This window comes from Shinella zoogloeoides (assembly GCF_003574625.1).
In the GTDB taxonomy this organism is placed as follows: Bacteria; Pseudomonadota; Alphaproteobacteria; order Rhizobiales; family Rhizobiaceae; genus Shinella; species Shinella zoogloeoides_A.
This window is the reverse complement of sequence record NZ_QNUJ01000003.1, coordinates 111,388-167,497: the sequence shown is the minus strand read 5'-3', so window position 1 is coordinate 167,497 and position 56,110 is coordinate 111,388. Positions and strand designations below refer to the sequence as shown.

The window sequence follows — 56,110 nt, the reverse complement described above, 5'->3', positions numbered from 1 at the left end:
CTTCAGCGTCAGCGCCTCCATCGGCTTCGCCTTTGCCGAAGCGGAGACCCCGACCAGCCTCTTCACCAAGGCGGACCTTGCCCTTTATGCCGCAAAGGCAGACGGCGGCGATACTTATCGCGAATTCCTGAAGTAGAACCTGAGCAGGTCGACCGTCTACTGATCGGGCGAAAGACCGGTCGTCTGCTCCATGCGGCGCATGCACTCGTCGTTTCCGGCGAAACGGTAGGTGCTGTAGACGGCAAGGCCGTACCCCTCGTCGCCCGCAAGAACCACGCTGGCCGACTGCAGGTTCTGGAAGCGCCGTTGCAGGTGGTTCCACTGGTTGAAGATCTGCCGCTCCTCGGCGGTGATCGTATGCTTGAGGAGAAGGTCGCTGCCGGCGGCCGGCGTATGGGCCACGTCGACCTTTTCGTCCGGCTCCCCGAGCTCCTTCGTCATCCGCGCCGTGACATCGGCGAATATCCGGCGGGTGAGATGGCCTTCATCGTCGTCGGCACGATAGGGCGTGACGGCGGTCAGGTTGCAGACGCCGACGCCATCGACGAAAGCGAGGATATATTCCTCGTAAAGAGGATCCGCCCCAGGCAGCTTCCGGCATACATATTGCCCCGTAGTATCCGCCGGCCCCTCCGCCAGCGGCTCGCAGCCGAGCGCCGAGGGCCGCGCATCCTGCGCGACGCCGAAGGGCGCGAGATTCGGCTGGATCGCCATCGTGTTGGCGATGATCGCAGCAAGAAGGCCGAGAAATGCTTCCATGGGTGACGTCGAGATCCTGTTGCGAGCGGCGGCTTCCTGACGAAGTGTACCACGCGAACGTTTGTGAATTTAGGCGCTGTAGCACATTGGCTCCTGTCCCGCGATCACATCAATGGGAATGGAGACGCCGGCCCCGGCGGTTGCGTTCGAGGGGCCGGTTGCTATGGTGAGCGAATGCCACAGCCGCCCGGTCGGCTGCGTCTATCCATTTACAGGACAGGCTCCATGAGCGGCTTGAAGCGACTTTCGGACGAGGCACTGGTTGCCCGGCTTCAGCATGCGGCCTTTTCCTACCTCATCGACCATACCGATGAAGAGACAGGGCTCGTGGCCGATACGTCCCGCCCGGGGTCGCCCTGCAGCATCGCCGTCGTCGGCTTTGCCCTCTCCTGCTATCCGATCGCCGTCAGGAACGGCTGGCTGTCGCGCACGGAAGCCGCGCGGCGCACGCTGAAAGTGCTGAAATTCTTCCTCGCGAGCCCCCAAAGCAAGGCGGCCGACGCCACGGGTTACCGGGGCTTCTACTATCATTTCCTCGACATGAAGACGGGCAGGCGCGTCTGGCAATGCGAGCTGTCGCTGATCGACACCGCCCTCCTGATGGCCGGCATCCTCGTGGCGGGCTGTTACTTCGATGGTGCCGGCGAGGAAAGCGACATCCGCGACCATGCAGATGCCCTCTATCGCCGCGTGGACTGGCACTGGGCACAGAACGGAACCTCGGGCCTGTCGCAGGGCTGGAAACCCGAATGCGGCTTCCTCCACTATGGCTGGGAAGGCTACAACGAGGCGACGATCCTTTACATCCTCGGCCTCGGATCGCCCACCTTCCCGCTGACGGCAAGCTGCTACGACACATGGAGCCTGACCTATCAGTGGGAAAACCTCCTCGGTCATGACGTCCTCTATTCCGGGCCCCTCTTCACGCATCTGTTCTCGCATGCATGGATCGACTTCCGCGGCATTCGCGACGCCTTCATGCGCGAGAAGAACAGCGACTATTTCGAGAACACGAAAAACGCGATCGCCATCCACCGAGAATACGGAGAGCGCAATCCTTACGAATTCGAAGGCTATTGCCGCGACTTCTGGGGCGTGACGGCCGGCGACGGCCCCTCGGTTGCGGCGATACGCCAGAAAGGCCGGGACCGCCGGTTCTTCGGCTACATGTCGCGCGGCGTGCCCTATGGCCCCGACGACGGCACGATCTCCCCCTGGGCGATGCTCGCAACGCTGCCTTTCACGCCCGATGCGGCGCTTTCGGGCACGCGCCACCTCCTCGAGAACTATCCGCAGGTCTGCCCCGGCAACCGGTTTTCCAGCGGCTTCAACCCGACCCTGCAGCCTGCTTCGGGCGGCTGGATTTCCGAAGGCTGGTACGGGCTCGACCAGGGCCTTCTTGCCATGATGATCGAAAATCACCGCAGCGGCCTGATCTGGGAGATTTTCCGGAGCTGCGGATATGTGCGCGACGGTCTTGCGCATGCGGGCTTCGAAGGCGGATGGTTATAGACATGCAGCGCACGGCACCACGGAAAAGGCCCGCAGACGAGGCCCGCTATCTTCGGCGGGTGCGGCCGCAGGACTGGCGCGATCCGGAGCCGAAAGGCATCTACGATCTCGCGGTCGTCGGCGCGGGACCGGCGGGGCTTTCGGCAGCAGAATGGGCTGCGCGGCGGGGCTTTTCGGTCGCGCTCGTCGAGCGCGCGCATCTTGGCGGCAATTCGCTCAATGCGGGGTCCGTGCCGTCGAAGGCGATCATCCGTACCGCGCAGGTATACGGCACCATGCACGATGCCGACGAATTCGGCGCGCCCATGCCGGTCGAATCCGCCCTCGACTTCGGCGATGCGATGGCGCGCATGCGCAGTATCCGCACGCGCGTCGCGGTCTATCATTCGGCCCATGACCTCACCGCCCTCGGCATCGACATCTTCTTCGGCGCCGCCCGGTTCACGAGCGCCGACACGCTGCTCGTCGACGATACGCGCCTGCGCTTCCGCAAGGCGCTTGTCGCCACGGGTGCGCGCCCGCGAATCCCGGATATTCCCGGCCTTGGCGAGACCGGCTATCGCACGAGCTCGACGATCTTCGACATGACGGCGCTGCCGCAGCGTCTTGCGGTCGTCGGCGGGGGACCGCTCGGCTGCGAACTGGCGCAGGCCTTCTGCCGGTTGGGCGCGCATGTGACCATCGTGCAGAACGATCCGAAATTCCTGCCGCGCGAGGAGCGCGACGCGGCGGAGATCCTCTCCTGGTCCATGGCGCGCGACGGCATGGAGATCCGCCTGAACACCGCCGTCGTCGGCGCGCGGCGCGATGGCGACGTCAAGGTGCTGGAAACGCTCAACAACGAGATGAAGGGCGAGATCGCCGCCGACGAGATCCTCGTCTGCACCGGCCGGCTGCCCAATGTCGATGAGCTCGATCTCGATGCCGCCGGCGTGGCGTTCAGCCCCCTGCGTGGCATCAAGGTCGATGAATTCATGTGCAGCAGCAATCCCGACATATACGCCGCCGGCGATGTCTGCCTGTCGCTGAAATTCACCAATGCGGCGCAATCCTCGGCGCGGATGGCGGTAGAAAACGCGCTGGCGCAGGGCCGGCTGCGGCATGACAATTCGGTCATTCCCTGGTGCACGTTCTGCGATCCGGAGATCGCCCATATCGGCCTGCAGGTCTGGGAAGCCCGCACGCAGTCCATCCCGATCAAGAGCTATACGGTGATGCTGAGCGACGTGGACCGCGCCATCACGGACGGACAGGAGACCGGCTTCGTCAAGATCCACATCGCGGAAGGCAGCGACCGCATTCTCGGCGCGACCATCGTCGCCTCGAGGGCCAGCGAACTGATCAACGAAATGGCCGTCATCATGAGCACCGGCATCGGCATGGAGGCACTTGCCAAGGTGGTCCACACCTATCCCGCCCAGTCCGGGGCGATCATGCTGGCGGCGCAGGCCTACCGGCGCGACGTCGACAGGGTGGCCCGGGGCTCCTCCGGAGGCGGGCCGGCCTGAAGCGCCCCTCAGGCGTGATCGCGGGCGGGCACGAGGCGGATGGTGTGTGCGAAGAGGTCGCCCTTCATCTCCTCCGCGCCCATCGCGATGATCGCCGATCCCGCCAGTTCCTCCCGGAATATGGCGGCGATCCTCTCGCCGTTGCCATCGGCGGCAAGGTCGCCGATATCGTCGATGACGATCCAGTCCGGGCGGTGGAGCATGAGCTGGACGACACTCAGCATCCGCCGCTCGTCGTTTCCAAGCTCATGCTCCCAGCGCGCATTGCGGTCGAGCAGGGATGAAAGGCGTTCCAGCCCGGCCCGTTCCAGTGCCTTGAGGATATCCTCATCCCGGCAGGCATCGACGTCGCGCGGATAGCACAGCGCCGCCCGGAGCGGGCCGAGCGGCATGTACGGATCGCGCACCACCACGGCGAGGCCGGCATCGCGCGGCAACTGGATGCTGCCCCTGCCCCAGAGCCAGAGGCCGGCAAGCGTGTGCGTCAGCAGTGTCTTGCCGGCGCCCAGCGTCCCGGTGACGAGCAGGCGGTCGCCGGGGCGGATCGTCACAAGCGGCTCCGAGAGCCGAATCTTTCCGTCCGGCACGTCCATTTCCAACCCGTCGATGACGATGGCGGGCTCCGGCGAGCGGGTGAAGGCGATGCGGTCGTCCGCCCCGTCGGCCGTGTCAGCTTCGAGGAGGGCAAGCCGGAACGCCGCGACACGCCGCAGCGTTGCGCGCCAGTCGGCGATGGAGCCGATATTGTCGACGAACCACCGCAGCGAGGCATGGAACTGGTTGAACGCGCCGACGGCCATCATCAGCCCGCCGAATGTCATGTCGCCGCCGAAATAGACCGGCGCGGCGATGATGATGGGTGCGACGATCGTTACCCAGCCATAGCCCGAGGTGACCCAGCCGAGCCGGATCGTCGCGGAAACGATGCGGCGGGTGGCGAGGATGACCGCTCCGAGATCACGCTGCAACCGCCGCGCCTCGTCCGCCTCGCCGGATGCGACCGATATCGCCTCGATCTGCTCGTTAACCCGCACGAGGGAATAGCGCAGGTCCGCCTCGCGCGCATAGCGGTCGCCGTTCAGCGCGATCAGCGGGCGGCCGACCATCCAGCTGAGCCAGGATGCCGTTCCCGAATAGACGACCGCCGCCCAGACCATGTAGCCGGGAACCTGAAAAGCGGCGCCCCACAGATGGAAGACGAAGCCCGAGGAGAGCGCCCAGAGCACGCCGACGAAGCTTGCAAGCAGGACGCCGGCTTGCAGCAGCCCGACGCCGAGATCGACGGAAAGATCGCACAGGCGATGGGCATCCTCGTGCAGCCGCTGGTCCGGATTGATGCCGATCTGCCCCCTTCGGGCGACGCAGAACGCGCGGCCCGGCCGGAGCCATTCGTCGATCATGTCGCGGGTCAGCGCCTCCCTGAGCCGCAGGTGCAGCATCTGGTTGAGCCATTGCTGCACGACATTGAGGACGAGCAGCGCGCCCGCGATCTCGAAGAAGACAAGGAGCTGCGCGAGGAAGGCCTGCATGTTGCGCTGCTGCAGCGCGTCGTAGAACGGCCTGTTCCAGCCGTTGAGAACGATCTGGCCATAGGCCGTGGCAAGGATGACCGCGAAGATGCCCGCGGCGAGCAGGACCAGTGTCCGCCTGAGCGGCGAGCCGCGAAAGGCGTCGGCCATGGTGGCGAGATATTGCCGCAGCGGCCGTTCCTCCACACCGTCACGCATCCGGCCGGACCCTGCCTTAACCGCGATGCCGCCGCTGTCCCTGGTCATGCCGAGCCCTTCGAAGAGAATGGCGCGAGACTACACCGCGTCCTCGGGCGCCGTCCATTCAATCGGGCGTGACATGTCGGATTGCGAGGAATAACCGCGCGAATGGAGCCGCTGCGGAGCAGCCGCGAAACCATTCCATTTTCAGCAGAAACGAGAGATTGAAATGGAATTTTTTTCTTCAACTGTGGACATTACGGCATCGATGTGTCATAAGATGTCCAAATTGCGACGCTATATCGCTTTTGCGAAGCCCTTCGGCCTGCGCGTCCTTCCATCCCGCTGATAGCGTCATCAGCTCACAACAGACAAAGGAGAGCGCCCTGCTTCCGGAGCCGGGCCCAGTACAATATGGCTTTTACAACTGAGAGCGATCTTGCGGCGAACGACCGGCCGGTGAAGATCAGCATCAGGAATGTTTTCAAGGTTTTCGGCGAACGGCCGGAAAAGGCGCTCGAGCTTCTAGAGGCCGGCAGGTCCAAGGCCGAGATTCATGCGGCGACCGGCTGCACCATCGGCGTCAACAACGCGACCTTCGACATCCGCGCCGGCGAGATCTTCGTCATCATGGGGCTTTCGGGCTCCGGCAAATCCACCATGCTGCGCCTCATCAACCGGCTGATCGAGCCCACATCCGGGTCGATCGAGATCGAAGGCCGCGATGTCGCCCGCATGCCGCGCGGCGAACTGATCGCACTCCGCCGCCGCGACATCAGCATGGTCTTCCAGTCCTTCGCGCTCCTGCCCAACCGCACCGTCATCGACAATGCCGCCTTCGGGCTGGAAGTTGCCGGCGTCGGCGAGGCCGAGCGCAAACAGCGCGCCCGCGCCGCGCTGCACGCCGTCGGCCTCGACGGTTACGACGACAGCCGCCCCGACCAGCTTTCCGGCGGCATGAAACAGCGCGTCGGCCTTGCCCGCGCGCTCGCCGCAGAGCCCACCGTGCTCCTGATGGACGAGGCCTTTTCCGCGCTCGACCCGCTTATCCGCACGGAAATGCAGGACGAGCTGGTGCGCCTCCAGGCCGAGCACAGCCGCACCATCGTCTTCGTCAGCCACGACCTCGACGAGGCCATGCGCATCGGCGACCGCATCTGCATCATGCAGAACGGCGAGGTGGTGCAGGTCGGCACGCCGGACGAGATCGTGCTGAAGCCGGCCAACGACTACGTGCGCTCCTTCTTCCGCAATGTCGACGTCTCGCAGGTCTTCCGCGCCGGCGACGTCGCCCGCAAGACGCAGGTGACGATCATCGAGCGCCAGGGCGTCTCCGCCGCCGCGGCGCTGGAGCGCATGGAGCACTACGACCGGGACGTCGCCATCATCCTCGGCCGCGACAAGACCTATCACGGCATGGTCAGCCGCAATTCGCTGATCGAGACTGCCCGCGACGGCGCGAGCGACCCCTATCGCCGCGCCTTCCTGCCGGATATCGAGCCGATCCCGGCGTCCGAGAGCATCTCCAACGTCCTCGGCAAGGTCGCCGCCAGCGCCTTCCCCGTGCCGGTCGTCGACGAGGCGAACCGCTATCTCGGCTCCATCAGCAAATCCGCGCTTCTCGAAACGCTCGATCGCACCGCCTGATCCAGCCCCTTCGGAGATAATCCCATGACTTTCGATATCGGTGACGGCGTCGACAGCGCCGTCAACTACATCCTCGACAATTTCGCCCCGCTGCTCGACCTCATCGCCGCCGCCATCGGCGCGGTGACCAACAGCATCCAGACGACGCTCATGGCGACGCCCATGCTCATCGGCCTTGCCGTCTTCGTGCTGCTGTCGCTCTGGCGCGTCGGCTTCGGCTTTGCCGTCTTCACCGCCCTTTCGCTCTGGCTGGTCGACCATATGGGCCTGTGGTCCGCCATGATGGAGACGCTGTCGCTGGTCCTCGCCTCGACGCTCGTCGCCATGCTGATCGGCCTGCCGCTCGGCATCGCCATGGCGCGCAGCGACCGGACCGCCGCCGTCGTGCGCCCCGTGCTCGACCTCATGCAGACCATGCCGGCCTTCGTCTATCTCATTCCGGCGGCGATGTTCTTCGGCCTCGGCGCCGTGCCCGGCACCATCGCAACTGTCATCTTCTCGATGCCGCCGGTCGTGCGCCTCACCAATCTAGGCATCCGCCAGGTGCATGTGGAATTCATCGAGGCCGGCAACGCCTTCGGCTGCACCGCCGCGCAGCTGCTCTTCAAGGTGCAGCTTCCCAATGCCCTGCCCTCCATCATGGCCGGCATCAACCAGACGATCATGCTGTCGCTTTCCATGGTGGTGATCGCCTCGATGATCGGCGCGGGCGGCATCGGCAACACGGTGCTGACGGGCATCCAGCGCCTCGATGTCGGCACCGGCTTCGAGGGCGGCATCGCCGTCGTCATTCTCGCGGTGATCCTCGACCGGATCACCCAAAGCCTCGGAAAGGAACGCGCCGGCCTCTGGCGCGCCCTCTTCCGTCGTCAGGCGCCGCAACCGGTGGGCACCACCGCGACCGCCTGAAGATGGCGGCGTCATGCGCCGCCGAATGCGAACCTTCAAAAAAGGAGCAACCATGTTCAAGACACTCGCAACCATGAGCCTTGCGGCCGGTATCGCCGTCGCCACATTCGGCACCGCGCTGGCCGCGGACAAGGCGCCGGTCAAGATCGGCTGGGCCGCCTGGTCCGACGCCGAATTCGTGACCAAGCTCGCCGCCAAGCTCATCAAGGACGAGCTCGGCCAGGAGGTCGAACTCGTGCAGACCGACGTCGCCCCGCTCTACCAGGGCGTCGCGCGCGGCGACCTCGATGCCATGATGATGGCCTGGCTGCCGGAAACCCATGCCGACTACTTCGCCAGGGTGAAGGACAAGGTGACGACGCTCGGCACCGTCTATGACGGGGCGAAGCTCGGCTGGGTCGTGCCGAAATACATCCCCGAGGACGCCATCGCCTCCATCGAGGACCTGAAGAAGGACGACGTGAAGGACAAGCTCAAGGGCCGCGTCGAGGGCATCGATCCGGGCGCGGGTCTCACGCGCCTCTCCGAACAGGCCGTCAAGGATTACGGGCTCGACGGCTACAAGCTGCAGATCTCCAGCGAGGCCGGCATGCTGACGACGGTCGACCGGGCGTTCCGCAAGGAGGAGTGGTTCGTCGCCACCTCCTGGAGCCCGCACTGGATGTTCGGCAAATACGAGCTGCGCTATATCGACGATCCGAAGGGCGCGCTCGGCAAGGCCGAGCATGTCGATATCCTCGCCCGCAAGGATTTCCAGAAGGACAATCCCGAGGTCGCGGCCTTCCTCTCGCGCATGAAGCTGCCGATCGGCGATCTGGAAGCCGCAATGTTCGACGCGCAGGAAACCTCCTATGAGAAGGCTGTCGACAAGTACATCGCCGGCCATCCCGATCAGATCAAGGCGTGGCTCGCCAAGGAAGACGGCTAAGTCCTCTCTCCGCCTGCCAAGCATGACGGAAGGCCCCGGAGCTATCGTTCCGGGGCCTTCCTGCTCTTTGAGCGGCCGTCTTGCGAAGGAACATTGTTCCCTGCTGCCGGTTCTACCGGAGGAATTTGCAAGAGCCGGCGGAGTGCAGCGTGAAGTGGTTGAGAGACAATAGCCTGACCGTCGTCCTGGCCGTGGCCACCGTGGCGACATTGGTGGGCATGCTGTTCACCGGGCTCTCCGTCTATAACGAGGAACTGGCGCAGCATCAGCGGCCAGCGGTCGGGATTGCCGCCTATCTCATCAGCGGGCATTTTCTGTCCGCCGTCTTCGAGAACTGGGAAAGCGAATTCCTGCAGATGTCGGCCTATGTCGTGCTGACCGCCTTTCTCTTCCAGCGCGGCTCGGCGGAATCGCGCGATCCGGACGGGAAGACGGAGCCGCAGGACGAGGAGCCCGCATGCCACCACGGCGACCGGAACGCGCCGCTGCCTGTCCGGCTCGGCGGCATTGTGCGCACGCTCTACTCCTATTCGCTCGGCATCGCCCTCTTCGGGCTCTTCCTGTTCAGCTTCGTCCTGCACATGCGATACAGCGCCGCCGCGCAGGCGGCCGAGGCGGCGCTGCACGGGCGGCCGGCGCCCGGCCTTCTCCAGCATCTCGGCAGCGCGCAGTTCTGGTTCGAATCCTTCCAGAACTGGCAGTCCGAGTTCCTGTCGACCGCCGCCATCGTCATCCTGTCGATCTTCCTGCGCTATCGCGGGTCGCCGGAATCGAAGCCCGTCGCCGCCCCGCATTCGCAGACGGGCGACTAGCCCTCGGAGGCTCCATTGACCGCCTGGGATGCAGCCCGTTTCTGCCGCGCCAACTGGCGGCACCTCTGCGTCGACATGCAGCGCATGTTCGCCGAGGATACGCCGTGGCACGTCCCATGGATGGAGAGGGTGAAGGATGCGGTCGTCGAAGTCTCCGGGCGGCACAGCGAGCGAACGATCTTCACCCGCTTCATGCCGCCGGAGACGGCCGAAGACGCATGCGGCGCCTGGCGCGACTATTACAGGAAATGGCCGATGATGACGCGGAGTGCCCTTCCCCCGGAGCTTCTCGACATCCTGCCCGAGCTCCGGCGCTTCACCCCGCCGGCAAGGCAGTTCGACAAACAGGGCTATTCGCCCTGGCTGGACGGCCGCCTGCACGCGGCGCTGCGCAGGGACAGCGTGACGGCGCTTGCGATTTCCGGCGGCGAAACCGATGTCTGCGTGCTGGCGACGGTGCTGGGCGCCATCGATCTCGGATACCGCACCGTCCTTCTGGAAGACGCGATCTGCGGCAGCGCGGATGAAACCCACGACGCCTCGCTGACCGTGCTGGGAGAGCGGTTTTCCGTACAGCTCGATCTGGTCCCCACGGCTGATTTCCTGGAAGGCTGCGCCCGATCCGCGCCGCTTTACTGAAACCCGCAGGTTTCCTTTCGGCACAGGGCATGGCAATGCTTCCACGCGAATGATCATTCAGCCTTCAGCGTGACGGAACATCTCATGTCCCTACCCCGGAAAATCGGTTTCATCGGAACAGGCGCCATCACCGACGCGATGGTGCGCGGGCTTCTCGCCGACCCCGCCGCCGTGCCTCATGTCATGGTCTCGTTCCGCAGCGCGGATGTCTCGGCAAGGCTCGCCGCCGATTTCGCCGAGGTTCTGGTTTCGGACGACAATCAGGCTATCGTCGACGGCTGCGATACGGTCGTTCTGGCGATCCGCCCGCAGATTGCCGAAGAGGTCGTCCGACCCCTACGCTTCCGCGACGGGCAGAAGGTAATCAGCGTCGTCGCGGCGACCAGTAGGGAGACGCTCCTCGACTGGATCGACGCGGATGTCGACCTCACCCAGGCGGTTCCCCTGCCCTTCGTCTCCCGGCGCAAGGGCGTCACCGCCGTCTACCCGCCGGATGCGGGCGCGGCGGCCATCTTCAACGTGCTCGGCAATGCCGTCGAATGCGAGACGAAGGCGGAATACGATCTTCTCGCCGCGGCCAGTGCCCTGATGGCCACCTATTTCGGCATCATGCACCGCACGACGGAATGGCTCGCGGAAAAGGGCCTGCCGGAGGAAAAGGGCCGCGCCTATCTCGCGCCGCTCTTCGCCGGCCTCTCCGAAACCGCGCTTCATGGCGGCCGGCATGTCGATTTCATGGAGATGAGCCGCGAATACGCCACCAAGGGCGGTCTCAACGAGCAGGTCTTCCACGATTTCGACCACAAAGGCGGCACCAGCGCGCTCACGAAGGCGCTGGACCGGGTGCTCGAGCGGATCAGCCGCTAGATATTTCCAGCAAAAGTGCGAAGCGATTTTGCGTTCGGAAATACGGCAATGCTTAGGCGTTGTTCAGCTCCGCTCGATATCGCGCCGGAGCACGATGGAGGTGGTGAGGTCTTCGACGTTTTCCAAGGTCGAGACCTCGTTGCGCAGTTCGTTCAGCGCGTTGATCGATCCCACCTCGACTTCCACCACGAGGTCGAGCTGGCCGCTGACGGAGGAGACCTTGCGGACCGAGGCGAAGCCGGCAAGCCGGTCGAGCACGCCGATCGAGGGCGTGCGTTTGAGGGTAACGAGCAGGAAGGCCTGGATCTGCCCGTCGTCAAGCTGGCCGATATCGGCCCGGTAGCCGCGGATGATGCCGGCCTTTTCGAGCCGCGTCACCCGCTCCGTCGTCGCGCTGCGCGAAAGGCCGACCCGCCCGGCGAGCGTCTTCATGGGAATGCGGGCCTCGCGCGAAAGAATGCTGAGGATCGTCCGGTCTATGGCGTCCGTATCCTGCACCGCTCTCTCCCTGAAATGACACCGACAAGATGACGGTTATTATAAACAAAGTGCAGGCACAACCGGCATAATGCCGGATGCGGCGATCCGGCGTCCGTGCAAATCTCCACGGCGAAACGAGGATTGCCATGAACGACATGCTGACGACCACCCCGGACTTTTCCATCGAGGCCGCCGCCGCCCTCCTTCGCGAGCATTACGGCCTGACCGGCACGCTTTCGCCGCTCGCCAGCGAACGCGACCAGAATTTCAAGGTGGAAACGCCCGAAGGGATCTTCATCCTGAAGCTCGTCAACGCTGCCGAGCCGGAGGTCGAGAGCGATTTCCAGACGGCGCTGCTCGCCCATGTCGGTGCCCATGCCGGCGATTTGCCCGTACCGCATATCCGCCCGACGCTTGCCGGTGCCAGCCTTGCCCGCGTCACCAGCCCGGGCGGCGCCAGCCATCGCGTCCGCCTGGTCAGCTGGGTACATGGGCAGCCCCTTGCCGAGACGCAGCGCAGCGACGCCGCGCTCGTCTCCCTCGGCCGGATGCTCGGCCGCTTCGACGCCGCCCTGAAGGGCTTCATGCATCCCGGCGCGCTGCGCGACCTCGACTGGGATATCCGCAAGGCCGGCCGCTCGGCCGACCGGCTGCACCATGTCACGGCTTCCGAGGACCGCGCGCTGCTGGAACGGTTCCTCGCCCGCTTTTCCGCGATTGAGCCGCGCCTTGCGACCCTGCGCGCCGCCGTCATTCACAACGATGCCAATGACTGGAACGTGCTGGTCGATGCGGCCGATCCGGATCGCGTTTCGGGCCTCATCGATTTCGGCGATGCGCTCCATGCACCGCTGATCGCGGAAGTCGCCATCGCCGCCGCCTATGCCGGCCTCGACCATGCCGATCCGATTGGCGCGGCCGCCGCCATCGCCCGCGGCTTCCATGCCGAATATCCGCTTCTGGAGGAGGAGGTCGACCTTCTCTACGACCTCATCGCCATCCGCCTCGTCACCTCGGTCACGATCTCCGCATCGCGCCGCGCCCATACCGACGACAATCCGTATCTCGCGATCAGCGAACGGCCTGCCTGGACGCTGCTGCGCAAGCTCGACCGCATGAACCCGCGCTTCGCCACCGCGATCCTGCGCAAGGCCTGCGGCTTCGAGGCCGCGTCCGGCGCGCGCACCGTCATGGACTGGCTTGCCGCCAACCGCAAGACCCTGGCACCGCTGCTCGAACGCCCCGCGGCGACCTATCCGGCCGCGCTGGTACCCTATGGCGACCCGGCTCATCCGATGACGGTCAAGTCCGCCGCCGAGCAACCGGACGCGGCACAGGCCATCTGGGAAGCCTATTGCCGCGAAAACGGCATCGAGCTCGGCATCGGCCCGTGGGGCGAGGAGCGCACGGTCTATGCCGGGGAGATGTTCGTCTCGCGCTTCATCGAGGGAACGCGCCGCACGCATCATCTCGGCCTCGACCTCTTCATGGCGGCCGGCACGAAGGTCTTCACGCCGCTCGCCGCCACCGTCGTCAGCGTCGAGATCGAGAAGGATCCGCTCGGCTATGGCTGCCTGATCGCGCTGCGGCACGAACCCGAGGGCTGCCCGCCCTTCGTCTCCCTCTGGGGCCACCTCGCCCATGAGGCCATGAGCCGCCTCAAGGCCGGCGACCGGCTGGACGCCGGCGCACTGGTCGGCGAAATGGGCGCCCCTTCGGAAAACGGCGGCTGGGCGCCGCATCTCCACCTCCAGCTTTCCACCGACACGGACCTTTCGGCCACCGAGATCCTCGGCGTCGGCGAGCCGCGCTATCTCGACGTCTGGGCCGAACTCTTCCCCGACGCCCGTACCTTCGGCGGCATCGCGCGGGAATTCTACGAGCGGGAGGGCCGCTCGCATGAGGAGATCGTCAAGATGCGGCGCGAGCTGCTTCTGCCGAACCTCTCCATCTCCTACGAAAAGCCGATCAAGTTCGTGCGCGGCGAAGGCGTCTGGCTGATCGACGACGGCGGGCGGGCCTATCTCGACTGCTTCAACAATGTCTGCCACATCGGCCATGCCCATCCGGCCGTGGTGGAGGCGATGGCGAAGCAGGCCGGAACGCTCAACACCAATACCCGCTACCTGCACGACAACATCGTCGCCTATGCCGAGCGCCTGACGGGAACGCTGCCGAAGGAGTTGACGGTCGCCGGCTTCGTCAACAGCGGCTCGGAGGCCAACAGCCTCGCGCTGCGCATGATGCGCGCCCATACCGGCCGCGAGAACGCCATCACGCTCGACTGGTCCTATCACGGCACGACACAGGAGCTCATCGACATCAGCCCCTACAAGTTCCGCCGCAAGGGCGGCAAGGGACCGAAGCCGCATGTCCATATCGCGGCCGTCCCGGACAGCTATCGCGCGCCGGCGGACTGGCCGCCTGAGGAGCACGGCAAACGCTTTGCCGAAAGCGTCGCGGAGCTGATCGCCGCCATGCAGGCGAAGGGCGAAGGCCCCGGCTTCTTCATCGCCGAATCCATCCCGAGCGTCGCCGGCCAGGTCTTCCTGCCGGAAGGCTACCTGAAGGAGGTCTACCGGCTGGTGCGCGAGGCGGGCGGCGTCTGCATCGCGGACGAGGTCCAGGTCGGCTTCGGCCGCGTCGGCAGCCATTGGTGGGCCTTCGAGACGCAGGGCGTCGTTCCCGATATCGTGACCATGGGCAAGCCGATCGGTGACGGCCATCCGATGGCCGCCGTCGTGACGACCCGCGAGGTCACCGACAGCTTCAACAACGGCATGGAATATTTCAACACCTTCGGCGGCAACCCGGTCTCCTGCGCCATCGGGCTTGCCGTGCTCGACGTCATCGAAAGCCAGGATCTGCGCGGCAATGCGCTCGCGATGGGCAATTACCTGATGGACGCCTTCCGTGACATGCAGAAGCGCCACGAAGTGATCGGCGACGTGCGCGGCCTCGGCCTCTTCCTCGGCATCGAGCTGGTGACCGACCGCAAAAGCAAGGCACCCGCGACCGAATTCGCCCGCGCCGTCTCCAACGGCGCCCGCCGGCGCGGCGTGCTGATGGGCACGGAAGGCCCACACGACAACGTGCTGAAGATGCGCCCGCCGATGATCTTCTCGAAACGCGATGCGGACCACCTGATCGCCGTTCTCGAGGACACCTTCGCCGACGTCGCAAGGACGCTCGGCTAAGGCAAGCCACACCAAGGACCGAATAGCCTGAGCCGGGAAAGCCCTTTCCCGGCCGGGATGACGCATATCCAAACAACGGAGGAGGAACCCATGAAACTGAAAGTTCTGGCCATGGCCGCAGCGGCGCTTGCCGCCGGCACGGCCGCACATGCCGGCACGTTCGACATCATCAAGGAGCGGGGCGAGGTGCGCTGCGGCGTCAGCCAGGGCGTGCTCGGCTTCTCGGTGCCGGACAAGGACGGGAAATGGGGCGGCTTCGACGTCGACTTCTGCCGCGCCGTCGCCGCCGTGACGCTCGGCAATCCGGACAAGGTGGCCTATGTGCCGCTTTCCACCAAGGACCGCTTCACCGCGCTGCAATCGGGCGAGGTCGATCTTCTCTCGCGCCAGACGACGTGGACGCTCTCGCGCGACACCGATCTCGGCATGAGCTTCGTCGGCGTCGCCTACTATGACGGCCAGGCCTTCATGATCAACAAGGACCTCGGCGTGAAGAGCGTCAAGGAAATCTCGGGTGCCTCCGTCTGCACGGAAACCGGCACGACGACCGAGCAGAACATGGCCGACTATTTCAGCGCCAACAAGATCGAATACCAGGTCATCGCCTTCGAGAAGCCGGACCAGACCGTGCAGGCCTTCAATACGGGCCGCTGCGACGTCTACTCCACCGATGCCTCCGCGCTCTACGCCCAGCGCCTGACGCTCAACGACCCGGACCGTTTCGTGGTCCTGCCCGAGGTCATCTCCAAGGAGCCGCTCGGCCCGGCCGTACGCCAGGGCGACGACCAATGGTTCAAGATCGTGCGCTGGACGCTCTTCTCGCTGATAGAGGCGGAGGAGATGGGCATCACCCGGGAGAATGCCGCCTCGCTTCTCGAAAGCGGCACGGTCGCCCAGAAGCGCTTCCTCGGCATCGAGAGCGAAGCCGGCAAGACGCTCGGCCTCGATGCCAAATGGGCCTATAACGCCGTTGCCGCCGTCGGCAATTACGGCGAGATCTTCGAGCGCCATCTCGGCAAGGAGAGCCCGCTCAAGATCGATCGCGGTCTCAACCGCCTCTGGAGCGACGGCGGCCTGATGTACGCGCCGCCGGCCCGCTGACGGCCGAGAATCGGGAAAACCTTCGCCGTGGCTCGACGCTGCGGCGAAGCGCTTTTTGGCGGTGGGATGGCGCCTCCCGCCGCCATCCGGTTTATGTCTGGTGGCTCCATTTTCGACGATACACGCCTGAATGGAATTAGGTGGACAAGATTTCACAATCCGGAAGCCGCCATATTCCTAAACCAATAGACAAACTTATTATATGTAATAAATTGAAATTTATACGTATTATGCCTTTCCTAAAGGGTAACCTTCATCCAAAATTGTCACCACAATTATGCCTAGAGTCTGACGGCACATTCTGACCGGTTCAACATTTGCCCGGCAAGGCCGGCAAGGAGCACGGGTCATGGCGCGATGGGCAAAGGCGGTCGTTGCGGGCGTGCTGTGCATGGCGGCCGGCGTCTTTCTGGGGGCGAACTGGAGCAGCGGCTCGCTCTCGGGCGCCACGCATGCCGAGAACGCCGCCCCCGCCTCCGCTGTCCGTCGCAACATCGGCAAGCCCGCGGTCGTCGTCGCGGCCGCCGTCGCCCGGGATTTCCCCTTGAAGGTGCAAACCTTCGCCACCGTGCAGGCGCCGGCCACCACGGCGATCAGCGCCCGCGTCTCCAGCCAGATCACCGAAATCCATGTGAAGGACGGTCAGATCGTCAAGGCGGGCGACCTCCTCTTCCTGCTGGACGACCGTGCGCTGCAGGCGCAACTGGCGCGCGATCAGGCGACCCTCGCCAAGGACGAGGCGGGGCTTGCCAGCGCCATGGCCGAGCTCGACCGGGCAAAATCCCTCCTCGGCTCCAGCATCTCGCAACAGACGCTGGAAACTGCGCAGGCCGCCGCCAAGGCCGCGCAAGCGACCATCGGCGCCGACAGGGCGACGATCGATGCCGATAATGTCCAGATAAGCTATACCCGCATCACCGCGCCCTTCGACGGCAGGCTCGGCACGGTCGGCGTCAGCGTAGGCGACATGGTGGGCGGCACAGGCGCGACCACCAGCCTTGCGACCCTCACCGCCATCGACCCCGTGGAGGTCTCCTTCCGCCTGCCCGAGCGGGAGCTCCCCGCCATCAAGGCGGCGCTCGACGCCGGCCGGCCGCCGACGGTCACGGTGCTGCGCCCGGACAGCGGGGAGACGCTGGCCAAGGGGCCTCTCGATTTCATCGATTCCGCCGTCGACAACACGTCCGGCACCATCGCCATGCACGCGACCTTCGAAAACGGCAGCCAGGCCCTGTGGCCCGGCCAGTCGGTGACGGTCATCGTCGAGAAGAGCGTCCTTGCCGCGGCGATCACCGTGCCGGCCGTCGCCATCCAGCCCGGGCAGGATTCAGCCTTCGTCTTCGTGGTCAAGCCGGACGACACGATCGAGCGCCGGCCGGTGACGGTCGCCGCCTCCGACGACGTGTCCGCCGCCGTCGACAAGGGGCTTACCGCGGGGGAAAAGGTGGTCGTCGAGGGCCAGTTAAACCTGCGCCCCGGCCAGGCGGTCACGACGGCCGACGCGCCGTCGGCCGATTCATGAGGATGAACGGGCCATGTCGCTCTCGCAATTCTGCATCCGCCGCCCCGTCGCCACGCTGCTCCTGTCGATCGCCATGGTCGTCGCCGGCCTCTTCGCCTATGTGAACCTTCCCGTCGCGGCGCTGCCGCGCGCCGATTTCCCGGTCATCAACGTCTCGGCCTCGCTGCCCGGCGCCTCGGCCGAGACGATGGCGCAGTCGGTGGCCACGCCCCTCATCAAGCAGTTCTCGACCATCGCCGGCATCGACAGCATCTCCACCACCAACGCGCTCGGCAGCACCTCAATCGCCATCCAGTTCGAGCTGAACCGCGACATAGACGCCGCGGCCGCCGACGTGCAGGCGGCGATCACCCGCACCCAGCGCCAGCTTCCGCCGGAAATGACCAATCCGCCGAGCTACCGCAAGGTCAATCCCGCCGATGCGCCGATCCTGCTGCTGGCCCTCAGAAGCGACACCGTTCCGCTGACGCGCCTCGACGCCTTCGCCGAGGACGTCATCTCGCCGACGCTGTCGACGCTCGACGGCGTGGCGCAGGTCTCGGTTCTCGGCAGCCAGCAATATGCGGTGCGCATCCAGATCGACCCGTATGCGCTCGCCGCCCGCGGCATCTCGGTTCCCGCGCTTCAGCAGGCGATCACCGACGCCAACAGCGACACGCCCCTCGGCACGCTCCGGTCCGAGGGGCGGCAACTGACCATCGTCACGGACGGCGGTCTCGAGAATGCGGCCGCCTTCTCGAAGATCATCGTCAGCAACGGCGCGGGCGGCCCCGTGCGGCTTGGCGACGTGACAAAGGTGGTCGATTCCGTCGCCAATACGCAGGTGGCGAGCTGGTACGACGGTTCGCGCGCCATCATCCTCGCCGTGCAGCGCCAGCCGGATGCCAACACCGTCGCCGTGGTGGACCGCGTGCAGACCATGCTGGAGACCTTTCGCCAGCAATTGCCCGCCGGCGCGAGCCTGGAGACGCTGAACGACCGCTCCCGCTCCATCCGCGCGGCCGTCAGCGACGTGCAGTTCACGCTGATGCTGACGATCGGCCTCGTGGTGATGGTGATCTTCCTGTTCATCCGGCGCCTGCGGGCGACGCTGATCCCGGCCGTCGCCGTGCCCGTCTCCATCATCGCCACCTTCGCGGTGATGTATCTGCTCGGCCTTTCCATCGACAACATATCGCTGATGGCGCTCACCATTTCCGTCGGTCTCGTGGTCGACGACGCCATCGTGATGCTGGAGAATATCGTCCGGCACATGGAGGAAGAGGGCAAGGGCGCCTTCCAGGCGGCGCTCGACGGCGCGTCGGAGATCGGCTTCACCATCATCGCGATCTCCCTCTCCCTCGTCGCGGTCTTCCTGCCGATCCTCCTGATGGGCGGCGTCGTCGGCAAGATATTCAACGAATTCGCGGTGGTGGTCACGGTCGCGATCCTCGCCTCGGCCTTCGTCTCCCTGACCCTGACGCCCATGCTCGCCGCCCGCCTCCCCAAGGGGGCGATGCCCACCGAAGGCGTGCAGGAGCGCGGCATCGGCGGCTGGCTGGAGAAAGGCTTCGCCAAGGTCCTTTCCGGTTACGACCGGGGCCTTGCGTTTTGCCTGCGCTTCCGCTTCGCGGTCCTTCTCGTCTTCTTCGCCACGATCGCCGTCACAGTCTATCAGGTCTCGACGATCCCGAAGGGGTTCTTCCCGCAGGAGGATATCGGCCAGCTCCAGGTCACCACGCAGGCACGGCCCGACATTTCCTTCGACGCCATGTCCGCCCTGCAGGCCAAGGTCGAGGACGTCTTCCGCAAATCGCCCTATGTCGCCAATGTCGGAAGCTCGGTCGGCGCCTCCGGGCAATCCTCGCTGCTGAACTCCGGCCGGCTTTTCGTGGAACTCAAGCCGAAGACCGAGCGCCCCGCGCTTGCAACCGTGCTGCGGGACCTGCGCCGGCAGCTCTCCACCATCGCCGGCGTCCAGACCTTCATGTCGCCGGCCCAAAACCTCTCCATCGGCGCGCGCGGTTCGGCGAGCCAGTACCAGCTCGTGGTCCAGAGCCTCGACCAGGACAAGATGAACGAATGGTCGGGCAAGCTCGTCGACGCGATGCGCGCCGAGCCGGCCTTCTTCCTCGATGTCAATTCCGACCTGCAGAACAGTGCGCCGCAGGCACGCCTCGTTGTCGACAAGGACAAGGCGGCCGCGCTCGGCGTCGACACGGGCACCTTGCGCAGCGCGCTTTACGGCGGCTTCGGCTCCCAGCAGATCAGCACCATCTTCTCGGCATCCGACAGCTATGACGTGATCATGGAACTCGATCCCGCCATCCACTGGTCGCCGGAGCGGCTGGAGCAGATGGAGGTGCCGGCCGGCGGCGGCAAGCTCGTACCGATCGGCGCCTTCGCGCATATGGAGATGACGGCCGGTCTTCTCACCGTCAACCAGCTCGGCCAGCTTCCGGCCGTCACCCTTTCCTACAACCTGCCCGCCGGGGTGCCGCTCGACGCCAGCATGGCCGAGATCGCCCGCCTGAAGGCCGAAATCGGCCTGCCCGCCGATGTCTCCACGCAATATTACGGCACGGCAAAGACCTTCCAGGATTCCGTCGCCAACCAGGGGCTGCTGATCCTTGCAGCAGTCCTGACCATCTACATCGTGCTCGGCATCCTCTACGAGAGCTTCATCCATCCGCTGACCATCCTCTCGGGCCTGCCATCGGCCGTATCGGGCGCGCTCCTCGCCATCGGCGTCTCGGGCTTCGACCTCTCGGTCATCGCGGTGATCGGCCTCCTGATGCTCATCGGCATCGTCAAGAAGAACGCCATCATGATGATCGACGTCGCGCTGACGCTGCAGCGGCAGGGCCTTGCAGCGCGCGACGCCATCCACAAGGCCTGCCTGCTGCGTTTCCGCCCGATCATGATGACGACGCTGGCGGCGATCATGGGCACGCTGCCCATCGCGCTCGGCAGCGGCGCCAGTTCCGAGCTCCGCCAGCCCCTCGGCGTGGCCGTGGTCGGCGGCCTGATCGTCTCGCAGACCCTGACGCTCTTCGTGACGCCGGTGATCTACCTCTACATGGAGGGGCTCAAGGATGCGTTCCACAGGCTCATTAGCGGCTCGAGGAAGAGCGCACCCGCCGATGCGCTTTCCGTCAGGGTGTCGTCCGAGTCCTGAAGTGGCCGGCTCGTTCTTCACTCAAAGGCGTAGTCGGCGGGAACCATCTGCGTCTCGATGGCGAAGGTGACCTCGTCGCCGAGTTCGGGAATGGCGAAGTCCAGACCCCATTCGCTGCGCTTGATGCTGCCGGTCGCCGAGAAGCCGATCTTCGGCACGCCCATCATCGGGTGCTCGGCCATCGAGCCGTTGAAGGTGACGTCGAGTTTCGCCGGATGCGTCTCGCCCCGGAAGGTCAAGAGACCCTCGACGGTGCCCGTCTTCTCGCCCGTCACATGAACGCTTTTCGAGACGAAGGTGATGGGCTTGTCCGCCAGGAACGTCTCCTCGCCGCCGATTTCCCTGTCGAAGTCCACCTTCTCCGGCCAGGGATAGTCGGTGCGGACCGAAAGCGGATCGATGGTGACCGAGAGCGCCGAGGCCTCAGGCCTTTCCGGCTTCCAGTCGAGGCGCGCATCGACCCTGGTGAAGCGCGCCGTATAGTGCGACAGACCGGAATGGTTGAACGACCAGTTGAAGCTCGAATGCGATGGGTCGGTCTTGTAGGCGCCGCCCGGCGCCGGGTCGGTGGGGGCGGCAAATACGGCGGTGCTCAGGCCAAATGCGAAGGCGAATGCGGTGATGCGAAGCATGGATGTTTCCTTGGCTGCAGGGTGATACGAGGCGGGCTCAGGCGGCCTTGTCGCGGCCGATGGCCTGAAGGCGCTCGAAGACACGGGCCGGATTTGGAACGTCGAGATCGAACACGATCCCGAACGTATCGGCGAGCTGGTCGGCGCTGGTGATGCGCTGCTCGGTGAGGCTTGCCGCCGTCACCCGACGCAGACAGTCGTTCTGCAGGGCGACATAGCCGTCCGCCGTGTGTCGCAGGATCGCGAGCGCATTGGTGAAAGGTGAGCCGGGATCCTGCATCAGCCAGCCCTGCGTGGCGACCATCGCGGCCTCGTCGCTATGGTCGGGCCGGAAGTCGAAGCTCTTCGCGATGCCGCGCACATGGTTGTTGAAGCGCAGCCAGCCGCCGTCGGCCGGCACGATCGAGAAGTCGAAGCCGCGCTGGCTGATCGGTCCGGCGGCAAGCGGAACCGGCTCGACGATGGCATCCGCGATGCCGACCTCGGCGAGGTAGGCGCGATCGAGATCGACCCGCAGCGTCAGGTGATTGCCGATGGCGACATCGCCGAGCCTTTCCCGGTCGACGCCGCCGCAAAGACGGGTCACGCGGAAGCCGAGGGCAGCAAGCGCGGCGCCGAAGAGGCCGTTCATCTCGTAGCACCAGCCGCCGCGCCGCCCCTCGACCATCTTTGCGAAGGCCGCGGCCGGGGCGACAGAGGACGGCCAGCCCATGAAGGCGTCCAGCGCCTCCCAGGTGAAGGTCATCAGATGGGCGCGGTGCAGCCGCGACAGGCTTGCGATATCAAGGCGGGCCGGCCGCTCCATTCCGGTGCGGGCGAGATAGGCGTCGAGCTGCGCGGCAGTCAGGGTCATTGCGTTTTCGTTCGAAGGCGCGTGCGTCATCCTTCGGTCTCCTTTCGATGGACCGTTGTCCGGGTTCCGATGTTGGTTTGAGAAGGTTCAGGCGACCTTGCGGTCGTCGTCGGGCGGGAAGGTCAGGCCGAAATCCTTCGCAAGGGATGCGATCTCTTCGGGCGTCCCGGGCTTGCAGAGTTCGACGATCGGAAAGAAGCTTTCGAAGCCACCCGGCGTGACGACGACCATCAGGCGCCCCTCCGTCTGCCCGACATTGCAGAAGCGGTGCGGCACGCCGCGCGGCAGGGCGATGCAGCCGCCTTCCGTCAATTCGACATAGTCGCCGGCGCACCAGAAGCCGAAGCGGCCGGCAAGGACGCGGAAAAATTCGTCCTCGCGCTCGTGCACATGCAGCGGCGGCCCCTCGCCGGCCGGCACGAATGCCTCGAACATGCCGAGCGAACCGCCCGTATTGGCCGCCATCATGCGGATGACATGCCTGCCGAATGCCATGGCCGGCGTCCCGTGCCCGGAAGGCGATATCGCCGCGTGGGTGAAGTTTTTCATCTCGTTCTCCAGGTTCGGGCCGCACCGATGCAGCCTCTCTTGCGGCCGGATACAGAAATCGCGTCCCCGCCCCGGCATCCGGAGCGTGGTTCGATGTCTTTCTCGCAGGCGGCACGAGCCGCCGATGACGCGCAGATGATGGTTAGCCAGGCCGTCCAGCCGGTACGCTTTCCCTATAGCGCGGCCTGGAAAACGGCGTTCCTAAATGAATGTGCAAGCCGTGCCTAATATCCTAAAAGTTTGCTAAGAATGGCGGGGACACGCAGCAGGGGATGGCAGTGCGGCTCGACGACAGGCTTATCGACTTTTTCAATCGACCGCTGATGTGCATCGTCGCGGCAGCCGACGCGGCGCGCCGGCCATCGGCCGGGCGCGGCATCGGTTTCCGGCTCCTCGAAGACCGCGAGACGATCGACGTCATGTTTTCCGCCTGGCAATGGCCGCGGCTCGAAACCTGCATTCAGCAGACGGAGCGGCTTGCCGCCACCTTCGTCAGCCCATCGGACTATGTCAGCTTCCAGCTCAAGGGCTCTGCCACGATGCGGAACACAGAGCCACGTGACCTCGAACATGCCGGCCGGTTCATCGTGGCGGCGACGAACGAGCTCGAGTCGCTCGGCGTCTCCGGCCATCTCATCACGCCGTGGCTGACCGCGCGGGAGGTGCGGGTCGCCCGGCTTGCGATCAGCGAAATCTATGTACAGACCCCCGGGCCCCTCGCCGGCATGCTGGCAGGCGCGAGGTCCTGATGAGCTTGCGTCTTTCCGACCTTTCCGCCTGCTTCGAGGGTGTCATCCCCTCCATCATCGCCACCGCCTCGGCCGATGGCATGCCGAACATTTCCTATCTTTCCCATGTGGTGCGGATGGATGAGGAGCACGTCGCGCTCTCCAACCAGTTCTTCGCCAAGACGGCGGCGAATGTGCGCGCCAATCCCAAGGTCACGCTGATCCTCGTCGACGGCTTCACCGGCGACCAGTTCCTGCTCGACATCGGCTTCGTGCGCTCCGTCGATGCCGGACCGCTCTTCGACAAGATCGCCCGCCAGTTGAAAGCAAGCAGCGCGCAGGTCGGCATGTCGGACGTCATGCGGCTGAAAAGCGCCGATATCTTCCGCGTGCACGGTATCGAGAAGGTCCCATCGCCGGTGGAGACCATGCCGGCGATGGGAGGCCGGCCTCCCGTGAGCCTTCCCGCCCTTTCGGCGGCGATCAAGGCCATCGAGCGACAGGCCGAGGCGGACGAGATCATCGACAGCCTGCTGTGCGGCGTCGAACATGTTCTCGGATACGGCAATGCGCTCGTGCTGATCCACGACGGCCACCGCGGCTGCCTGATCACCACCGGCAGCATCGGCTATCCGCGCTCGGGGCTCGGCTCGGAGATCGCCGGCAGCGAGGGCATGATCGGTGCCGCGGCGACGAGCGGCCAGACGGTCAAGGTCAGCGACATGAGTCGTGTGCGCCGGTTTGGCGAAGCTATCGGCCTCGACGCGGAGAAAGAGGAAGAGGCGACACGCAGCATCGCCTTCCCGCACCTGCCGACCGTCATGAGCCAGATCGCCGTTCCGATGCTTGCCCGCGGCGCCGTGACGGGCGTGCTTTTCGTCGAAAGCGAGCAGCGGCTGGCCTTCCGCGAGGAAGACGAGGCGGCTCTCGAAATCCTGGCGGGACAGGCAGCGAGCGCTCTGAGGGCCAGCGAGCGGGAAGCGGCCGCCACCGAACCGGGGCAGGCGCTCCCCCTGCCCCGGTTCGGTGGCGGCCGGGAAATTCGCGTCGCCCATCACCGTTTCGACGATAGCGTCTTCATCGACGGCACCTATATCGTGAAGGGCGTTGCCGGCATGCTGCTGCGCCTCATGCTGGAATGGCACCTGAACGAGGGGCGCAGCGAATTCACGAACCGGGAAATGCGGCTTGCCGCCGGCGCCCGTATGCCGGAAATCAAGGACAATCTCGAAACCCGCCTCCTCCTGCTCAGACGCCGGCTCGAGGAAAAGCAGGCGCCCGTCCGCCTCGTTCGCGTCGGCAGGGGCCGCGTCCGGCTGGAGGCGGAAGGACCGCTCGTCCTCGACGCCGCCGCGGGCGATCAGCCACACGGTGGCGCCGCAATGTGAAATAGAACCGCGGGCGGGCATGTTTGTCCGCGCCCCGGCGAAAGGCCTGTGCTATCTGGAGGAAACGATTCTTCAGTAGATTGTCCCATGAGCCCCAAGACCCGCGGCTATCTCTTTGCCTTCCTGGCGATCTGCATCTTTGCCGGCCAGGATGCGATCACCAAGTATCTCGGCGATCGCTATCCGGCGCTCTTCATCACCATGATACGGTTCTGGGCGTTCGCGCTCTTCGTGTTCGGCTTTGCCGCCACCTCGCCGGGCGGCGTAAGGGCGGCCATCCGCACGCGGCGGCCCTGGCTGCAGATCGTCCGCGGGCTCCTGCTCGTTGCGGAGATCGTCATCATCGTCTTTTCCTATGTGCATGCCGGGCTGGCCATGAGCCAGTCGATCTTCCAGGCGACGCCGCTGATCATCACCGTCCTGTCGATCCCCCTTCTCGGGGAAGCCGTCGGCTGGCGCCGCGGTACGGCGGTGCTGATCGGCCTTCTCGGGGTGCTGGTGATCATCAATCCCGTCGACATCCATTTCGACATGTCGCTGCTCCTGCCGCTGGCCGCATCGGTGCTGTTCGCGCTCTACAGCATCGCGACGCGCGCGGTGAGCCGCGAGGATACGGCGGTGACGAGCCTCTTCTATGCCGGCGTCGCCGGCGCCGTGGCGATCTCGCTGATCGGGCCGTTCTACTGGAGCACGGTAAAGCCTTCCGACTGGTTCGCCCTTGCTGCGCTCTGCGTCTGCGGCACCCTCAGCCACTATTTCCTCATCCGCGCCTACGGGCTGCTGCCGGCCGCCGAAGTCCAGCCGGTGACCTATTTCCAACTGGTCCTCAACGTCATCGTCGCCGTCAGCCTCTTCGGCGAGAACGTCACGCTGAACATGGTCATCGGCGCCCTCATCGTCGTCGGCGCCGGCCTCTTCACCATCTGGCGCGAACACCAACTGGCAAAGCGGTCGTAGCTCAAGACTCTGTGGGGCGCCGAAACCAGATCGGGCGTGTCGAGAGTTAGACCGGCATCATGCGGCCAGGAAGTCCGCCATCTCGACCTTGTAGAAGGTCTTCGTCCGCGGACCGGCCAGAATGGGGTCGATCCGGCGCACGCATTCCTGATAGTGCGGCGTCTTGCGATGCTCGTCGAGCGCTTCGGACGACCTGAACACCTCGTAGATGACGAAGCTGTGCTCATCCTCGGGATTGCGCAGCACATCGAAACGCAGGTTGCCCGGCTCCAGCCGCGTGCCCTCGTAATTGATGCGGAAGGCCTCCAGAAATTCATCGGCGTGGCCCGGTTTGACATTGATGCTGACCATCTGGATGAGCATGTTGTAATCCTTGTTGCGTTGTATCAATGATGAAAGGTCAAAGGCCCGGCGCTTTCCACATGGCCGTGGTGACGCCCTCGTCGACGAGCTGGCGTTGCAGCGCATAGGCCCGCGCCCAGCGTTCGCCGGCCTCGTCGTAGATGGCCTTGTGCGCGAAATTCGGCTCGAAGCGCCTGTCCCAGCGCACCCAGCCCTCGGCCGCCTCGACGAAATCGCGGCGAAGGCCGATGCCGATGGCGGCGGAGGCCGCGCAGCCAAGCGCCGTCGCCTCCTTGACGACGGGGGTAACGACCGGAAGGCCCGTCGCGTCGGACAGGATCTGCGACCAGTGGGCCGATTTCGAAGCGCCGGCGGCGAAGACGATCTTGTCCGGCTTCTTGCCGGAGAGCTTGAAGATGGCCGAAAGGTTGCGGGCCGCGACGATGGCAGCGTTTTCCTGCAAGGCGCGGAAGATCGCGGCCTTGCCGGACTTTTCCGGGTCGATGGACAGGTTCAGCAGCGACGGGGCCGCATGGTACCAGTTGCCGTAATGCATGACGTCGGAGAAGACCGGGATGATGCCGTAGGCGCCGACGGGCACGCCCGCCGCCTTCTCCTCCAGCAGCCGGTAGGCATCGCCACCCGGCCCGGCCGCGGCCACTTCCTCCGCGCCAAAACTGTCGCGGAACCAGCGCATGACGATGCCGACGAAGAAGCTGATCGCCTCGGCCTGGTTGAGACCGGTCACGACATGCGGGTTGATGCGCAGGTCCATCGACGGGTCGGAGACGGCGGGGCCGACATTGACCACCTGCTGCCAGAAGGTGCCGCCGAGCACCGCGCAGTCGCCCTCGTTGACGACGCCGATGGCCGCAGCCCCGCTCTGGCAATCGCCGCCGCCCACGACGACCGGCGTGCCGGCGGCAAGGCCGGTCTCGTCCGCCGCCTTTTCGGTGACGCGACCGATGACCGTGCCCGGCTCGACGCTCTCGGGGAAGATGTCCTCGCGCATGCCGGCCTTCGCCATGGCCTCCGGCAACCAGTCGCGTTTCGTCAGGCTGTAGAGGCCGGTGGTGCCGGCATTGGAGGGATCGCTGGCGATGACGCCGGAAAGGCGCGCCAGAACCCAGTCGGAGAGCATGCTGATCCGGTCGATGCGGGCATAGACGTCCGGCAGGTTGCGCTTCAGCCAGAGAAGGCGCGGCAGGGCGCCGAGCGCGAAGGTCTGGCCGGTCTCGGCATAGAGGTCGCGTTCGAGGCCGGGGAATTCGCGTTTCAGGTCGCGCACTTCGCTGACGGCACGGCTGTCGACATTGGCGCAGGCCCAGATCTCCCGTCCGCTGCGGTCATAGGCGACGATGGCCTCGCGCATGCTGGTGGCGCTGACGGCGCGGATATCGGCGGCCGCGATGCCGGCCTCGGATATCGCCTGCCGGATGGCGCGCGACAGCAGCGACCAGTTGCCTTCCACGTCGAAATCCATGGAGCCGGGAAAACGCGGATCGGCCTTGTGCCACCATTCGTGCTGGGCGCTGGCGATCTGGTTGCCGTTCTCGTCGAAGATGACGGCGCGGCCGCTGCCGGTGCCGGCGTCGACGGCCAGCAGGTATGAAGTCGTCATGGGTTCAGTCCTTGATCTCGATGAGGCCGGCGGCCGTCGTTTCGTCGGTGATGAGGATGCCGACGAATTTTCCGCGCAGCGCCGCGTGGATGGCCCCGACCTTGTGAATGCCGCCCGCCGCCGCCACGACCTTTTCGGCGCGCGACAGCGCCGCAAGCTTCACGCCGATCACCCGGTCGTGCAGCGGCAGATCGAGCGGTTCGCCGCGCTCGTTGTAGAACTGGCAGAGGATATCGCCGACCGCGCCCTTGCGGCGCAGCGGCTCCACCTCGTCGGGGCTGACATAGCCCGAACGCACGACGGTGGATGCGGCGGAAAGCTCGCCGATGCCGACGAGCTGGTAGGTGGCGTTGAGCGCCATGTCGAGGAGGTTGGCGACCGCCGGCTCCGAGGAAAGATTGCGCGCCACGTCGGGGTCGCGCACGACGAGGGGCGCGGGCACCAGATGCACGCCGCTGCCCCAATTGGCCGTGCGCATGCCGTCGACATAGGTGCCGACGCCGCCGGTGAGGCTGACGAGGCCGATATTGCGCTCGTTGGCGAGATGGCCGAGCCGCTGGATGGTGTTGGATACGGTAGCGCCCCAGCCGACCGCCAGAAGGTCGTCCGTCTGCAAGCTTTGCATGAGGAACTGCGCGGCCGCCTGCCCCAGCCGGTCGCTCGGGTCCTGATCGGGAAGCTGCGGCACGACATAGGCCTCAAGCAGCCCGTAGCGCTCCTTGATCTGCCGCTCCAAGGCAAGGCAGCCCTGGTAGCGCGAATTGATGCGCACCTGGATGATGCCCGAGCGCCGGCCGCTTTCGAGCAGGCGCGAGACCTTGATGCGCGACATGTTGAGCTTTTCACCGATCTCGTTCTGCGTCAGCCCGTCGTTGTAGTAATACCAGGCGATACGGGTGAGAATCTCCTCATCCGTATCGGCGTAGCTCCATTCCCCGTTGTCAGTCGCCATGCAAGCGGCCCTTTCGGTCGATTTCTGATCATTTGAATAACAAAAAAACTTTTGATACGTCAACATATCCGTGCGGCGAAAAATTCTTTGCAGCCGCAATTCCTTGATTTCCGCAGATAAATCATATTTTGCAGCGCAATATCGGCCTTGCATGCTCGTGCCGCGCGATTTGAGCATATTGACGACCTCGCATCACTATGATCACATGATTGGCATGAATTACATATGAACAGGTGCAGAATGACGGGTAGCCCGGCGGCCGGGAGGGTCGCGACGCTGACGGACATCTGGAAGTCCTACGGTGCCGTTCCGGTGCTGAAGGGTGTCTCGCTCGCCTTGCAGGCCGGGGAAGTGCACGCGCTTCTCGGCGGCAACGGCGCCGGCAAATCGAGCCTCATGAAGATCATGTCGGGCGTCATCCCGGCCAATTCCGGTGCGATCGAGATCAATGGCCGGCCGCTCGCCCATGCCTCACCGGCCCATGCGCAGGACCTCGGCCTCTATCTGGTTCCGCAGGAAGCGCATATCCTGCCCAACCAGAGCGTCCTCGAAAACATCTGCCTCGGCCTTGCCGCCTCGCCCAAGGCGTTGCGCCCGCGCGTCGAACAGCTCGTCGCCGAGCTCTCCGTCTCGCTCGACCTCGACGCCCAGGCCGCCGCCCTCGAAATCGCCGAGCGGCAGATCGTCGAGATCCTGCGCGGCCTCGTGCGCGATGCGCGCGTGCTGATCCTCGACGAGCCGACCTCCGCCCTCACCCCCTTCGAGACGAACGCGCTCTTCCAGCGCGTGCGCAAATTGCAGGCGCAGGGCGTCGGCATCTTCTTCATCTCGCACAAGCTGCGCGAGATCCGCGAGATCTGCGGCACGATCAGCGTACTGCGCGACGGCGTCATCGTGCTTTCCGGCCCGCTCGACAGCTACAGCGACGCCGAGATCATCGGCGCGATGAGCCGCGTACAGATCACGGAGGCCTCGGGCAAAGACCGCACCGGCCGCAAGGTCTCGCAGATCGGCCAGCCGCGCCTCAGCGTGCGCGGCCTCAGCGGCGAGGGCTTCCGCAATATCAGCCTCGACGTCCGGGCCGGCGAGATTCTCGGCCTTGCCGGCGTCGTCGGCGCGGGGCGCACGGAATTCGCCGAAACGCTCTTCGGCCTGCGCCCCCAGACGGCGGGCAGCGTCGTCTTCGACGGAGCGGAACTGAAGAAGCGTTCGCCGCGCCTCTGCATCGATCGCGGCCTCGTCTACCTGCCGGAAGACCGCCAGCAGCACGGCCTCTTCCTCGAAGCGCCGCTCTTCTGGAACGTCTCGTCCTATCTCGTGCATCGCCTGCCCTTCTTCCTGCGCCCCGGCGCGGAACGGAAGGCCTTCGACGAATTCCGCTCCAGCATGGGCATCAAGTGCACCGGCCCCGGCCAGGAGGCGCGCGGCCTTTCGGGCGGCAACCAGCAGAAGGTGCTGCTGGCCAAATGCATGTCGGCCCGGCCGAAGGTGCTGATCCTCGACGAACCGACGCGCGGCGTCGACGTCGCGGCCCGCAATGACATCTACGACCTCATCCGCAAGCTCGCCGCCGAGGGCGTCGCCATCGTCCTCATCTCCTCGGATTTCGACGAGATCGAGCAGCTCGCCGACCGCGTCGAGGTCATGGCCTTCGGCCAGTCCGGCGGGGAACTGACGGACGACATCTCGGTGGACGCCATCGCCCGCCTTGCCTTCGGTGCTTCGGAGGCTCGCCATGCTTGACCTTTTCGCGCGCAATCGTGTCGCAACGCTCATCGCCGTTCTGGTCGTCGCCTATGCCGCCATCGGCGCGGCCGCGCCCGGCTATCTCTCCGGCGCGACGGCCTCGGTCGTCGTCTCCAACAGCCTCGTGCTGATGCTCATCTCGCTCGGCACGATGATCGTCATCCTGACACGCAACATCGACGTTTCCAGCGGCTCGGTGCTCGGCCTCAGCGCCGCCGTGCTAGGCCTATCGCTCAATGCCGGCCTCGACTTGCCGCTCGCCATCGCCTTCTGCCTCATGACGGGGGCCGCAGCCGGCGCCTTCAACGGGCTGATGGTCGCCTATCTCGGCATTCCCTCCATCGTCGCCACGCTCGGCACGCTCGGCCTCTACCGCGGCATCATGCTCGTGCTAACCGGCGGACGCTGGATCGAAGACCTGCCGCAAAACCTCAAGGCGCTGGCCGGCAATCTCGGCGCCGGCTTCTCCGCGCTCACCGTCGTCGTGCTCGTTCTCGTCGTGCTTACATGGCTCGTGCTGCGCAAGACGCGCTTCGGCCGCTATTTCTACGCCGTCGGCGACAACCGCGCCGCCGCGCACCATCTCGGCGTGCCGGTGAAGCGCGTGCAATTCACCGCTTTCGTCGCGACCGGCATCTGCGCCGCGCTCGCCGGCCTCGTCTTCGCCGCGCAGATCGGCTTCATTCCCAACCAGGCCGGCAACGGCATCGAGCTGAAGGCCATCGCCGTCAATGTGCTCGGCGGGGTGAGCCTGCTCGGCGGCACCGGCTCGGTCGCGGGCGTCTTTTCCGCGGTCATTTTCATCACCTCCATCGACAGCGCGCTCGTCTTCCTGAAAATTCCCGCCTACTGGAACGACTTCATCGCCGGCGCGATCCTGCTCTCGGTGCTGCTGCTCGACGGGCGTATCCGCCAGATCATCGACCGCCGCATCCGCGCCCGCCGCTATGCCGTGCACGAGCGCGGCCCCGCCCAATCCGCTGAAACGACAACGGCGCGCACCGTGGAGGCCGGCCAATGAAAAAGCTCATCTTCCGGTGGGAAACCGCTCTCCTTGCCATGCTCGTCGCCGAGCTTGCCATTTTCGGCATCGTCAATCCGCGCTTCCTCAATGTCGCAAACCTGATCTATGGCACCTCGGACTTCGTGCAGATCGGCATCGTCGCCCTGCCGCTGACCCTTGTCATCATCGCCGGCGGCATCGACGTCTCCTTCGCATCGGTGATCGGCCTTGCCGCCATCGTCTTCGGCGTCGCCACTTTCTACGGCGTGCCGCTGCCGCTTTCGATCGCGCTGGCGCTTGTTTCGGGCGCGCTCTGCGGCCTTCTCAACGCCACCGTCATCCACCTGTCGAAGATCCAGCCGCTCGTCGTCACGCTCGGCAGCCTCTATCTCTTCCAGGGCACGGCGACAGTCGCTTCCGGCCTCGTCGGCGCAGGCGGCTATGAGGGCATCGGCAACTTCCCGGAAGCCTTCAACGCCTTCGGCTATGCGGAAGTCCTCGGTCTTCCGGCCCCGTTCGCGCTGTTCCTCGCGCTCGCCTTCGTGCTGGTCGTGCTCCTGCATTTCACCCGCTTCGGCCGCGCCGTGTTCCTTTCGGGCCAGTCGGAAAGCGCGGCGCGCTTCGCCGGCATTCCCGTCGGCCGCGTGCAGACGATCACCTATGTCATCACGGGCCTTTCCGCCGCCATCGCCGGCCTCGTCATGTCGGCCTATTTCGGCTCCGCACGTGTCGACCTCGGTTCGGCGACACTGCTGCCGGCCGTCACCGCGGCCGTGCTCGGCGGCGCCTCCATCTACGGCGGCCAGGGTTCCATCCTCGGCACCCTGATCGCCACATTCGTCATCGGCTACCTGCAGCAGGGCCTGCAGGCGGCCGGCGTCCCCAGCCAGATTTCCAGCGCACTTTCGGGAGGGTTGCTGGTTATCGCGGTCGCATTGCGCCACGGAAGCGCAATGCTGGCCGATTTCATCGCCGTCGCCCGGCAGAAAAGACAGAACCGGGCGGCAGTCACTTCAGGAGGAGAATGAGAATGATCAAGAATATCATGAAATCCGGCGCCGTCGCCGCGGCACTTCTTGCCGGCACCATGCTCGCCTCGGGCACGGCCCATGCCGAAAACCAGATCGCCTTCATCCCCAAGCTGGTGGGCGTCGGCTTCTTCACTTCCGGCGGCGCCGGCGCGACGAAGGCCGGCGAGGAACTTGGCGTCAAGGTCACCTATGACGGCCCGACGGAGCCCAGCGTTTCCGGCCAGGTGCAGTTCATCAACAACTTCGTCAACCAGGGCTACAACGCCCTCATCGTCTCCTCCGTCTCGCCGGACGGCCTGTGCCCGGCGCTGAAGCGCGCGATGGATCGCGGCGTGCTCGTCATGACCTGGGATAGCGACGTCAACCCGGATTGCCGCAGCTACTACATCAACCAGGGCACGCCCGAGCAGCTCGGCGGCCTGCTGGTCGACATGGCCGCAGAAGGCGTGACGAAGGAAAAGGCCAAGGTCGCCTTCTTCTATTCCAGCCCCACCGTGACCGACCAGAACGCCTGGGCGGAAGCCGCCAAGGCGAAGATCGCCAAGGAGCATCCGGGCTGGGAGATCGTCACCACCCAGTACGGCTACAACGACGCGCAGAAGTCGCTGCAGACGGCTGAAAGCATCCTCCAGACCTATCCGGACCTCGACGCGATCATCGCGCCCGACGCCAACGCCCTGCCGGCCGCAGCACAGGCAGCGGAGAACCTGAAGCGCGCCGAGGGCGTCACCATCGTCGGCTTCTCCACGCCGAACGTCATGCGCCCCTATATCGAGCGCGGCACGATCCAGCGCTTCGGCCTGTGGGACGTCACGCAGCAGGGCAAGATCTCGGTCTACGTCGCCGATCACGTCCTGAAGAACGGCCCGATGAAGGTCGGCGACAAGCTGGAAATCCCCGGCGTCGGCACCGTTGAGGTCTCGGCCAACAAGGTACAGGGCTACGACTACGAAGCCGACGGCAACGGCATCATCCTGCTGCCGGAGCGTACCGTCTTCACCAAGGACAACATCGCCAACTTCGACTTCTGATAACGCACGAACGGCGGGCGGCTCCGGCTGCCCGCCGCTTTCATTTCAAGGACAGGACAATCCGCATGAAAAGCCGCTGGAACGACGAGGACGCAGCACGTTACGTGGAGGCCGCGCTGGAAGCCGGACAGAGCGAGGCCCTCGGCCTTCGCATCTATACCTCCCGCATCATCGGCGGCGATCCGGACCTCGTGCTGCATGGCGGCGGCAACACCTCCGTTAAGGTGACCTCGGCCGACGGCGAAGCCCTCATGCACATCAAGGGCAGCGGCTGGGATCTCGACACGATCGAGGCGCCGGGCCTGCCGGCCGTCCGTCTCGCCCCGCTGCTCGAAGCCCGCAACGGCCCCAAGCTCTCCGACCCCGACATGGTCGCCCTGCTGCGCGCCAGCCTCATCGAGGCGGACGCGCCGAACCCCTCCGTCGAAGCGCTGCTCCATGCCTTCCTGCCCTTCGCCTTCGTCGACCATACGCATGCGACGGCGATCCTCGCCTTAGCCGACCAGCCCGACATGCGCGAGACGGTCAGCCGCGTCTATGGCGAGCGCCTCGCCTATGTGCCCTATGTCATGCCCGGCTTCGACCTCTCCATCGTCGCCGACCGCATCTACCGCGACCATCCGGGCTGTGAAGGCCTCTGGCTGGAGAACCACGGCCTCTTCACCTTCGCCGGCGACGCCCGCGCCTCCTACGAGCTGATGATCGAATTCGTCACCATGGCGGAAGAGGAGCTGGCGCGTAAGGGCATCACGCTTTCCGGCCCACAGCCGAGCGACGGCGCGGAGGACACGGCGCTGACGGCGCGGCTCGAAGCTGCGCTTACCCGCGACGGCTCGCCCTTCGCCAGGGGCGTCTTCCTCGACTATCGCTCCACCGCCGCGATCCGCGAGCATGCCGGAAAGGAAAACGTCGAGGCGATCGGCCTGCGCGGCACCGTCACGCCGGATCACGTCATCCGCATCAAGCCCTGGCCGATGATCATCGAGGCCGGTGCGGACGAGGCCGCGATCGACGCAGCGCTTGCAGCCTATGCCGACCGCTACCGCGCCTATTTCGCGCGCAACGCCACCCGCACCGACGAGCCGAAGCAGATGCTGGACGTCTATCCGCGCCTCGTTCTGGTCCGCGGCAAGGGCATCTATGCCCTCGGCGCCAGTGCGAAGGCAGCCGGGATCGGCGGCGACCTCTGCGAGCAGGCGACCCGCGCCATCAACGCCGCCGAAGCCTACGGCCGCTTCACGCCCATCGGCGAGGCGGACCTGTTCGACATGGAATACTGGTCACTGGAACAGGCAAAGCTGAAGGTCGCCGCTCAATAGCGTCTTTCCGTCACGCCCGGCTGGACGGGAAGACGATCGAGCTGCCCAGCAAGCGGATTTCCGCTTCGAGAAAGGCCGGAACCTCGGGATCGGGCGGCGGTGCGGTGCCATTGTGAAAGGCATTGACGATCCCGGCGAGGCAGGCGTGCAGTTGCGCTGCGCCCTCCTTGCCGAACAGTTCTTCCGCCAGAGCGGCATTTTCCCCTGTCGCCGATGCGGCCTCGATCCGCCAGCCGGCGGCGAGCAGGCGGTAGGCGAGGCGCTGGGTGGCGACGACGGCGGGCCAGAGCGGTTCCGTCGTGGCGCGGCTTTCCGCACCGCTTCCGGCCGCCGCATCGTAGCTTTGCAGCAGCAGGATTATGTGATGCTGCAGGTTGCGCCGGGCACCGCGCACGCTCGTCGTATCGGCATCGCCGGTCGCAAGATGCTGGGCGACCAGATCGATCGCCCCCCAGGTCCGAAACAATTCCTGCGAGATCGCCCGTTTCGTTCCCCGTTTCGCCAGAAGCAGGAACGCCGCGACACCGATCGCGCAGCCGAGAAAGGTATCTTCCGCGCGAACCCAGACCTGATGGGGAATATCGGCCACCGGATGACCGCCGGAAGCGATAGTGAGGGCAATCGCCGTGATGAAGACGACCGCGAGCCCGTAATTGCGCAGCACCAGCAATTCGATGATGAACTGGAGGAGGGCAATCGTGGCCGCGAACCACAGTCCTTCGGGATGAAGATACAGGACGACGCCGGCGAGGACCGTGCCGATCAGGGTGCCGCCGACCCGCTGGATTCCCCGTTGCAGCATCGTCGCCCGGTCGAGGCCCTGGTAGAGCATCAGCACGGCGGCGGCGGTGATCCAGTAGGCATGCTCGATGTTCGTCAACCAGCCGAAGAGCCCGCTCACCGCCGAGGCCACCGCCACCCGCAGGCCGATCTCGAATGCCTGCGCGCCCGGGCGCGCACCCTCCTTCAGGAGCTGCCAGCCGCTGACGCGGCCGAGCGGGATATGGCCGGGATTGGTGACGTCCACCGGCATCGCCCCCTGCCGGGCAATTGCCCGCACGCGCTCGACATTGGCCTGTGGGATCGGTTCGCCCGCTCCCACCGCATTGATCGCCTCGGCGAAGATCATGTGCAGTTCCCGGCCCTCGGCGCGCAGCCGCGACAGGGTTCCGTTCGGGCGAGGCTGCACGGGCTGCTGGCTGACCAGCACCGTCCATGCGAGATGCAGCGCGATGGCCGCCTGATGCCGCGCCGCATCGCCGCCCGGCGTCGTCGCCGCGGCGAGAAAATCGCCGACCGCGCGGGCCGCCGCCTTGAGGGCCAGAACCTCGGGCCCGCGCGGGGCAAGGATCGCCCCCGCCATATGCAGCACCCAGGCGAAGGCCCCGCCGGCAAGGACGAGCGTGCCCACATGCCACCAGGACAGGTGCTCCGCCCCCATCGCCGTGCCGGCCGCGACCGCAAGCGTGAAGAGATAGGCCCCCGGCGGGGCGACTTTCAGCGCGCTGCACAGGAAGGCGGCAGCGGTCGCGAGCAAAGTGACCACCGGAACGGTCAGCCACTCCGTGCCGCCCGCCACCACGCCGATCATCACGGCAAGCGCGAACGACACCGCGATCGCGCCAAGATGAAAGGCGCGGTTCAGGAACGGCCGGTCGTTGCCGTAGACGGCGGTGAAGCCGCCGATCGTCGCCATCAGTCCCGCCGGCAGGTCCCCCGCCGCCCAGCCGATTGCAGCAGGCACGCCCATCGCAAGGGCTGCGCGCAGCGCAAACGGCCAGCGCCGGGCACCCGGCTTGTTCAGGGCGAACAGCGAGCGCAGCTGGAGCACGCGCGCCGCTGGCGATGGAAGATCGGGTTTTGCAATCGGATCGGGCATGAAAATTCCGGCGGGTTCGGCAGGCCGAAACTAGTTCGCCTCTTGCGGATTAACAATCGCATGGTTCAGGTTTTCCGGAGGTGACGCGGCGCGGCGACCTGCGGCCTGTTGGCGGTGATCCATTCGATGACGGCACGCGTCAGGAGCATGGTTTCTTCCGGCAGGCCGGGCCGCACATGGGCCACGAATTCGACATCGGGCAAAGGCGGCAATTGCGCATTGCCCGACGACGATTGCAGGTTGGCCGGGATCGAACTGGCATTCAGCGGGGTGACCGCAAGCCCTGCAGCGGCCATAGCCGTCAGGCTGCCGAGGCTGGGGCTGACGCTGGTGATCCTCCACGTGCAGTTCTGCGCGGCGAGCGCGGCAAGGGCGGCGTCCCTGTAGGGGCACGGTTCGGGAAACACGGCAATGGGAATGGGCGTCTCGGCATCGAGCGGGGTCCTTCCGAGCACCCATCGGAGCGGCTCGTTCCACAGATGCATACCGGGCTGGTCGCCCCGGCAGCGGCAGCCGACGATCAGGTCGAGTTCGCCCTTGTCCATGCTCTCGAGCAGCACCGCCGTGTTGGAAATATGGACTTCCAGCGTCCTTGCCGTGCGGGAATCCTGGAATTTCCGCAGCACCGCGGGCAGCCATGTGCTCGTCAGATCATCGGATGCGCCGATGCGCAGGTGAAGCGCGTTGCTGCTTCCCCGCATCAGGGTCCGGGCTTCTTCGCTCAGGCGCAGGATCGCCCGCGCATGGCCGAGCAGCGCCTGTCCCTGCGGCGTCAGGGCGACCGTGCGGGTGCTGCGCTCGAAAAGGGCGGTGCCCGCCTGTTCCTCCAGTCGCCGGATATGGGCGCTGACGGCGGATTGCGTCAGGTTCAACTGCTGCCCCGCCTTCGTGAAGCTCGACAGGCAGGCGACCGTTTCGAATGTCCGCAGCAGCACGATGTCGAACATCGATCCACCTCGTTCCGTCATCAATGACATGATGATAAATCGTTTCTCATGATCAATAAAGGCTGATTGACTTGCCCCGCCGGCAAAACGGGAGGTCAACCGCCGTGTCACTGGAAAGCTGGATACCCTTCGCCTTCGCCACCATGGCCTTCGCCTGCATGCCCGGGCCGGCCATTCTCTACATGTCGGCACAGACCCTTGCCCACGGCCACCGGGCCGGGCTGATGGCCGCCCTCGGCATCCATCTCGGCTGCTATATCCACATAGCCGGGGCCTCCATCGGCCTTGCCGCCCTCCTCCATCATGCGCCCGCGCTCTATACAGCCGTCAGGACGGCCGGCGCGCTCTATATGCTCTGGCTGGGTGGCCGGATGATCGTTCCGCCCGGAGCGCGGGCGGAAACCGAAACGCGTTCGAGGCAAAGGAAGGTCCTGCACGACAGTATCGTGGTCGAGGTCCTCAATCCGAAGACCGCGCTCTTCTTCCTGACCTTCCTGCCGCAGTTCGTCGATCCCGCCGCGACGACGCCGGACTGGCTCCAGTTCCTGCTGCTGGGGGTCATCGTCAACGGCGCTTTCTCGCTGGGCGACCTCGCCTCGGTGGGTATCGCGTCCCTCGCCGCACCGCTCGTTTCCACGCCCGGCTCCGGTCTTTGGGTCTCGCGGATCAGTGGCTGCATCCTCGTCGGGCTCAGCCTTGCCATCATGTTGCGTATCCTGTGAGGCAAGCCCGGCCATGAACATGGGAGGAAACGGATGAACATCTCGACACACGCCTTCGCCGCGGCGCTCGCCGTCCTGCCGACGAGCATGCCCGCCATGGCGGCGGATCACCAATGGAAGACCTACACCAATGTCCGCTTCGGCTACAGCATCTGCTATCCGGCCGATCTCCTTGCTGCCCAGCCGGAGGCCGATAACGGCGATGGCCGCGTGTTCTCCGCGAAATCGGGCGCCGAATTGCGGGTCTGGGGTGGCTACAACGTGATGGAGCAGACCGCCGACGCCATCGTCTCGGACCTCGACAGCCCGGATGCCGTCGTCAGCTATCACCGAGCAAAAGAAAACTGGGCCGTCATCTCCGGCCGCGAGAACGGCAGGGTCTTCTATGCCAAGGCCCTGCTGAGACCGAATGGGCAAGATGATATCGACAGCCTTCACGTCTTCCGCCTGACATATCCGTTGGACGAGGCGAAGACCTACGAGGCCGTGGTCGCCAGACTGGCCACATGCTTCCGGCCCACCGGGTAACGGTTCCCACTTATGACGCCAAGGAGGAAGACATGAACCGGCTGCTGCTTGCAATGCCCCTCTTCGTTGCCGGACTGTACACCGCAGTTCCAGCCACCGCCGCGGAAAAGCTGTTTCCGCGGGCGACCGAAAGCGACGATCAGCTCAAGAAACTCTATGACGATGCAGGAGACATCTGCCTGCACAATCCCAGCGGAGACGTCCGGATCGCCGTCGCCTGCAAGGCGATGACGATCTACGGTGTCGCGCTCAATGAGAGGAACTGGTGCTACGGGCGCCGCAGCGAGGCGAATGCCGAGATGCGCTGGCATCGGTGCGGGGCAGATTCCGAGCGATTCACCCTCGATACGCTCACCGATTTTGGGAGGTAGACGCGATGCTGAAACCGGTCGCTATCTTCGTCGCCAGCCTTATCCTCCTCGTGCCGGTCTGCCTCTTTGCCGGATACGGGATCGGCGAGGTGATCGCCGCCTTCGTCTATCCGCCCGCCCCGCCCGCAACGGATGTCTACCGGGAGGATCGCGAACTCTTTGCCGGCATTTACGGCATCATGTTCATCGGCGGAGGCCTGTATGTCCTTTGCGCCGCCTTCGCCGTGTTTCGGCTGGTCAGGGCGATCCGCAGGAGCCGGGCGTAATCCCGGACGAAGGGCCCGTTTCCGCGCGCACCGCTCAGGGATGGTGCAGCACCGTCATCCCGCCATCGACCGTCAGGCAGGTGGCATTCATGAACGGGCATTCGTCCGAGATCATGAAGAGCGCCGCCTTGGCGATTTCCTCCGGCGTCGCGATGCGCCCGCCGGGATGGAGCTTCAGGGTCTCCGCCTCGGCTGCCGCAGGATCGGGGAAGCTGTTCCAGTAGTCCACGACCTTCTGCGTGCGCACATAGCCCGGAGCCAGCGCGTTCACCCGCACGCCCTGCCCGGCATATTCGAGGCCGAGGGCCTTGGTCATGCCGAGCAGGGCATGCTTGGCAACCGGATAGGGAAAGCTGTGGGGAACGATGGTGAAGGCATGGGTGGAGGCGATGTTGAGGATGACGCCGCCACCTTCCTCGATCAGGCCCGGCAGCACCGCGCGGCTGCAATTCCAGGCGCCCTTGAGATTGATGTCGAGGCAGCGCTGCCAGTCGGCATCGGAAAGCTTCAGCGGTTCGGAGAAGACATTGACGCCGGCATTGTTGACGAGCGCGTTCGGCCGGCCGATCTCCAGCGCCGCGGCCGCCACCGCACTCTCGATGGCCGCCATATCGGTGATATCGGCGGCCGCATGGCCGATCCGCCCGCCGGCCGCGCGCAGGCGCTCCGTCTCGGCGGAAAGCAGGCCGCCGTCGCGGTCGATCAGGAAGAGGCCCGCCCCTTCCGCAAGGAAGGCCTCGGCCATGGCAAGGCCGATGCCCTGCGCCGCGCCGGTGACGACGATCCGCTTGCCTTCGAGACGTCCTGCCATGTCGGTTCTCCTCAGCGGCCGTTCGACGAAGGATGATTGCGGACGGCGATCGCGATGTCGCGCGCGGCGATGTCGAGCATGCGGCGCGAGCATTCGCGGGCGGCTTGCCTGTCGCGAAGGCGCAGCGCCTCGACGAGCTGCCTGTGGATTTCCACCGCCTCGCCGCGCGCATCCGCCGCCTCGTTGGAGGTGTGCAGGGAAAATTCCAGCGCCGCCCGGATGATGCTGGCGAGCTGCATGAAGACCTGGTTGTGGCTCGCCTTCAGGAGCCCCGCGTGAAAGGCGACATCGGCCTTGGTGAAGGCTTCGAGGTCTCCCTCCGCATCGCGCATCTCCTCCCAGGCGCGCTCGATCTCGGCGACCTCCTGCAGCGTCGCCCGCTCGGCGGCGAATTCCGCGGCGAAGGGCTCGATGGCGCGGCGGGCGTCCAGCACACAGTTGAGGAGATCGAGTTCGAAGATGCGCGGACCGATCCATTCCAGCACCTGCTGGTCGAGGATGTTCCACTCCTCCTTCGGGCAGACGACCGTGCCGACGCGCGAGCGCCCGCGCACAAGCCCCTTGGATTCCAGGATCTTCAGCGATTCCCGGATGACCGTGCGGCTGACGCCGTAGCGCAGGCACAGCTCGTTCTCCGTCGGCAGGAAGGCGCCGACCGGGAAGACATCCGCGCAGATATCGGTCGCGATCGTCCGCGTCACGTTCTTCTGCACCCGGGGCCGGCGCACGCTCCCCTCGCCTTCGGACATATCCGGGCGCTCACTCTGTTGCTGCACGACCATTCTCCATCCCACTCAGCCTGCGATGCATTAACCGGTTTCAGCCGCGCTGGCGACGGCCGGTTTCGCGTCGATCCGACATCACTATCATACATCGATATTCAATTCATCATACAAAGACAATTGACGGATATGATGAAAAACCCTACACCAAGATCACTGCAGACGCAGTTGTTTTGGGAGAGAGACAATGGGCTTTATCAAGGCAGCCATCCTGGCTGGCACCGTCGCCGTATTCGCCGCAACCTCCGCCTTCGCCGCCGACGCCAAGATCGGCTTCATCGTGAAGCAGCCGGAAGAGCCGTGGTTCCAGGACGAATGGAAATTCGCCGACGTCGCCGCCAAGGAGAAGGGCTTCACCCTCGTCAAGATCGGCGCGGAAGACGGCGAGAAGGTTCAGTCGGCCATCGACAATCTCGGCGCGCAGGGCGCCCAGGGCTTCATCATCTGCACGCCGGACGTCAAGCTCGGCCCCGGCATCGTCGCCAAGGCCGCCGCCAACGATCTCAAGCTGATGACCGTCGACGACCGCCTCGTGAACGCCGATGGCAGCCCGATCGAGGACGTGCCGCATATGGGCATTTCCGCCACCAAGATCGGCGAGGCCGTCGGCCAGACGATCGTCGACGAGATCAAGAAGCGCGGTTGGGACATGAAGGACGTCGGCGCGATCCGCGTCTCCTACGACCAGCTCCCGACGGCCGTCGACCGTGTCGAGGGCGCACTCTCCGTGCTGAAGGCCGCCGGCTTCCCGGAAGCCAACATCTTCGACGCGCCCCAGGCCAAGACCGATACGGAAGCCGCCCTCAATGCCGCGACCGTCGTTCTCAACAAGAATGCCGGCATCAAGCACTGGGTCGCCGTGGGCCTCAATGACGAAGCCGTCCTCGGCGCGGTGCGCGCCACCGAAAGCGTCGGCATTGCCGCCGACAGCATGATCGGCGTCGGCATCGGCGGGGCGGACTCGGCGATCAACGAGTTCAAGAAGCCCGCGGCCACGGGCTTCTTCGGCACCGTGATCATTTCGCCGAAGCGCCACGGCTACGAGACCGCGCTCAACATGTATGACTGGGTCGCCAACGGCAAGGAACCGGAAAAGCTGATCCTGACCGCCGGCCAGATCGCGCTGCGCGACAATTACGAAACGGTTCGCAAGGACCTCGGCATCGAATAATCATCCTCTGAGGATGACCTCAGCCCGGCGGCGGCACAGTCGCCGGGCCTCTTTCGGGGTGCTGACATGACGGACTTTCTCGAATTCAGGGCGATATCCAAGGGATATCCCGGCGTGCAGGCGCTCGCCGACGTTTCCTTCTGCGTGAAGAAGGGCGCCGTGCATGGCCTGATGGGCGAAAACGGCGCGGGTAAATCCACCCTCATCCGCGTGCTCTCCGGCGATCAGTCCGCCGATGCCGGCGAGATCCTCATCGACGGCAAGGCGCAGCATTACCGCTCCGTGCGGGATGCCTTCGAGGCCGGTGTCATCGTCATCCATCAGGAACTCCAGCTCGTGCCCGAGTTGACGGTCGCCGAAAACCTCTGGCTCGGCCGCTTTCCCGGCAGGGTCGGCGTCATCGACCGCACGCGCCTCGTCGGTGCGGTCAAGGAGAAGCTGGCGGAGATAGGCATCGACATCGACCCCACCGCCAAGGTCGCTTCGCTTTCGATCGGCGAACGCCAGATGGTGGAGATCGCCAAGGCCGTGATGGCCGATGCGCGCGTCATCGCGCTGGACGAGCCCACCTCCTCGCTTTCCTCGCGCGAAAGCGAAATCCTCTTTGCGCTGATCGACCGCCTGCGCGCGCAGGGCAAGGTCATCCTCTACGTCTCGCACCGCCTCGACGAGATCTTCCGCCTGTGCGACAGCCTCACGGTGCTGCGCGACGGCAAGCTTGCCGCCCATCACCCCGCGATTGCCGAGATCACGCGCGAGCAGATCATCGCCGAAATGGTCGGCCGCGAGATTTCCAACATCTGGGGTTTTCGCCCGCGCCAGCGGGGTGCCGTGCGGCTGGAGGTCAAGGACCTTGCCGGCCGCAAGCTGCGCAACCCGATTGGCTTCTCCGTGCGCCAGGGCGAGATTCTCGGCTTCTTCGGCCTTATCGGCGCGGGCCGCAGCGAGATGGCGCGCCTCGTCTACGGTGCCGACAGCCGCCTGCAGGGCACCGTCAGCGTCGATGGCCGGGCAGTCGTGCCCGACAGTCCGCCGCACGCCATCCGCGCCGGCATCGTGCTCTGCCCGGAAGACCGCAAGTTCGACGGCATCGTGCAGGGCCGCAATATCGAGGAGAACATGGCGATCTCCTCGCGCCGCCATTTCTCCCCCTTCGGCATCCTCCAGCCGAAGAAGGAGGCGGAACTGGCCGAGCGCTTCATCGCCAAGCTGCGCGTGCGCACGCCCTCGCGCAAGCAGGACATCGTCAATCTGTCGGGCGGCAACCAGCAGAAGGTCATCCTCGGCCGCTGGCTTTCCGAACAGGGCGTGAAAGTCCTCATCATCGACGAGCCGACGCGCGGCATCGATGTCGGCGCCAAGTCGGAAATCTACGAAATCCTCTACGAGCTTGCCGGCCAGGGCATGGCGATCGTCGTCATATCGAGCGAACTGCCCGAGGTGATGGGCATAACCGACCGCATCATCGTCATGTGTCAGGGCCGGGTGGCTGCCGATATCGAGCGTGCCGATTTCGACGAGCGCCGTATCCTTGCCGCCGCTCTTCCCGATGTGGCCAATGCCAGCGAACTTCCAACACAGCAGGTCCAGTCGCGATGACGTCCTTGAAAAAACTCCTCCTCGGCGAGCAGGGCCTCGTCGTCATCTTCGCCATCGCCTTCGCCATCGTGGCGCTCACGGTTCCGAACTTCCTGACCGAGCGCAACATGCTGGGCCTGCTGCAATCGGTGGTCACCATCGGCATCGTCGCCTGCACGATGATGTTCTGCCTCGCCTCGCGCGACTTCGATCTGTCGGTCGGTTCGACCGTCGCCTTTTCCGGCATGATCGCCGTCATGGCCTCCAACGCCTCGGGCTCGATCGTCGTCGGCCTCGTCGCCGCGCTTCTGTGCGGCGGGGCGGTCGGCCTCATCAACGGCGTGGTCATCGCCCGCTTCCGCATCAACGCCCTCATCACGACGCTCGCCACCATGCAGATCGTGCGCGGCTTCGCGCTGATCGCCTCGGACGGCCGTGCCGTCGGCATCAACGATCCCGGCTTCTACCAGCTTGCCCTGTCGAAATTCCTCGGCATCCCGACACCGATCTGGGTCATGGCCGTCTTCTTCGTCATCTTCGGCTTCGTGCTGAACCGCACGGTCTTCGGCAAGAACACGCTGGCGATCGGCGGCAATCCCGAGGCCTCGCGGCTTGCCGGCGTCAATGTCTCCAACATGCGCATCTGGATCTTCGCGCTGCAGGGCTTCGTCTGCGCAGTGGCCGGCGTGTTGCTCGCCTCGCGCATCACCTCGGGCCAGCCGAATGCCGCCACGGGCCTCGAACTTTCGGTCATCTCGGCCTGCGTGCTCGGCGGCGTCTCGCTTGCCGGCGGCCGGGCGGCCATGACGGGCGTCATCGTCGGCGTGCTCATCATGGGCATTGCGGAGAACGTCATGAATCTCCTCAACATCCAGGCATTCTACCAATATGTCGTGCGCGGCCTCATCCTGCTGCTCGCCGTGCTGCTCGACAACCTCCGCTCGGCAGCCGCCGGCCGGCGGACCTGACAGGCCTCACCCATCTTGCAAGGGCTTCCGCCCTTGCATTCTCATCATACGAGATGGATCGTGATGCGCATGAAGACGCCGAGGCATTCGCCCGGTTCCAGCACCTTGAGCCCATGATCCCACGGCTCGCCGGGCAGGTTGAAGGCGTCGACGGGATGCGTCACCGGCTCGAAACAGACGAAGTCCGCATCCGCGGCGGGCGAGAACACGACATAGCGGTTCAGCGCCCCGCTCGCTTCGATATCCGCCGCCAGCCCCCTTCCCGGCCAGACGATCCGCGCCTTGCCGTCCCAGCCGTCGAACCAGTTGTTGATCCATCGGGCAGGAAGAAGCCGGGGGTGGTTGAAATCCATGTCCGGATGCATGGCGACGGGCTCGCGGCCCTTCGGGAGATGATCGGCCTGCTCCAGCCAGACGTCCGTGGCCGGGGCGGCGAGCGTCGTATCCGCATCGCGCACGAACCAGGGATGGAAACCAAGGCCATAAGGCAGCCGGATGGCGGCGCGGTTGGTGACGTCGAGCGTCATGAGGAGCCCGGCATCGATGAGACGGTAGGTCACCGTCGCATCGAAACGGAATGGCCCTGGCCCTTCCGCCGAGAGCGCGAGGCTCGTGAAATCCGCCCCCTCCGACGCAACATGCCACGCGGCCGAAAAGCCGCTGCCGTGGAGCGGATAGGCTTCGCTCTCCATGTTGCAAGGCAAAGCATGAAATTCTCCGTCGAACGAGAAACCGCCACCGGAAACGCGCCCGGAAAAGGGCACGAGCAGAATATTGGACAGGGCGAAGGGATGCATCGTCCCGGGATCGACTGTCCGGAAGATCGGCTGCCAACCGTCGTCATGCCGCACGTCGAACGCCGTCAGCCCGGCGCCGAGATCGGGCCGCACGGTGATGCGCGCCCTGCCGTTGGAAAGCGAGACCGCCGTATCCGACGCGCCGGTGACGGTCCTTTCTGAGTGCTGCGTCATTTTATGTGACCATTCGTCGTTGAATGAACAGGGGGCCGACTTGGCATCGCGCCTCGCCTCTGCCCTTCATAACTGGGCGCAAACCTGTTTCTCCAGCCCGGTTTGCCGGACGATTTCGGCGATGCGGGTGAACTGGGCGGAAAGCGGGTTCGTCTTGCGCCAGACCATGCCGATCCGTCGCGTCGGGCGCGGCTCGGCAAGGCGCGAGATGCAGACCGAGGCGGAGCGCGTTTCCGTCTCGACGGCCATCTGCGGGATGAGCGTCACCCCGATGCCCGCGCCGACCATCTGGACAAGCGTCGAGAGCGAGCTTCCCTCCATCAGTTCCCGCGTCGAGGACGGCGTGATGTTGCAGAGCGACAGCGCCTGCTCGCGGAAGCAGTGCCCCTCCTCCAGCAGCAGCAACCGCATCTCGTGCAGCCTGTCGGAACTGGGCACGGGCTTGCCCGCGTCCTCCGGCGGCCGCACCAGCACGAATTCCTCCTCGAAGAGCGGCACCTCCTCGAGCGCCGGCTCGGACACCGGCAGGGCCACGATGGCCGCGTCGAGCTTGGCTTCGGCAAGGTCCTCGATCAGCCGGTGCGTGATCGCCTCGCGCGGCCGCGGATCGAGCTCGGGATATTGCCGCGTCAGCGCCTTGATGACCCCCGGCAGGAGATAGGGCGCGATGGTGGGGATGACGCCGAGCCGAAGACGGCCGGAGAACGGCCCGTGCGAGGCGCGGCCGAGATCCCCGAGCTCGTCGACGGCGCGCAGGATCGCCCGCGTCCGGCCGGCGAATTCCTCGCCGAGCCCCGTCAGGCGGATGCGGCGCCCGCCCCTTTCCACCAGCGGCGCGCCGACCAGATCCTCCAGCTCTCGGATCTGCACGGACAGCGCGGGCTGGGAAATGGCGCAGCTTTCCGCGGCCCGGCCGAAATGGCCGAGCCGGGCGAGCGCATCGAAATAGCGCAGGTGTTTCATGGAGAGGCCAATCATAACCTGAGCATATCGCAGCCTTTAGGTTTTACAATTGGAATTTATGGAAGAGGTTTGCTAGTTCTGGGCCACTCGGAAGACGTTTTCGGCGCCGCCGACCCAAGAGGCGTGCCCGCAAAAGCCCTTCCAGTGTCCATAGCTCGAAGAAAATCCGTTGGAGGACCAAATGGATACGAAGACGACGACGACCGGCAAGTGTCCGGTCATGCACGGCGGCGCCACCGCTCTCGGCAACTCCGTCATGGAATGGTGGCCCAACGCGCTGAACCTCGACATCCTGCACCAGCACGACACCAAGACCAATCCGCTGGGCAAGAACTTCAACTATCGCGAAGAGCTCAAGAAGCTCGACGTGGAAGCGCTGAAGGCGGACCTGCGCGCCCTTATGACCGACAGCCAGGACTGGTGGCCGGCCGACTGGGGCAGCTATGTCGGCATGATGGCGCGCGTCTCCTGGCACGCCGCCGGCTCCTATCGCGCGGCGGACGGCCGCGGCGGCGCGGGCACGGGCAACCAGCGCTTCGCCCCGCTCAACTCCTGGCCGGACAACGTCAACACCGACAAGGGCCGCCGCCTGCTCTGGCCGATCAAGAAGAAATACGGCAACAAGATCTCCTGGGCCGACCTCATCGCGCTCGCCGGCACCATCGCCTATGACGTCGCGGGCCTGAAGACCTTCGGCTTCGCCTTTGGCCGCGAGGACATCTGGGCGCCGGAAAAGGACGTCTACTGGGGCAACGAGAAAGAGTGGCTCGCCCCGAGCGACGGCCGCTACGGCAACGTCGCCAATCCCGCGACGCTGGAAAACCCGCTTGCCGCCGTGCAGATGGGCCTCATCTACGTCAACCCGGAAGGCGTCAACGGCAAGTCCGACCCGATGGCGACGGCCGCGCAGATGCGCGAGACCTTCGCCCGCATGGGCATGGACGACGAGGAGACCGTTGCGCTGACGGCCGGCGGCCACACCATCGGCAAGTCGCACGGCAACGGCAAGGCGAGTAACCTCAGCCCCGATCCGGAGGCCGCCGGCCCCGAATTCCAGGGCCTCGGCTGGATGAACACCCACGGCCGCGGCATCGGCCGCGACACAGTCGTCTCGGGCATCGAAGGCGCATGGACCTCCGAGCCGACGAAGTGGGACAACGGCTTCTTCGAAATGCTCTTCAAGCATGAGTGGACGCTGACGCACAGCCCCGCCGGCGCATCGCAGTGGGCGCCGATCACCATCGCCGAGCAGGACAAGCCGGTCGACGTCGAGGACCCCTCGATCCGCACCATCCCGATGATGACCGATGCCGACATGGCGCTGAAGGTGGACCCGATCTACCGCGAGATCTCGCTACGCTTCATGAACGATTTCGCCGCCTTCTCGGATGCCTTCGCCCGCGCCTGGTTCAAGCTGACCCACCGCGACATGGGTCCGAAGTCCCGCTATGTCGGCCCGGACGTTCCGGCAGAGGAGCTCGTCTGGCAGGATCCGATCCCGGCCGGCAGCACTAGCTATGACGTCTCGGCCGTCAAGGCGAAGATCGCCGCGTCCGGCCTTTCGCCGGCCGACCTCGTCGCCACGGCCTGGGACAGCGCCCGCACCTATCGCGGCTCCGACTACCGCGGCGGCGCGAACGGCGCGCGCATCCGCCTCGCCCCGCAGAAGGACTGGGAAGGCAACGAACCGGCGCGCCTCGCTCGCGTTCTGTCCGTCCTCGAGCCGATCGCCGCGGCCTCGGGCGCAAGCCTTGCCGACGTCATCGTGCTGGCCGGAAACTGGGGCGTCGAGCAGGCCGCGAAGGCCGCCGGCTTCGACGTCACCGTGCCTTTCGCACCGGGCCGGGGCGATGCCACCGCCGAGCAGACCGACGCGGACAGCTTCGCGCCGCTCGAGCCGCTCGCCGACGGTTTCCGCAACTGGCAGAAGAAGGACTATGTGGTGAGCCCGGAAGAGCTGCTGCTCGACCGCGCCCAGCTCATGGGCCTGACGGCACCGGAAATGACGGCGCTCATCGGCGGCCTGCGCGTCATCGGCACGAACCATGCCGGCACCGCGCACGGCGTCTTCACGAACCGGGTCGGCGCGCTGACGACGGACTTCTTCACGACGCTCACCGACATGAACTACTCGTGGATTCCGACCAGCGCCAACCTGTACGAAATCCGCGACCGCAAGACCGGCGTGGCAAAGTACACGGCAACCCGCGTCGATCTCGTCTTCGGTTCGAACTCGGTGCTGCGCGCCTATGCGGAAGTCTATGCCCAGGACGACAGCAAGGAGAAGTTCGTCAAGGACTTCGTCGCCGCCTGGACCAAGGTCATGAACGCCGATCGCTTCGATCTGGCGGCATAACCAACCCATCCGAAAACGCCTTCCCCCGCCCGCGGGGGAAGGCAGTTCACCATCCTGCTAGGACCGACCCGCCTGCTTCTTCGCCGTATCCTTCGCTGATCCCGGCTTGGGAGCCGAAGGGTCCTGACCGCCCTTTTCCCGTGCATGGGCCTCCGGCCCCGCGACGATGGTGCCGGGTTTCGTCTCGTCCCGGCCGCCCTTTTCCTTGCCCTTCGCTGCTTCAGCCTGTCTTTCCATCTGCCTGCCTCCTTTCAAGGTCGCGGGCTTAACGTGCCGGCCGAAGGCCGGTTCCCATGTCCCGCTTGCCAATGCCGGAAATCGCCTGCACCTTATGCGCGAAGAGCGATCACGCGGGGTTCGGTCGAATGGCACGTTCCATGAAGTTTCGCAGGAGAATGCTGCCCGTCGTGCTCGCCGTCGGCCTTTGCGGGCCGGCGCTGGCGGACGATGCGGTCGACTGGGCAACGCCGCTCGCCGGCGACTGGACCTTTTCCGGCGTTTCCGAGGGCGACCCCTATTGCCGCGTGACGCTCGGGACCGAAGGGGCGATCGGCGGCGCGGGCGTCGACATCTCCGCGACCTGCCTGCGCAACTTCCCGTTCGGTGACGTCGCCGCCTGGACCCTCCGCGACGACGGGATCGCCTTCATCGACCCGTTGCGCAAGACGGTCATCGCGCTGTCCAAAAGCGGGGATGGGTCCTATGGCGCAACGCTCGACGACGGCCGTCAGGTCTCGCTCGACCGCGGCGCGCCGCAGGAACCGCAATCGCTGAAAGAACTGCTGGACGGGACCTTCACCCTCAGCGGCGCGAACGATGCCGAAGCCTGCGGCTTTGCCGTCAGCGCCCGCTCGTCGACCGGCGGGACGCTCGAACAGGCCGGCGCATGCCCGGATCGCTGGAAGGGCAAGGGATGGGCGAAATGGCGGTTCGCCGCCGGCAAGCTCGACCTTCTGACGAAGAAGGACAAGGTCATCCTGACCATGGTCCCGGCGGACGGCTTTACCTTCACCGCGGAGGAAGACGCAGGGCCGATCTATTTCGGCCCGGGAGCCATTCAGGGCGAATAGATGCCGTCAGAGGCTCTGCGGCGCAAGAAACTGGTAATAGGCCCAGACGAGGACGATCACCACGACGACGGCGAGCCAGATCAGCCCCTTCTTCGGTCCGGGCGATGCGGGCTTGTTCTCCGGCTTCGGCTTCCGGCGTTCGAACTTCAGAACATTGTTGTCGTCCAAGGCGCCCTCCGTCGCAAAGCCCGCCGCCGGTTTAGGGGTTTGGAGCCGGGCCGACAAGCGGGGACATTAGAAATATCCTCCATCCCCGCCACCCCTTCAAGCGCGGATCGCGAGGAGCCATGCCTTGCCTTTCCGACGGACAAAGAAACCGCCGCGGAAAGTTTTTTATCGAAACCCGTGCGCCCATCTGGCTCTGGCGGTCGCGGTCTGATAGCTCAGCCGGCGATCCCGATAGCCGGACTGTTGCCGTGTCCCCCATTTCCGCCTCCCGTCATGCCCGCCTCGCCCTCATCGCCCTCATCGCCGGAGGTGTCGCCATCGGCGGATCGCCGATCTTCGTGCGGCTTTCCGAAGTGGGGCCAATGGCCACCGCGTTCTGGCGCGTGTCGCTGGCGCTCCTGCCGTTCTACGTCATGTCGAAGGTGGCGAAGGAAGGCGGCGAAACGCCGGCCGGCCTGCGCGATTATCTTATCCTCTTGCTGCCGGGCCTCTTCCTCGCGGCGGACCTTGCCGCCTGGCATCTCTCGCTGCACATGACCTCCGTCGCCAATGCGACGCTGCTGACCAACCTCGCCCCCGTCTTCGTCACACTCGGCTCCTGGCTGTTCTTCCGCACGCGCATCACGCCCGTCTTCCTCACCGGGCTGGCGATCGCGCTGGTCGGCGTCATCGTTTTGAAGGGCGGGCCGGCGGCCATCGGCGGCGGTCAGCTTGCGGGCGATGCGACGGCCATCGTCGCCGCCTTCTTCTATGCCTGCTACATGCTGGCGCTCGGCCACGTGCGCTCGCGCTTCTCCACACTGCGCATCATGGTATGGACGACGCTTTCGGCCGCCATCTGCATGCTGCCGGTCGCGCTTGTCTTCGAAAGCGCCATGCTGCCGACGGCGGCCTTCGGCTGGGCGATGCTGATCGGCCTTGCCTTCATCAGCCATGTCGGCGGGCAGGGCCTCGTCACCTATGCCCTCGCCTACCTGCCGACGGCCTTTTCCTCTCTGACACTGCTCCTCCAGCCGGTGGTGGCCGCCATCCTCGCCTGGATCCTGCTGGCCGAGCCGGTCGGCATCCTGCAGGCGGTCGGCGGGGCGATCGTACTGGCCGGCATCCTCGTCGCCCGCCGGGGATGACGCTCGTCAATGGTTGTGCCGGGGCGGCGTCTCCGCGATCTTGCGGAAATCCGCCGCGCCGTCGATGACGGCACCGTCCGAAAGCTGGGTGACGGTCTTGCGGTAGATACGTTGCCACGGCGTCGCATCCGCCGGCACCGGCGGAATGCCGTCCGCCCTGCGCCGCTCGATCTCCGCTTCCTCCACCAGCATGTCGCAGCGGCCCTCTGCAAGATCGATGCGGATCACATCGCCGGTGCGCAGCCAGGCGAGCCCGCCGCCCGCGGCGCTTTCCGGCGAGGCGTTGAGGATCGACGGGCTGTCCGCCGTGCCCGACTGGCGCCCGTCGCCGATGGTCGGCAGGCTGGTGATGCCGCGTTTGAGAAGATGATCCGGCGGCTGCATGTTGACGACCTCCGCCGAGCCCGGCCAGCCGAGCGGCCCCGCGCCCCTTATGACAAGGATCGTCCGCTCGTCGATGCCGAGCGCCGGATCGTTGATGCGCCGGTGATAATCCTCCGAACCGTCGAAGACGACGGCCCGTCCCTCGAAGACGCCTTCGCGCCCCGGCTCGCTGAGATAGCGCTTGCGGAACTCGTCGGAGATTACCGAGGTCTTCATGATCGCGAAGTCGAAGAGGTTGCCCTTGAGCACGAGGAAGCCGGCCCGCTCCTTGAGCGGCGCGCCATAGGGGCGGATGACCTCGCGGTCCGTCGCCGCACGGCCCTGGAGGTTCTGCGCGACGGTACGGCCCGTGACGGTGGGACAGGTCCCGTCGAGCTTTCCGGCGTCGAGCAGCTCGCGCATGATCGCCGGCACCCCGCCGGCCCGGTGGAACCGCTCGCCGAGGAAGCGGCCGGCGGGCTGCACGTCGGCGAGCAGCGGGATATCGTAGCCGTAAGCCTGCCAGTCCTCCGGCTCCAGCGCCACGCCGGCGTGCCTGGCCATCGCCATCAGGTGCGGCTGCGCATTGGTCGACCCGCCGATGGCCGAGTTGACGCGGATGGCATTGAGGAATGCGGCGCGCGTCAGGATATGCGAGGGGCGCACATCCTCCAGCACCAGCTCCACCGCCCGCCTGCCGGTGCGGTAAGCCATCTGCCCGCGCTCGCGATAGGCGGCGGGAATGGCGGCGCAGCCCGTCAGCGACATGCCGAGCGCTTCGGCCAGCGCATTCATGGTCGAGGCCGTGCCCATCGTGTTGCAATGGCCGATGGAGGGCGCCGAATCCATCGCGGCGGCGAGGAAGTCGTCCTCGTCGATGGTGCCCGCCGCCAGCTTGCGGCGCGAGCGCCAGATGACCGTGCCCGAGCCGACGAGGTCGCCATCGTGCCAGCCGTCGAGCATCGGCCCGCCGGACAGCACGATGGCCGGGATGTCGACCGTCGAGGCCGCCATCAGCGCGGAAGGCGTGGTCTTGTCGCAGCCCGTCGTCAGCACGACGCCGTCGAGCGGATAGCCGTAGAGAATCTCGACGAGGCCGAGATAGGCAAGGTTCCGGTCGAGCGCGGCGGTCGGACGCTTGCAGTTCTCGAAGATCGGATGGGTCGGGAACTCGATGGGAATGCCGCCCGCATCGCGGATGCCGTCGCGCACGCGCTTTGCGAGCTCCATGTGATGGCGGTTGCAGGGCGTCAGGTCGCTGCCGCTCTGCGCAATGCCGATCACCGGCTTGCCGGAGCGCAGTTCCTCCGGCGTGATGCCGTAGTTCATGAAGCGCTCCAGGTAGATCGCCGCCATGTCGATATGGTCGCGGTTGTCGAACCAGTCCTGCGAGCGCAGCCGGCGTCCTGTCTTCTCATTCGTCATCGAAAGAACCCTTGCAGATATCGGGCACAGTCTTCCACCCCTCTCCGCCCGGATCAACCGGCGCGCGGTTTATGCAGCTATCAAAATTGCTGACTGGATCGGCCTGCCGGAATATGTCACAGCCCTCGGGTCCCAAGACATCGAGCGCCCGCCATGACCGACATCGCCGCTTCCTCCCCTCATTCCGGCTCCGCCCGTCTCGGCGTCATGCTGATGCTGCTCGGCATGGTCATGTTCTCGCTGAACGACGTGCTCGGCAAATGGCTGGTCTCCACCTATTCCGTCGGCCAGCTCATGCTGATCCGCAGCCTTGCCGCGCTCGTCGTGCTGATGCCCTTCTTCTGGCGCATGGGCTGGCGGCGGCTGATCGACGTCGATCGGCCGAAGCTGCATATCCTGCGTACCACCCTCTTCGCCATAGAGGCGTCCGGCTTTTACTTCGCCGTCGCCTATATGCCGCTCGCCGATACCATGACCTACTGGCTCGCCGCGCCGATCTACGTCGCCGCGCTCTCGCCGCTCATGCTGGGCGAGAAAGTCGGCTGGCGGCGCTGGACCGCCATTATCGTCGGCTTCGTCGGGGTCCTCATCGCGCTGTCGCCGTCGAAGGACACGTTCACCCTGCCCGCGCTGATCGCGCTTGCCGGCAGCATGGCCTTCGGCCTCGCCATGGTGCTCGGCCGCTCGTTGCGGACGACGCCCGATACGACGCTGGTGTTCTGGCAGGTCGCCGGCGCGGCCATCCTCGCCGGCATCTGGTGCCTTGCCGATCCGGCCGGCTGGACGCCCGTCAAGCCGCTCGATTTCGGCCTGCTCAGCCTTCTCGGCATCGTGGCGATGAGCGCGCACATGCTGGTGAACCGCTCGCTGAAGCTCGCCGACGCGGCGACCGTGGTGCCGCTGCAATATACGATGCTGCTCTGGGCGGTGGTCTTCGGCTGGATCTTCTTCGGCGATGCGCCCCGGACCGCCATGCTGGTCGGCGCCGGCTTCATCGTGGCGTCCGGCCTCTTCATCTTCTTCCGCGAACAGCAGTTGAAGCGCCGCGCCGGCTGAAACGCGTCTGCGCGAAAAGGTGGCCGGCCAGGGCCGGCCCCAGTTGGCGCGGCTCGATCGGCCGCGCGCGGTCACCGGCCGCCGGAGCGGCCGGGGAGGATTGCGATGGACCTCAGATCGTCCCGGCGGCCATTTCCTTGGCGATATGGTCGGCCTGGCGGATGGCGAGCGTAACGATGGTCAGCGTCGGGTTTTCCGCCGCGCCGCTGGTAAACTGGCTGCCGTCCGAGACGAAGAGGTTCTTGATGTCGTGGGTCTGGCCCCATTTGTTGACGACGCCGTCCTCGGCCTTCTCGCTCATCCGGTTGGTGCCGAGATTGTGCGTGGAGGGATAGGGCGGCGTCGGGAAGCTGCGGGTCGCGCCGACGGCCTCATAGAGCGCCTGCCCCTGCTTGTAGGCATGGTCGCGCATGGCAACGTCGTTCGGATGGTCGGTGAACCACACGTCCGGGATCGGCATGCCGTACTGGTCCTTCAGCTCGCCATGCAGCTTCACCGCGTTCTGCTCCTGCGCCAGATCCTCGCCGACGATCCAGAGGCCGGCCATGTTGGCATAGCTGTCCATGGCGGAGGCGAAAGAACGGCCCCAGCCGCCCGGATCGAGGAACGCGGCCATGAAGGGCACGCCGAGCGAGAGCGTCTCCAGCTCGTAGCCGCCGACGAAGCCGCGCGAGGGATCGTGCCGCGCCTCGTCGCGAATGATGCCGGCCATGGTGGTGCCGCGATACATGTGCACCGGCTTCTCGAAGACGGCATAGACCGAGCCGGTCGTGTGGCGCATGTAGTTCTTGCCGACCTGGCCCGAGGAATTGGCAAGCCCGTCCGGATATTTGCCGGATGCGGAATTGAGCAGCAGCCGCGGGCTCTCGATGGAATTGCCGGCGACGCAGACGATGCGGGCCTTCTGGCTGTGCAGCTTGCCGTCCTTGTCGGCATAGACGACGTTCGTCACCTTGCCGCTGTCGTCGTGCTCGATCTTCACGACATGCGAGTTGGGGCGGATCTCCAGCTTGCCGGTCGCCTCGCCCTTCGGGATTTCCGTGTAGAGCGTCGACCACTTGGCGCCCCACTTGCACCCCTGGAAGCAGAAGCCGGTCTGCTGACAGCTCATCCGGTCATCGCGATCGGCCGAGTTGATCGCCATGTTGCCGGTGTGACATTCCTTGTAGCCGAGCTTGTCCGCGCCGGCCTTCAGGATCTTGAAGTTGTTGTTGCCGGGCAGGCCCTCAATGCCGTTGGTGCGCGTCACGCCCATCTTGTCCTCGGCCTTGGCGTAATACGGCTCCAGTTCGGCGAGCGTCAGCGGCCAGTCGAGCAGGTTGGCGCCCTCGACCTTGCCATAATGGGTCAGCGTCTTGAACTCGTGCTCCTGGAAGCGCAGGGACGCGCCGGCCCAATGCGTCGTGGTGCCGCCGACGGCCTTGACGATCCAGGCCGGCAGGTTGGGAAAGTCCTTCGCGACCCGCCAGCCGCCGCCGGTCGTGCGATGGTCTAGCCAGGCGAGCTGGGCGAAGCTGTCCCATTCGTCGTTGATGAAGTCCTCGTGCTCGATCCGTGAACCGGCTTCCAGGATGACGACGTCGATCCCCTTCTGCGCCAGTTCGTTGCCCAGCGTGCCGCCGCCGGCACCCGAGCCGATGATGACGACCACGCCGTCGTCGTTGAGATCATAAGGAGCTGCCATGGTTT

The 56,110-nt window shown here is 65.6% G+C and carries 51 protein-coding genes (1 of these 51 cut by a window edge); 32 read left to right on the top strand and 19 right to left on the bottom strand.

Annotated features, from left to right (window positions below; all coding sequences use genetic code 11):
• Positions 1–136: the 3' portion of a diguanylate cyclase domain-containing protein gene (locus DSD28_RS06840; RefSeq protein WP_119255630.1), read on the top strand. Its footprint begins 917 nt before the window's first position; the window shows 136 of its 1,053 coding nt (coding positions 918–1,053); the start codon falls outside the window, past its left edge; the stop codon is at positions 134–136.
• A gap of 20 nt (positions 137–156) precedes the next feature.
• Here DSD28_RS06840 and DSD28_RS06835 read toward each other — a convergent pair whose 3' ends face one another.
• The gene (locus DSD28_RS06835; protein WP_119255629.1) at positions 157–759 is read right to left on the bottom strand and encodes a hypothetical protein; all 603 of its coding nucleotides are present in this window, start codon (positions 757–759) and stop codon (positions 157–159) included.
• Between the two features lie 225 nt (positions 760–984).
• Between DSD28_RS06835 and DSD28_RS06830 the strand changes: the two genes are divergently transcribed.
• The gene (locus DSD28_RS06830) at positions 985–2,271 is read left to right on the top strand and encodes a glucoamylase family protein (protein WP_119255628.1); all 1,287 of its coding nucleotides are present in this window, start codon (positions 985–987) and stop codon (positions 2,269–2,271) included.
• 2 nt (positions 2,272–2,273) lie between these two features.
• Positions 2,274–3,779: a mercuric reductase gene (locus DSD28_RS06825; RefSeq protein WP_119255627.1), complete on the top strand. Its 1,506-nt coding sequence runs from the start codon at positions 2,274–2,276 to the stop codon at positions 3,777–3,779.
• An 8-nt stretch (positions 3,780–3,787) separates the two neighbouring features.
• Here the strand turns inward: DSD28_RS06825 and DSD28_RS06820 are convergent, their stop codons facing one another.
• Positions 3,788–5,554 (bottom strand): ABC transporter ATP-binding protein/permease, encoded by a 1,767-nt coding sequence (locus DSD28_RS06820; protein WP_245424769.1) that lies wholly within the window; start codon positions 5,552–5,554, stop codon positions 3,788–3,790.
• 348 nt (positions 5,555–5,902) lie between these two features.
• Here DSD28_RS06820 and proV point away from each other — a divergent pair, with 348 nt between their 5' ends.
• From proV to DSD28_RS06790, 6 genes are all read left to right on the top strand, one after another.
• Positions 5,903–7,135, top strand: a complete 1,233-nt coding sequence (proV, locus tag DSD28_RS06815) for a glycine betaine/L-proline ABC transporter ATP-binding protein ProV (protein ID WP_119255626.1) — start codon at positions 5,903–5,905, stop codon at positions 7,133–7,135.
• Positions 7,136–7,159: 24 nt separating this feature from the next.
• Positions 7,160–8,044, top strand: a complete 885-nt coding sequence (locus DSD28_RS06810) for an ABC transporter permease (protein WP_119255625.1) — start codon at positions 7,160–7,162, stop codon at positions 8,042–8,044.
• 52 nt (positions 8,045–8,096) lie between these two features.
• Positions 8,097–8,972 (top strand): glycine betaine ABC transporter substrate-binding protein, encoded by an 876-nt coding sequence (locus tag DSD28_RS06805; RefSeq protein ID WP_119255624.1) that lies wholly within the window; start codon positions 8,097–8,099, stop codon positions 8,970–8,972.
• Between the two features lie 149 nt (positions 8,973–9,121).
• Complete coding sequence (locus DSD28_RS06800; RefSeq protein ID WP_119255623.1) at positions 9,122–9,784, top strand: DUF6766 family protein; 663 nt, start codon at positions 9,122–9,124, stop codon at positions 9,782–9,784.
• Between the two features lie 75 nt (positions 9,785–9,859).
• Positions 9,860–10,423 (top strand): cysteine hydrolase family protein, encoded by a 564-nt coding sequence (locus DSD28_RS06795; protein WP_119255935.1) that lies wholly within the window; start codon positions 9,860–9,862, stop codon positions 10,421–10,423.
• An 84-nt stretch (positions 10,424–10,507) separates the two neighbouring features.
• Positions 10,508–11,290: a pyrroline-5-carboxylate reductase gene (locus tag DSD28_RS06790; RefSeq protein WP_119255622.1), complete on the top strand. Its 783-nt coding sequence runs from the start codon at positions 10,508–10,510 to the stop codon at positions 11,288–11,290.
• A gap of 63 nt (positions 11,291–11,353) precedes the next feature.
• On the opposite strand, the gene DSD28_RS06785 is transcribed toward DSD28_RS06790, so the two are convergent.
• Positions 11,354–11,788, bottom strand: coding sequence for an Lrp/AsnC family transcriptional regulator (locus DSD28_RS06785; protein WP_119255621.1), 435 nt, complete (start codon positions 11,786–11,788; stop codon positions 11,354–11,356).
• A 128-nt stretch (positions 11,789–11,916) separates the two neighbouring features.
• Between DSD28_RS06785 and DSD28_RS06780 the strand changes: the two genes are divergently transcribed.
• From DSD28_RS06780 to DSD28_RS06765, 4 genes are all read left to right on the top strand, one after another.
• Positions 11,917–14,967: an aminotransferase class III-fold pyridoxal phosphate-dependent enzyme gene (locus DSD28_RS06780; RefSeq protein ID WP_119255620.1), complete on the top strand. Its 3,051-nt coding sequence runs from the start codon at positions 11,917–11,919 to the stop codon at positions 14,965–14,967.
• A gap of 90 nt (positions 14,968–15,057) precedes the next feature.
• Positions 15,058–16,068: an amino acid ABC transporter substrate-binding protein gene (locus DSD28_RS06775; protein WP_119255934.1), complete on the top strand. Its 1,011-nt coding sequence runs from the start codon at positions 15,058–15,060 to the stop codon at positions 16,066–16,068.
• 349 nt (positions 16,069–16,417) lie between these two features.
• Positions 16,418–17,590 carry an efflux RND transporter periplasmic adaptor subunit gene (locus DSD28_RS06770; RefSeq protein ID WP_119255619.1) on the top strand — a complete coding sequence of 391 codons (1,173 nt, stop codon included), beginning with the start codon at positions 16,418–16,420 and terminating at the stop codon, positions 17,588–17,590.
• Positions 17,591–17,603: 13 nt separating this feature from the next.
• Complete coding sequence (locus DSD28_RS06765; RefSeq protein WP_119255618.1) at positions 17,604–20,747, top strand: efflux RND transporter permease subunit; 3,144 nt, start codon at positions 17,604–17,606, stop codon at positions 20,745–20,747.
• Between the two features lie 17 nt (positions 20,748–20,764).
• Here the strand turns inward: DSD28_RS06765 and DSD28_RS06760 are convergent, their stop codons facing one another.
• Genes DSD28_RS06760 through DSD28_RS06750 form a run of 3 tightly spaced genes read right to left on the bottom strand, consistent with a single transcriptional unit; the run spans position 20,765 to position 22,781 of the window.
• A complete protein-coding gene (locus tag DSD28_RS06760; RefSeq protein WP_119255617.1) occupies positions 20,765–21,379 on the bottom strand; it encodes a YceI family protein in 615 nt (204 codons plus the stop codon).
• 37 nt (positions 21,380–21,416) lie between these two features.
• Positions 21,417–22,262 carry an arylamine N-acetyltransferase family protein gene (locus DSD28_RS06755; protein WP_119255616.1) on the bottom strand — a complete coding sequence of 282 codons (846 nt, stop codon included), beginning with the start codon at positions 22,260–22,262 and terminating at the stop codon, positions 21,417–21,419.
• A gap of 57 nt (positions 22,263–22,319) precedes the next feature.
• Positions 22,320–22,781, bottom strand: coding sequence for a cupin domain-containing protein (locus tag DSD28_RS06750; protein ID WP_119255615.1), 462 nt, complete (start codon positions 22,779–22,781; stop codon positions 22,320–22,322).
• A 272-nt stretch (positions 22,782–23,053) separates the two neighbouring features.
• Here DSD28_RS06750 and DSD28_RS06745 point away from each other — a divergent pair, with 272 nt between their 5' ends.
• The 3 genes from DSD28_RS06745 to DSD28_RS06735 all read left to right on the top strand — a co-directional run bounded on the left by DSD28_RS06745 (position 23,054) and on the right by DSD28_RS06735 (position 25,854).
• Positions 23,054–23,530 (top strand): pyridoxamine 5'-phosphate oxidase family protein, encoded by a 477-nt coding sequence (locus DSD28_RS06745; protein ID WP_162911280.1) that lies wholly within the window; start codon positions 23,054–23,056, stop codon positions 23,528–23,530.
• Positions 23,530–24,897 (top strand): GAF domain-containing protein, encoded by a 1,368-nt coding sequence (locus tag DSD28_RS06740; protein WP_119255614.1) that lies wholly within the window; start codon positions 23,530–23,532, stop codon positions 24,895–24,897. Before DSD28_RS06745 ends, DSD28_RS06740 begins: the two co-directional genes overlap by 1 nt.
• A gap of 87 nt (positions 24,898–24,984) precedes the next feature.
• On the top strand, positions 24,985–25,854 hold the full coding sequence (locus DSD28_RS06735; protein ID WP_119255613.1) for a DMT family transporter: 870 nt from the start codon (positions 24,985–24,987) through the stop codon (positions 25,852–25,854).
• Between the two features lie 57 nt (positions 25,855–25,911).
• Here DSD28_RS06735 and DSD28_RS06730 read toward each other — a convergent pair whose 3' ends face one another.
• The 3 genes from DSD28_RS06730 to DSD28_RS06720 are packed head-to-tail and all read right to left on the bottom strand — an operon-like array spanning position 25,912 to position 28,769.
• Positions 25,912–26,217 carry an antibiotic biosynthesis monooxygenase gene (locus tag DSD28_RS06730; RefSeq protein ID WP_119255932.1) on the bottom strand — a complete coding sequence of 102 codons (306 nt, stop codon included), beginning with the start codon at positions 26,215–26,217 and terminating at the stop codon, positions 25,912–25,914.
• Between the two features lie 37 nt (positions 26,218–26,254).
• The gene (gene lsrK, locus DSD28_RS06725; protein WP_162911279.1) at positions 26,255–27,817 is read right to left on the bottom strand and encodes an autoinducer-2 kinase; all 1,563 of its coding nucleotides are present in this window, start codon (positions 27,815–27,817) and stop codon (positions 26,255–26,257) included.
• 4 nt (positions 27,818–27,821) lie between these two features.
• Entirely contained in the window at positions 27,822–28,769 is a 948-nt protein-coding gene (locus tag DSD28_RS06720; protein ID WP_119255612.1) for a sugar-binding transcriptional regulator, read from the bottom strand.
• 240 nt (positions 28,770–29,009) lie between these two features.
• Here DSD28_RS06720 and lsrA point away from each other — a divergent pair, with 240 nt between their 5' ends.
• The 5 genes from lsrA to DSD28_RS06695 all read left to right on the top strand — a co-directional run bounded on the left by lsrA (position 29,010) and on the right by DSD28_RS06695 (position 34,899).
• Positions 29,010–30,512, top strand: a complete 1,503-nt coding sequence (gene lsrA, locus DSD28_RS06715; RefSeq protein ID WP_162911278.1) for an autoinducer 2 ABC transporter ATP-binding protein LsrA — start codon at positions 29,010–29,012, stop codon at positions 30,510–30,512.
• Positions 30,505–31,536, top strand: coding sequence for an ABC transporter permease subunit (locus DSD28_RS06710; RefSeq protein WP_119255610.1), 1,032 nt, complete (start codon positions 30,505–30,507; stop codon positions 31,534–31,536). Before lsrA ends, DSD28_RS06710 begins: the two co-directional genes overlap by 8 nt.
• Positions 31,533–32,546 (top strand): ABC transporter permease subunit, encoded by a 1,014-nt coding sequence (locus tag DSD28_RS06705; RefSeq protein ID WP_119255609.1) that lies wholly within the window; start codon positions 31,533–31,535, stop codon positions 32,544–32,546. Before DSD28_RS06710 ends, DSD28_RS06705 begins: the two co-directional genes overlap by 4 nt.
• Before the next feature lie 2 nt (positions 32,547–32,548).
• On the top strand, positions 32,549–33,580 hold the full coding sequence (gene lsrB, locus DSD28_RS06700; RefSeq protein ID WP_119255608.1) for an autoinducer 2 ABC transporter substrate-binding protein LsrB: 1,032 nt from the start codon (positions 32,549–32,551) through the stop codon (positions 33,578–33,580).
• 65 nt (positions 33,581–33,645) lie between these two features.
• Positions 33,646–34,899: a class II aldolase gene (locus tag DSD28_RS06695; protein WP_119255607.1), complete on the top strand. Its 1,254-nt coding sequence runs from the start codon at positions 33,646–33,648 to the stop codon at positions 34,897–34,899.
• A gap of 10 nt (positions 34,900–34,909) precedes the next feature.
• On the opposite strand, the gene DSD28_RS06690 is transcribed toward DSD28_RS06695, so the two are convergent.
• Both DSD28_RS06690 and DSD28_RS06685 read right to left on the bottom strand, forming a co-directional pair.
• The gene (locus DSD28_RS06690) at positions 34,910–36,778 is read right to left on the bottom strand and encodes an FUSC family protein (protein ID WP_119255606.1); all 1,869 of its coding nucleotides are present in this window, start codon (positions 36,776–36,778) and stop codon (positions 34,910–34,912) included.
• A gap of 65 nt (positions 36,779–36,843) precedes the next feature.
• Positions 36,844–37,725: a LysR family transcriptional regulator gene (locus DSD28_RS06685; RefSeq protein ID WP_162911277.1), complete on the bottom strand. Its 882-nt coding sequence runs from the start codon at positions 37,723–37,725 to the stop codon at positions 36,844–36,846.
• Positions 37,726–37,868: 143 nt separating this feature from the next.
• Here DSD28_RS06685 and DSD28_RS06680 point away from each other — a divergent pair, with 143 nt between their 5' ends.
• The 4 genes from DSD28_RS06680 to DSD28_RS06665 are packed head-to-tail and all read left to right on the top strand — an operon-like array spanning position 37,869 to position 39,612.
• Positions 37,869–38,447: a LysE family translocator gene (locus DSD28_RS06680; RefSeq protein WP_119255604.1), complete on the top strand. Its 579-nt coding sequence runs from the start codon at positions 37,869–37,871 to the stop codon at positions 38,445–38,447.
• 33 nt (positions 38,448–38,480) lie between these two features.
• Positions 38,481–38,975 carry a hypothetical protein gene (locus DSD28_RS06675; protein ID WP_119255603.1) on the top strand — a complete coding sequence of 165 codons (495 nt, stop codon included), beginning with the start codon at positions 38,481–38,483 and terminating at the stop codon, positions 38,973–38,975.
• 32 nt (positions 38,976–39,007) lie between these two features.
• Positions 39,008–39,346, top strand: a complete 339-nt coding sequence (locus DSD28_RS06670; protein WP_119255602.1) for a hypothetical protein — start codon at positions 39,008–39,010, stop codon at positions 39,344–39,346.
• 5 nt (positions 39,347–39,351) lie between these two features.
• Positions 39,352–39,612 carry a hypothetical protein gene (locus DSD28_RS06665; RefSeq protein ID WP_119255601.1) on the top strand — a complete coding sequence of 87 codons (261 nt, stop codon included), beginning with the start codon at positions 39,352–39,354 and terminating at the stop codon, positions 39,610–39,612.
• A gap of 34 nt (positions 39,613–39,646) precedes the next feature.
• Here the strand turns inward: DSD28_RS06665 and DSD28_RS06660 are convergent, their stop codons facing one another.
• Together DSD28_RS06660 and DSD28_RS06655 are read right to left on the bottom strand one after the other, a co-directional pair.
• Positions 39,647–40,423 carry an SDR family oxidoreductase gene (locus tag DSD28_RS06660; protein ID WP_119255600.1) on the bottom strand — a complete coding sequence of 259 codons (777 nt, stop codon included), beginning with the start codon at positions 40,421–40,423 and terminating at the stop codon, positions 39,647–39,649.
• An 11-nt stretch (positions 40,424–40,434) separates the two neighbouring features.
• Positions 40,435–41,172: a FadR/GntR family transcriptional regulator gene (locus DSD28_RS06655; protein WP_413251204.1), complete on the bottom strand. Its 738-nt coding sequence runs from the start codon at positions 41,170–41,172 to the stop codon at positions 40,435–40,437.
• A 220-nt stretch (positions 41,173–41,392) separates the two neighbouring features.
• On the opposite strand from DSD28_RS06655, the gene DSD28_RS06650 reads away from it, so the two are divergent.
• The 3 genes from DSD28_RS06650 to araH all read left to right on the top strand — a co-directional run bounded on the left by DSD28_RS06650 (position 41,393) and on the right by araH (position 44,922).
• On the top strand, positions 41,393–42,376 hold the full coding sequence (locus DSD28_RS06650) for an arabinose ABC transporter substrate-binding protein (RefSeq protein WP_119255598.1): 984 nt from the start codon (positions 41,393–41,395) through the stop codon (positions 42,374–42,376).
• Between the two features lie 66 nt (positions 42,377–42,442).
• Positions 42,443–43,975, top strand: coding sequence for an L-arabinose ABC transporter ATP-binding protein AraG (gene araG / locus DSD28_RS06645; protein ID WP_119255597.1), 1,533 nt, complete (start codon positions 42,443–42,445; stop codon positions 43,973–43,975).
• Complete coding sequence (gene araH / locus DSD28_RS06640) at positions 43,972–44,922, top strand: L-arabinose ABC transporter permease AraH (RefSeq protein WP_119255596.1); 951 nt, start codon at positions 43,972–43,974, stop codon at positions 44,920–44,922. The genes araG and araH overlap by 4 nt, the downstream gene beginning before the upstream one ends.
• Positions 44,923–44,966: 44 nt before the next feature.
• On the opposite strand, the gene DSD28_RS06635 is transcribed toward araH, so the two are convergent.
• Positions 44,967–45,893 (bottom strand): aldose 1-epimerase, encoded by a 927-nt coding sequence (locus DSD28_RS06635; RefSeq protein WP_119255595.1) that lies wholly within the window; start codon positions 45,891–45,893, stop codon positions 44,967–44,969.
• A 66-nt stretch (positions 45,894–45,959) separates the two neighbouring features.
• Positions 45,960–46,871: a hydrogen peroxide-inducible genes activator gene (locus DSD28_RS06630; protein ID WP_119255594.1), complete on the bottom strand. Its 912-nt coding sequence runs from the start codon at positions 46,869–46,871 to the stop codon at positions 45,960–45,962.
• 166 nt (positions 46,872–47,037) lie between these two features.
• Between DSD28_RS06630 and katG the strand changes: the two genes are divergently transcribed.
• Positions 47,038–49,212, top strand: coding sequence for a catalase/peroxidase HPI (gene katG, locus DSD28_RS06625; RefSeq protein WP_119255593.1), 2,175 nt, complete (start codon positions 47,038–47,040; stop codon positions 49,210–49,212).
• A 57-nt stretch (positions 49,213–49,269) separates the two neighbouring features.
• Here the strand turns inward: katG and DSD28_RS06620 are convergent, their stop codons facing one another.
• Positions 49,270–49,449 (bottom strand): hypothetical protein, encoded by a 180-nt coding sequence (locus DSD28_RS06620; protein ID WP_119255592.1) that lies wholly within the window; start codon positions 49,447–49,449, stop codon positions 49,270–49,272.
• A gap of 158 nt (positions 49,450–49,607) precedes the next feature.
• On the opposite strand from DSD28_RS06620, the gene DSD28_RS06615 reads away from it, so the two are divergent.
• Positions 49,608–50,282, top strand: a complete 675-nt coding sequence (locus DSD28_RS06615; RefSeq protein WP_205536181.1) for an AprI/Inh family metalloprotease inhibitor — start codon at positions 49,608–49,610, stop codon at positions 50,280–50,282.
• A gap of 6 nt (positions 50,283–50,288) precedes the next feature.
• Here DSD28_RS06615 and DSD28_RS25790 read toward each other — a convergent pair whose 3' ends face one another.
• Entirely contained in the window at positions 50,289–50,450 is a 162-nt protein-coding gene (locus tag DSD28_RS25790; protein ID WP_162911275.1) for a hypothetical protein, read from the bottom strand.
• Between the two features lie 248 nt (positions 50,451–50,698).
• Here DSD28_RS25790 and DSD28_RS06610 point away from each other — a divergent pair, with 248 nt between their 5' ends.
• A complete protein-coding gene (locus DSD28_RS06610) occupies positions 50,699–51,577 on the top strand; it encodes a DMT family transporter (RefSeq protein ID WP_245424768.1) in 879 nt (292 codons plus the stop codon).
• Positions 51,578–51,583: 6 nt separating this feature from the next.
• On the opposite strand, the gene DSD28_RS06605 is transcribed toward DSD28_RS06610, so the two are convergent.
• The gene (locus DSD28_RS06605) at positions 51,584–53,365 is read right to left on the bottom strand and encodes an IlvD/Edd family dehydratase (protein ID WP_119255589.1); all 1,782 of its coding nucleotides are present in this window, start codon (positions 53,363–53,365) and stop codon (positions 51,584–51,586) included.
• Positions 53,366–53,518: 153 nt separating this feature from the next.
• On the opposite strand from DSD28_RS06605, the gene DSD28_RS06600 reads away from it, so the two are divergent.
• Positions 53,519–54,421 (top strand): DMT family transporter, encoded by a 903-nt coding sequence (locus DSD28_RS06600; protein ID WP_119255588.1) that lies wholly within the window; start codon positions 53,519–53,521, stop codon positions 54,419–54,421.
• A gap of 112 nt (positions 54,422–54,533) precedes the next feature.
• Here DSD28_RS06600 and DSD28_RS06595 read toward each other — a convergent pair whose 3' ends face one another.
• On the bottom strand, positions 54,534–56,105 hold the full coding sequence (locus DSD28_RS06595; protein WP_119255587.1) for a GMC family oxidoreductase: 1,572 nt from the start codon (positions 56,103–56,105) through the stop codon (positions 54,534–54,536).
• Positions 56,106–56,110 lie beyond the last annotated feature (5 nt).

What these genes read in the sequence shown, in the direction of transcription:
- DSD28_RS06690 (WP_119255606.1), bottom strand. Translation starts at nt 36,778, where the DNA reads ATGCCCGATCCGATTGCAAAACCCGATCTTCCATCGCCAGCGGCGCGC.
- DSD28_RS06705 (WP_119255609.1), top strand. Translation starts at nt 31,533, where the DNA reads ATGAAAAAGCTCATCTTCCGGTGGGAAACCGCTCTCCTTGCCATGCTC.
- DSD28_RS06770 (WP_119255619.1), top strand. Translation starts at nt 16,418, where the DNA reads ATGGCGCGATGGGCAAAGGCGGTCGTTGCGGGCGTGCTGTGCATGGCG.
- DSD28_RS06810 (WP_119255625.1), top strand. Translation starts at nt 7,160, where the DNA reads ATGACTTTCGATATCGGTGACGGCGTCGACAGCGCCGTCAACTACATC.
- DSD28_RS06600 (WP_119255588.1), top strand. Translation starts at nt 53,519, where the DNA reads ATGACCGACATCGCCGCTTCCTCCCCTCATTCCGGCTCCGCCCGTCTC.
- DSD28_RS06675 (WP_119255603.1), top strand. Translation starts at nt 38,481, where the DNA reads ATGAACATCTCGACACACGCCTTCGCCGCGGCGCTCGCCGTCCTGCCG.
- DSD28_RS06620 (WP_119255592.1), bottom strand. Translation starts at nt 49,449, where the DNA reads ATGGAAAGACAGGCTGAAGCAGCGAAGGGCAAGGAAAAGGGCGGCCGG.
- DSD28_RS06680 (WP_119255604.1), top strand. Translation starts at nt 37,869, where the DNA reads ATGGCCTTCGCCTGCATGCCCGGGCCGGCCATTCTCTACATGTCGGCA.
- lsrB (WP_119255608.1), top strand. Translation starts at nt 32,549, where the DNA reads ATGATCAAGAATATCATGAAATCCGGCGCCGTCGCCGCGGCACTTCTT.
- DSD28_RS06795 (WP_119255935.1), top strand. Translation starts at nt 9,860, where the DNA reads ATGCAGCGCATGTTCGCCGAGGATACGCCGTGGCACGTCCCATGGATG.
- DSD28_RS06830 (WP_119255628.1), top strand. Translation starts at nt 985, where the DNA reads ATGAGCGGCTTGAAGCGACTTTCGGACGAGGCACTGGTTGCCCGGCTT.
- DSD28_RS06635 (WP_119255595.1), bottom strand. Translation starts at nt 45,893, where the DNA reads ATGACGCAGCACTCAGAAAGGACCGTCACCGGCGCGTCGGATACGGCG.
- DSD28_RS06730 (WP_119255932.1), bottom strand. Translation starts at nt 26,217, where the DNA reads ATGCTCATCCAGATGGTCAGCATCAATGTCAAACCGGGCCACGCCGAT.
- DSD28_RS06670 (WP_119255602.1), top strand. Translation starts at nt 39,008, where the DNA reads ATGAACCGGCTGCTGCTTGCAATGCCCCTCTTCGTTGCCGGACTGTAC.
- lsrA (WP_162911278.1), top strand. Translation starts at nt 29,010, where the DNA reads ATGACGGGTAGCCCGGCGGCCGGGAGGGTCGCGACGCTGACGGACATC.
- DSD28_RS06765 (WP_119255618.1), top strand. Translation starts at nt 17,604, where the DNA reads ATGTCGCTCTCGCAATTCTGCATCCGCCGCCCCGTCGCCACGCTGCTC.
- DSD28_RS06790 (WP_119255622.1), top strand. Translation starts at nt 10,508, where the DNA reads ATGTCCCTACCCCGGAAAATCGGTTTCATCGGAACAGGCGCCATCACC.
- araH (WP_119255596.1), top strand. Translation starts at nt 43,972, where the DNA reads ATGACGTCCTTGAAAAAACTCCTCCTCGGCGAGCAGGGCCTCGTCGTC.
- proV (WP_119255626.1), top strand. Translation starts at nt 5,903, where the DNA reads ATGGCTTTTACAACTGAGAGCGATCTTGCGGCGAACGACCGGCCGGTG.
- DSD28_RS06650 (WP_119255598.1), top strand. Translation starts at nt 41,393, where the DNA reads ATGGGCTTTATCAAGGCAGCCATCCTGGCTGGCACCGTCGCCGTATTC.
- DSD28_RS06630 (WP_119255594.1), bottom strand. Translation starts at nt 46,871, where the DNA reads ATGATTGGCCTCTCCATGAAACACCTGCGCTATTTCGATGCGCTCGCC.
- DSD28_RS06835 (WP_119255629.1), bottom strand. Translation starts at nt 759, where the DNA reads ATGGAAGCATTTCTCGGCCTTCTTGCTGCGATCATCGCCAACACGATG.
- DSD28_RS06615 (WP_205536181.1), top strand. Translation starts at nt 49,608, where the DNA reads ATGCTGCCCGTCGTGCTCGCCGTCGGCCTTTGCGGGCCGGCGCTGGCG.
- DSD28_RS06685 (WP_162911277.1), bottom strand. Translation starts at nt 37,725, where the DNA reads ATGTTCGACATCGTGCTGCTGCGGACATTCGAAACGGTCGCCTGCCTG.
- DSD28_RS06780 (WP_119255620.1), top strand. Translation starts at nt 11,917, where the DNA reads ATGAACGACATGCTGACGACCACCCCGGACTTTTCCATCGAGGCCGCC.
- DSD28_RS06825 (WP_119255627.1), top strand. Translation starts at nt 2,274, where the DNA reads ATGCAGCGCACGGCACCACGGAAAAGGCCCGCAGACGAGGCCCGCTAT.
- DSD28_RS06665 (WP_119255601.1), top strand. Translation starts at nt 39,352, where the DNA reads ATGCTGAAACCGGTCGCTATCTTCGTCGCCAGCCTTATCCTCCTCGTG.
- DSD28_RS06750 (WP_119255615.1), bottom strand. Translation starts at nt 22,781, where the DNA reads ATGAAAAACTTCACCCACGCGGCGATATCGCCTTCCGGGCACGGGACG.
- DSD28_RS06710 (WP_119255610.1), top strand. Translation starts at nt 30,505, where the DNA reads ATGCTTGACCTTTTCGCGCGCAATCGTGTCGCAACGCTCATCGCCGTT.
- DSD28_RS06820 (WP_245424769.1), bottom strand. Translation starts at nt 5,554, where the DNA reads ATGACCAGGGACAGCGGCGGCATCGCGGTTAAGGCAGGGTCCGGCCGG.
- DSD28_RS06595 (WP_119255587.1), bottom strand. Translation starts at nt 56,105, where the DNA reads ATGGCAGCTCCTTATGATCTCAACGACGACGGCGTGGTCGTCATCATC.
- katG (WP_119255593.1), top strand. Translation starts at nt 47,038, where the DNA reads ATGGATACGAAGACGACGACGACCGGCAAGTGTCCGGTCATGCACGGC.
- DSD28_RS06740 (WP_119255614.1), top strand. Translation starts at nt 23,530, where the DNA reads ATGAGCTTGCGTCTTTCCGACCTTTCCGCCTGCTTCGAGGGTGTCATC.
- DSD28_RS06755 (WP_119255616.1), bottom strand. Translation starts at nt 22,262, where the DNA reads ATGACGCACGCGCCTTCGAACGAAAACGCAATGACCCTGACTGCCGCG.
- araG (WP_119255597.1), top strand. Translation starts at nt 42,443, where the DNA reads ATGACGGACTTTCTCGAATTCAGGGCGATATCCAAGGGATATCCCGGC.
- DSD28_RS06735 (WP_119255613.1), top strand. Translation starts at nt 24,985, where the DNA reads ATGAGCCCCAAGACCCGCGGCTATCTCTTTGCCTTCCTGGCGATCTGC.
- lsrK (WP_162911279.1), bottom strand. Translation starts at nt 27,817, where the DNA reads ATGACGACTTCATACCTGCTGGCCGTCGACGCCGGCACCGGCAGCGGC.
- DSD28_RS06720 (WP_119255612.1), bottom strand. Translation starts at nt 28,769, where the DNA reads ATGGCGACTGACAACGGGGAATGGAGCTACGCCGATACGGATGAGGAG.
- DSD28_RS06695 (WP_119255607.1), top strand. Translation starts at nt 33,646, where the DNA reads ATGAAAAGCCGCTGGAACGACGAGGACGCAGCACGTTACGTGGAGGCC.
- DSD28_RS06775 (WP_119255934.1), top strand. Translation starts at nt 15,058, where the DNA reads ATGAAACTGAAAGTTCTGGCCATGGCCGCAGCGGCGCTTGCCGCCGGC.
- DSD28_RS06805 (WP_119255624.1), top strand. Translation starts at nt 8,097, where the DNA reads ATGTTCAAGACACTCGCAACCATGAGCCTTGCGGCCGGTATCGCCGTC.
- DSD28_RS06760 (WP_119255617.1), bottom strand. Translation starts at nt 21,379, where the DNA reads ATGCTTCGCATCACCGCATTCGCCTTCGCATTTGGCCTGAGCACCGCC.
- DSD28_RS06745 (WP_162911280.1), top strand. Translation starts at nt 23,054, where the DNA reads ATGGCAGTGCGGCTCGACGACAGGCTTATCGACTTTTTCAATCGACCG.
- DSD28_RS06605 (WP_119255589.1), bottom strand. Translation starts at nt 53,365, where the DNA reads ATGACGAATGAGAAGACAGGACGCCGGCTGCGCTCGCAGGACTGGTTC.
- DSD28_RS06660 (WP_119255600.1), bottom strand. Translation starts at nt 40,423, where the DNA reads ATGGCAGGACGTCTCGAAGGCAAGCGGATCGTCGTCACCGGCGCGGCG.
- DSD28_RS06655 (WP_413251204.1), bottom strand. Translation starts at nt 41,172, where the DNA reads ATGTCCGAAGGCGAGGGGAGCGTGCGCCGGCCCCGGGTGCAGAAGAAC.